Consider the following 56,161-nt stretch of genomic DNA (forward strand, 5'->3'; position numbering starts at 1 on the left):
GAAGTTAAGCTTCTCAGCGCCGATGGTACTGCACTCGGGAGGGTGTGGGAGAGTAGGTCGCCGCCGGACAATCTTTGTGAGGGGGTTCGACACCTTGAGGGTGTCGGACCCCCTCTTTTTTGTTTCCCAGGGTCAGGTGCGTTGCACAAGGGGAGGGACAGGCGTTGGGGGTTCCCAGCCGGTTTGTGCGGACGTGTGGGCGGGCGTCCGGGACGTTGAGGACGAAGTCGAAGGTCGGCTCCCGCCCCGCCTGTGGGTCGTAGGTTTCATGAGTAAGGCCCGGTTGAAGCTGGTGCCGATGTTGTTGCCGGGGTCGCCGCGGAAGTAGGGCCGCGTCGTGGGGAAGGGCCGGCACCATGCGAACGGGCCTCATCCTTGAACTCCCGAGTGAATCTTCTCTGTTGACGCTTCGGCAACCCTTCCGGATAGTTTCAGCCCCTGACGGGCTGTCTGTCCGGAACCTCGAGGCATCCCAGAGGCAGGTCGGTGCCCAGATGGCACTTCGGTTGTGGAGGTGAGTAGCCTCCGTTTTCTCCATGGGCCACAACATGCGCTCGCCCCGCGTCCGGAGCGCTGCGGGCGGTCAGTAGGGTTGAGGGGTGGATTTTCGTGCGGTTGAACGTGCCATCCTGGAACGCGGCGTCGAGTGGAAGTTCGAGCCGACGCTCGACAGGATCGCGGCTCTCCTGGATCTGCTCGGCTCGCCGCACCGGGCTTACCCGGTCATACACATTGCCGGCACCAACGGGAAGACGAGCACGGCGCGGCTGACGGAGGCGCTGCTCAAGGAGCGCAATCTGCGGGTGGGGCGGTTCACCAGCCCGCATCTGGTCTCGATGCGCGAGCGGATCACCGTTGACGGCGAGCCGTTGAGCGAGGAGCGGTTCGCCCAGGTCTACGAGGAGATCATCCCGTACGTCGAGCTGACGGACGCACAGGGGCCGCGGCGGATCCAGTTCTTCGAGATGCTGACGGCGATGGCTTTCGCGGCCTTCGCGGACACGCCGGTGGACGTCGCCGTGGTCGAGGCGGGCATGGGCGGCTCCTGGGACGCCACGAATGTCGCCGACGGTGCCGTGTCCGTGATCACGCCCATCTCACTGGACCACATGGATCGGCTCGGGCCGGACATTCCGAGCATCGCGTCGGAGAAGGCGGGCATCATCAAGGCCGGCACGACGGCCGTACTCGCTCAGCAGGAGCTGGGCGCGGCCGAGGTGCTGATGCGGCGCGCGGCCGAGGTGGGGGCGGTGGTGGCGCGGGAAGGGCTCGAGTTCGGGGTGCTCAACCGCGAGGTGGCGATCGGCGGGCAGCTGCTCACCCTGCGCGGGCTCAAGGGTGTCTACGATGAGGTCTACCTGCCGCTCTACGGTGCGCACCAGGCGAGCAACGCGGTGTGCGCGCTGGCCGCCGCCGAGGCTCTGACCGGCGGGGACGACCCGCTGGACGGGGACCTGGTGCGGCAGGCGTTCGCGCAGGCGTCCTCGCCCGGGCGCATGGAGGTCGTGCGGCGCACGCCGACGGTGGTGCTCGACGCCGCGCACAACCCCGGCGGTATGCAGGCCACGCTGGAGGGGCTGCACGAGGCGTTCGACTTCGCCAAGGTCATCGGCGTGGTCGCGGTCATGCGCGACAAGGACGTGGACGCGCTGCTGGAGCTCCTGGAGCCGATTCTCGACGAGATCATCGTCACGCGTAACTCCTCGCCGCGTTCGATGGCCCCCGAGGAGTTGGCGGCGCTGGCCGAGCCGCTGTTCGGCGAGGACCGGGTGCACGTCGTCGAGCGGCTGGACGAGGCCATCGACCAGGGCATCGGCCTCGCGGACGCCGAGGGCGAGTTCAGCGGCACCGGGGTGCTCATCACCGGGTCCGTCGTCACGGCGGGGGACGCGCGGCTGCTGCTGAAGGCGGATGGTTCGTGATGAACTTCGAGGTCACGCCAGGTATGCGCAGGCTCGGCGCCTCCGTGCTCGGCATGGAGGCGATCGTGGCGGGGCTGATCACACCCGTGGCGATCACCGTGAGCGGGGTCGCGCCCGCGCTGGCGGTGACCGCCGGGATCGGGCTGGGCGTGTTGTGCGTCGTCGTCGCGGGGCTGCTCAAGAGGCCCTTCGGCTATGTCGCCGGCAGCGTGGTGCAGGTGCTGGCGATCTGTACGGGCTTCCTGGTGCCGGCGATGTTCTTCCTCGGAGCGATCTTCACGGCGCTGTGGATCACTGCCATTATCGTCGCTCGGCGTGTCGAGGGCGCTACTTCCCGCTAAAGTCGGCCAACATGGCCGTCCCCCCTATCCAGCGGTCGCCGTCCGCGGCCGGTCCGAGGTTCGCGTGGGTGCTCGACGTGGTGCTCGGGCTCCTCATCGTGGCCGCGCTGCCGCTGGCGATCATCTCGATCCCCAACACGCTCTCTGTCGTCGCCCGGCTGCTGCCCGGTGACATCGACCAGGTGGCGCTGATGCGCACGCACGGGCTGGCGTTGCCCGCGCTCCTGCTGACCGTGCCGTTCGCGGCCGTGGCGCTGCGCCGGTTCAGGACCGCTCACCTCGTGCTCGCCGGACTGGTGCTGGTCGCCGCGTCCGACGCCGCCGGGGGATACGCGGGCTCCGAGTTCCTGGTCGGAGTCGTACGGGTCGTGCGGGGGGTCGGGGCGGGGATCGTCCTGCCCGCCACGCTGGCGGCCGTCTGGGACCGGGTGCCGGCATTGCGGGCGCTGTGGGTGGGCATGTTCAGCCTGAGCCTGCTGGTGGCTCAGGCGCTGGCCCTGTGGCCGCTCGACGGCGTGAGCGACTGGAAGATCACGCTGCAGCCGTACCCGATGGCGACGGGGGTCGCGCTGGCCCTTGCGGCGGCGTACCTGGTGGCCTGGATGGTGCTCGGCCGGGCGGCCGAGCCCGTTCCCGGCGTCGGCGAGCGCGGGCGGCTGCTGCTGGCGGCCGTGCCCGCCGGTGGCATCGCGGTCGTGGCGATCAGCACCGCCACCGAGGGGTGGCGGTCCGTTCCAGTCATCGTGCTGGCCGCGCTGGCCGTCGTCGGGCTGCTGGCGTTGGGCTCGTTCGGCGCGCCGGAAAGCCGGATGCTGGCGTGCTCCATGGTGGCGGTGGGGGTTGTGCTGCTGCCCAGCGCCGCTCAGGTGACGCTGGTGGAGATGGGCGGGCTCGGAGGTCCCGGGCTGCGGGGGCTGTGGATTCCGTACGGGGTGGCGGGGGTGCTGGGCGTCGGGGCCTCGGTGCTGGTGCGACGCTACGCGCGGGCCGCCGGGCGGTGGCTGGCCCCGCTCGGGTTGTCATCGATGGTGGCGGGGCTCTGCGCCGTCCGGTTGCTGGTGCCCTCGGCCGACGGGCTGGTGCTGGTGGTGCCGTTCGCGCTGATGGTGGTGGGCGCGGCGGTGGCTCTGACGTCGGCGCTGCAGGAGGTGGGGATCGGTGCGGCGGTGTTCGGCCTGTCGTTGTGCGTCGCGGGGGTGCTGGCCGGGTTCCTGCTGGGCACGGGCGTGCAGATGGCGATGTTCGACGGGGTGCGGTCGGCTCAGGAGCTGGTGGACGGTTTCGTGGGGGCGCTGCACTGGTGGGCGTTGATCGGCGGGTTCGTGGTGGTGGGAATCATCGTGCTCGCGTCCGTGCTGGGCCGGCGTTCCGGCGAGTCCGAGGTTGCGGCCGCCGATGGCGGCTCGGGGTCCGGGCCGGAGATGGCGAGTGCTTGTGACGGGGGCGCCGCCGAGCTGGCGGATGAGGATCGGCCGACCGGGGAGGTTCCCCGCGTCGTGGTGCCGGTGCCCGTCAAGGGGGCCTTCGGGCAGGGTGAGCCGTTGCCCGAGGACGAGGGGGCGGCCGACCCGGGGGGCACGGTGCCGGCGGTGCCGCCGCAGGCCCACTCGCCCGAGGACGACGCGTCATCGTAGTGGCTCGTGTGGGGAAACGAGGGTGGGTGCGGACGGTAAGCTGAGGCACAGCCACGGCGACGCGTGGGCCGGTGCCCGCGAAGCGTCTTGCGGTCGGGCCGGATGCCCGCCGCCACCCAGTCTGTTCGAAGGAGAACATCAAGTGTCCGAGCGCACTCTTGTCCTGGTCAAGCCCGACGGGGTAAAGCGGGGCCTCATCGGTGACGTGGTCGCCCGCGTGGAGCGCAAGGGCCTCAAGATCGTGGCGATGGACCTGCGCACCCTCGACGCCGACACCGCCAAGACGCACTACGCCGAGCACTCCGAGCGGCCGTTCTTCGGCGAGCTGGTCGACTTCATCACGTCCGGGCCGCTCGTGGCCATGGTGCTGGAGGGCCCGCGGGCCGTGGAGGCATTCCGCGCGCTGGCCGGCCTCACCGACCCGGTCAAGTCGCCTCCCGGCACGATCCGGGGCGACCACGCCCTCGAGATCTCGGAGAACATCGTGCACGGCTCCGACTCGCCCGAGTCCGCCGCCAGGGAGATCAAGATCTTCTTCCCGGACCGCTTCTGACCGGTTCCCCTCACACCCGCGCGCCCGTGCAGCCTCGGCTGTGCGGGCGCGCGGTTCTGTCGGTGGGGCCCCGTAGGGTTGGGCCCTGGATCCGATGGGAGGGACGGCTCTGGACGGGTGGTTTTGGAGCGTTCCATCATCCGATCGGATGTTGTGGTGCAATCCGGGCAAAATTGGGGTTGAGGCAGGGGCTGGAGATTTTTGTAGGGCGCGAAGGCTCATTGCGCCCATCGGTGGGTACGTCACGTTACGATTCGAATTCGATCCGTAGTCATTCGCGAACGACGATACGGAGGGCTCCGTTCCCCATGGGCAGCAAGCTCGCGTTCCTGGGCCGTGACATGGCGGTCGACCTGGGCACCGCCAACACACTGGTCTACGTGCGCGGCCGGGGCATCGTGCTCAACGAGCCGTCAGTCGTAGCGATCAACACGGTCAGCGGAAAGATAGTCGCGGTCGGCATCGAGGCCAAGAGGATGATCGGCCGCACACCTGGCAACATCGTCGCGGTCCGCCCGCTCAAGGATGGCGTGATCGCGGACTTCGACATCACTGAGCGGATGTTGCGATATTTCATCCAAAGAGTGCACAGGCGGCATCATTTCGCCAAGCCGCGGATCATCATCGCCGTGCCGAGCGGCATCACCAGCGTTGAGCAGCGCGCGGTGAAGGAAGCCGGATACGCGGCGGGCGCCAGAAAGGTCTACATCGTCGAGGAGCCGATGGCGGCCGCCATCGGGGCCGGACTGCCGGTGCACGAGCCCACCGGCAACATGGTGGTCGACATCGGCGGCGGCACCACCGAGGTGGCGATCATCTCGATGGGCGGCGTCGTCACCAGCCAGTCGATCAGGGTGGGCGGCGACGAGCTGGACCAGGCGGTGATCGCGTTCGCCAAGAAGGAATACTCGCTCATGCTCGGGGAGCGCACGGCCGAGGAGATCAAGATGGCCATCGGCTCGGCCGGCCCCGGCCACGAGGAGTCACACGCGGAGATCCGCGGCCGTGACCTGGTCAGCGGCCTGCCCAAGACCATCGTGGTGTCGAGCGAGGAGATCAGGAAGGCCATCGAGGAGCCGGTCAACGCGATCGTGGACACGGTCAAGACCACGCTCGACAAGTGCCCGCCCGAGCTGGCGGGGGACATCATGGACCGCGGCATCGCGCTCACCGGCGGTGGCGCGCTGCTCAAGGGGTTGGACGAGCGGGTCAGGACGGAGACGGGCATGCCCGTGCACCTCGTCGACAACGCCCTCGACTCCGTCGCCATCGGTTCCGGCAAGTGCGCTGAGGAGTTCGAGGCGCTGCAGCAGGTTTTGGTGCCGGAGTCGCGGCACTGATGAGAGACTCGCGCCGGGCCCGGCTGATCCTGGGAGCGCTGCTGACGGCGGCGCTGGTCATCCTGACCATCGACCATCGCACCGGTGAGAGCTCGCCGCTGCACCCGTTGCGGGCGGCCGGATCGTGGCTGTTCGGCACGGCCGAGCGGTTCGGGGGCGGGGTCGTGCGGCCGGTCGGCGGGTTCGTGCAGGCCCTGCTCAGCGCGCCGGAGGCGCAGGAGCGCATCCGCAAACTCAAGGTGGAGAATTCCCGGCTTCAGGCGGGCCTGGTGGCCAGCAAGCTCGACGAGTCCCGGTCCAAGGAGCTGCGGCAGTTGCTGGGGCTCGCGGGGATCGGCGGATACAAGGTGGTCACGGCCAACGTGGTCGCCCGGCGCGGCCAGCCGGGCTTCGAGGACGCCGTGCAGATCGACGCGGGCACCGTGGACGGCATTCGCCCGGAGATGACCGTGCTCAACGGCGAGGGGCTGGTCGGGCGGATCATCCAGGCCTCGGCGCACACCTCGACCGTGGTGCTGCTGAGCGACCCGGCCTCGGCCGTCGGCGCGCGCCTGGAGGGCGCCAAGGAGATCGGCGTGGTGCACGGGGTGGGGGAGAACGGGCGGCTCGTCCAGTTCCGGCTGCTCGACTCGACGGCGCCGCTGACCAGGGGCGGGCGGATCGTCAGCTTCGGCTCGCAGAACGGCAGGCCCTACGTGCCCGGGGTCCCGATCGGGGTGATAGAGCGGGTGGAGTCCACGCCGGGGGAGCTGACGCGGATCGCGTACGCGCGGCCATACGCGGACATGACGGCGCTTGACGTGGTCGGCGTGGTGGTGGAGGCGCCCAGGCGGGACCCCAGGGACGCGGTGCTGCCGGCCAAGGAGGGGGCACGGTGAGCGGGGTCTGGCGGGTCATCGCGATGATCGGGGGGCGGTTCGGCGACATCCGGGGCGGACAGGGCGCGGTGAGCGGGGCCTTGCCCGGCAGGAGGGCGGTGGTCGCGGGGCCGGATCGGAAGGTCCGGCGGAGGTCCGCGAGCGCGGTGCGGCGGAGCGCTCTCCTTTGGGAGCGGGGGGCGGTTCGGCGGCGAAGGGGCGAGATTCGGGGTGACTGCCGGCGTAGTGGTGCCGTCATGTGGGTTTCGTTCGTGGCGGTTCGGCGGGGCGTGGCGGTTCGGCGGGCCGTGGGTGATGGCGTCGCCGCCGGCGTTCGTGGTGCTTCGGGGGTTGCGGGCGTTCATGTTCGTGGTGAGGTCGGCGGTCACGATATTCGGGTGGCGGTGAGCGTGGGGGCCGGTGAGGAGGCGTTGCGATGATCGGGGGGCTGTCCGTGCTGCTGGCGTTGCTGGCGCAGGTCATGCTGGTCAATCGGGTGCCGCTGCCCGCGGGGGGCGCGCCCGATCTGGTGTTGCTGGCCGTGATCGGGGCGGCGTTGGCGCGCGGGCCGGCCGAAGGGGCCATCCTCGGGTTCCTCGCCGGGGTGCTCGTCGACATCATGCCGCCGACCGCACACCTCGTCGGACAGTACGCGTTCGTGCTGGCGCTGGTCGGTTACGTCGCGGGGCGTGGCGCCGGTGGGCCCGCGACGACCGTGGTTCTGTGCGTGTTGATGGGGCCTGTGCTGGCCGCGGCCGTAGGCGGGCTGATCTCCGATCCACGGGTGACGATGTCCACCTGGACCGAGAAGGTGCCGGTCAGCATCGTCTACACCCTGCTCGTCTCCCCGGTCGTGATCTGGCTGACCATGCGGGACAGACCGGCGAGGTTGTCGACATGATCAAGATGCGCACCCGGCTGCTCGTGCTGCACGTGCTCGTGCTGACGCTGCTCGCCGTGCTGACCGTGCGCCTGTGGCAGGTGCAGGTGGTGCGCGGGCAGGAGTTCGTGACGCGGGCGACGGAGACCCGGACTCGGGCCGTGCTGGTGCCGGCCGTGCGCGGGCAGATCCTCGACTCGCGGGGGCGGCCGCTGGTGCGCAACAAGACCGCGCTGGTCGTCTCCGTGGACAGGGCCAGGCTCATGAGGCTGCCGGATGGCGGCAAGCAGGTGCTGACCAAGCTGTCCGCGGTGCTCGGCAAGCCTGTCGCGCAGTTGCAGCAGCGCATCACGCCGTGCGGGCCCGGCGTCTCCAAGCCGTGCTGGACCGGGTCGCCCTACCAGCCGGTTCCGCTGGACGAGAAGGTGGACACCCGGGAGGCGCTGCAGATCCTCGAGCGGCAGGAGGAGTTCCCCGGTGTGACGGCGGAGATCCACTCCGTACGGCAATATCCGGGGGGCCGGGCCGGGGCGCAGATGCTCGGCTACCTGCAGCCGGTCACCGAGGCCGAGCTGGAGAAACGTGAGGGGCTCAAGGCCAGCTTCTCCGGAGTGGACCTGGTCGGGCGGGACGGGCTGGAATACATCTACGACGACGCGTTGCGTGGTAAGTCGGGATTGCGGCGGGTCCAGGTGGACCGGATGGGCAAGGCGCTGGGGGTCGAGGAGCAGATCGCGCCCGTGCCCGGTGACCATCTGGTCACCAGCATCGACTCGCGGGTGCAGGACGTGGTGGAGAAGGCGCTGGCCAAGGCGATGAAGTCCGCACCGGCGGCCGACGGCGGGGCTGGGGTGGTGCTCGACGCCCGTACGGGGCGGGTGGTGGCGGTGGCCAGTGCGCCCGGATACGACCCGGCGATCTGGGCGGGCGGGATCTCGACGCGGGGCTATCAGTGGCTGCTGTCGGACAAGTCGGGCAAGCCGCTGGTGTCGCGGGCGATCAACGGGCAGTTCGCACCGGGATCGACGTTCAAGATCTCGTCGGTGACGGCGATGCTGCGGGCCGGATATCCGCTCAACGGCACGTACGGGTGCCCCGGCTCGGTCATGGTGGGCGGTCGGGCGTTCAACAACTTCCGCGGGATCGGCCTGGGCACGCTCAGCATGCACACCGCGCTGGTCAGGTCGTGCGACACGATCTTCTACCAGGCCGCGTACGAGCAGTATCTCAAAGACGGTGGGCGCAATCCGAAGAAGCCGCCGAAGGAGGTGTTCTCCAACACGGCCAGGGCGTTCGGGTTCGGCGAGCGGACCGGGGTGGACCTGCCTGGCGAGTCTTCCGGGCGCATTCCGGACCGGAAGTGGAAGAAGGACCTGTGGAACCAGACCAGCGCCGTGAACTGTGAGCGGTCCCGTAAGGGTTATCCCGAGGTGAAGGACAGGGCGCGGGCGGACTTCCTCAAGCGGCTCGCGCTGGAGAACTGCACCGAGGGGTTCCTGCTGCGGCCCGGTGACTCGGCCAACTTCTCCATCGGTCAGGGCGACGTGCTGGTGACCCCCATGCAGTTGGCCAGGGCGTACATGGCGCTGGTGAGTGATGGCAAGCTGCGCAGCCCGCGCATCGGGTGGGCGCAGGTGCGGCCCGACGGCAAGGTGGTCAAGACCATCGACGTGCCGGTGGTGGGCAAGCTCCCGCTCAGCGAGAAGGAACGGCTCTACATCAAGAACGCGCTGAGCCAGGTCACCGAGGACGGCACCGCGGCGGGGGCCTTCTCTGGATGGCCGATGGACAAGATTCGCATCGGGGGCAAGACCGGCACCGCGGAGGTGTGGGGGAAGCAGGACACCTCGTGGTTTGCCTCCTTCGCGCCCGCCAAGAAGCCGCAGTACGTGGTGGTGGTCATGGTGTCCCAGGGTGGGATGGGGGCGCAGACGGCGGCGCCTGCGGTGCGGGAGATTTATGAGGGGATCTACGGCATCAAGCAGCCCCAGGCCGTGCCCGGGGGGCGGCTGACGACACGGCTGCCGAGGTTCGCACCCGACGGGACGGTGGCCAGGGGATGAAGGCCCTGGGGTGTTGTGTCGAGCGCGGAGGTGGCGGCCCGGAACGTTGGTGGCTGCGCGGGGCGCTTCAGGGCAGGGCGTGGCTGCTGGGCGGTGGGCTGTTTGGGAGGTCGCTGCCAGCGGTGGTGGGGCGTTCGAGGCGTGAGTGGTTGCGCGGGGTGTCTCGGGGCGGGGCGGCCTTCGATTGCCTCGCGTCGGTGCGTTTGGGGGCCGGGGATGGCCTTGGCGGGGTCCTTGGGTGGGTTGGGGGTGCGGGGTGATTGATCGGGCTATGGGTGTTCGGCGTCCCTCGCTGTTGCGGAGGGTGGCCGGCGAGGAGTCGGCGGTGCGGCGGCTCGATGGGCTGATGTTGGTCGCCGTGGCCGGGTTGTGTGTGATCGGCACGTTGTTGGTGTGGTCGTCCACGCGGACCTGGGCCCCTGGGTCTACTGGGCTCGTGAAGAAGCACCTGCTCAATGAGGTGATCGGGGTCGTTTTGTGTGGCGTCGTGGCGATGGTTGACCATCGGGCGATGCGGGCCTATGCGCCCTTGGTGTTTCTGGTGTCCCTGATCGGATTGGGGCTGGTGCTCACGCCGCTGGGGGCGACGATCAACGGGTCGCACTCGTGGATCCTGCTCGGGGGCGGGTTCGCGGTGCAGCCGTCCGAGTTCGCCAAGGTCGGGTTGGTGCTGGTGATCGCCATGTTGCTGGCGCAGCCGGCCGAGGGGACCGATCGGCCGCGCGGGCTTGATCTCGCACTGGCGCTCATCGCCGCGTTGTTCACGATGGGGCTGGTGATGTTGCAGCCCGACCTGGGCACGGCCATGGTGCTGGCGGTGATCACGGCGTCCGGACTGATCATCGCGGGGGTGCGCAAACGCTGGATCGGGGCGTTGGCGCTGGTCGCGGCGGCCGGGATCTTCGCGGTGTTCTACTTCCAGATGCTGGAGCCGTACCAGGTGGCGCGGTTCACGGCGTTTGTTGATCCGAATGTCGATCCGCGGGGTGTGGGGTACAACAGCACGCAGTCGATGATCGCGATCGGGTCGGGGCAGTTGCTGGGGAAGGGGCTGCTCGGTGGGGGACAGACGACCGGGCGGTTCGTGCCGGAGCAGCACACGGACTTCATCTTCACGGTGGCGGGGGAGGAGTTCGGGTTCCTCGGGTCGGTGACCGTCGTGCTGCTGCTGGGTGTGGTGCTGTTGCGGGGGCTCCAGATCGCCAGGCGGTGCGAGGATCGGTTCGGCACGCTGGTGGCGGGGATGATCGTGTGCTGGTTCGCGTTTCAGACGTTCATCAATGTGGGGATGACGATCGGGATCATGCCGATCACCGGGTTGCCGCTGCCGTTCGTGTCGTATGGCGGCACCGCCACATTCGCGAATCTCATCGCGGTCGGGATGCTGCAGGCCATCAAGATGCGAAGACAGTCGTTTAATTAGGTGTTTGTTCGTTGCCTGTCGCGAGGAGTGCTTTCTGCTCCCCGCGAACCGTGTCGGCGGCGTGCATGATCCAGCCAGCGGGGTCTGCGGGGTCTGCGGGGTCTGCGGGGTCTGCGGGGTCTGCGGGGTCTGCGGGGTCTGCGGGGTCTGCGGGGTCTGCCAGGAATCAGTCGGGTCATTAGGGCCAGCGGGGTCGGGTCAGCGTTGAGCTGACCTGCTATGTGGGGTGCCACATCGTGGTTCTCGGCGGAAATGACGTGGTTTTCAGCGGGAAAGGCATCGACATCCCTGGACCTGTGACCGTCTGAGCGCCGCTACCCTGGACGGTATGCCTGTCGAGTCGATATTCCCCCGCCTGGAAGCGCTGCTGCCGAAGGTGCAGAAGCCCATCCAGTACGTCGGGGGTGAGCTCAACTCGACCGTCAAGGACTGGGACTCCACCGACGTGCGGTGGGCGTTGATGTATCCGGACGCCTACGAGGTCGGTCTGCCCAACCAGGGTGTGGCGATCCTCTACGAGATCCTCAATGAGCTGCCCCGGACGCTGGCCGAGCGCACCTACGCGGTCTGGCCGGACCTTGAGGCGCTCATGCGCGCCGAGGGCGTGCCGCAGTTCACCGTGGACGCGCACCGGCCGGTCCGTGCCTTCGACGTGCTCGGAGTGTCGTTCTCCACCGAGCTCGGCTACACCAACCTGCTGACCGCGCTCGACCTGGCAGGCATCCCGCTGTCGGCCGTGGACCGGGGCGAGGACGATCCGATCGTGCTCGCGGGCGGCCACGCGGCCTTCAACCCCGAGCCGGTCGCCGACTTCATCGACGCGGCCGTGCTGGGCGACGGCGAGCAGATCTCCATCGCCATCTCCGAGGTCGTCCGCGAGTGGAAGGCCGAGGGCCGGCCGGGCGGGCGGGACGAGTTGCTGATGCGGCTCGCGGAGTCCGGTGGGGTTTATGTGCCGAAGTTCTACGACGTGGACTACCACCCGGACGGGCGGATCAAGCGGGTCGCGCCCAACAGGGGCGAGGTGCCGTGGCGGGTGCACAAGCACACCGTGATGGACCTCGACGAGTGGCCCTATCCAAAGAAACCGCTGGTCCCGCTGGCGGAGACGGTGCACGAGCGGTTCAGCGTGGAGATCTTCCGCGGCTGCACGCGGGGGTGCCGGTTCTGCCAGGCAGGCATGATCACCCGTCCGGTGCGCGAACGTTCGATCACCACCATCGGGGCCATGGTCGACAACGGCATCAAGGAGTCCGGCTTCAACGAGGTCGGCCTGCTGTCCCTGTCGTCCGCCGACCACTCCGAGATCGGCGACATCGCCAAGGGCCTGGCCGACCGCTACGAGGGCACCAACACCTCGTTGTCGCTGCCCTCGACCCGGGTCGACGCGTTCAACATCGATCTGGCCAACGAGTTCTCCAGGAACGGCCGGCGCTCGGGGCTGACGTTCGCGCCGGAGGGCGGCTCGGAGCGCATGCGCAAGGTGATCAACAAGATGGTCAGCGAGGAAGACCTGATCCGCACCGTCACCACGGCCTATTCGCAGGGGTGGCGGCAGGTCAAGCTCTACTTCATGTGCGGGCTGCCCACCGAGCAGGACGAGGACGTGCTGGGCATCGCCGACCTGGCCAAGAAGGTCATCAAGGCGGGCCGCGAGGCCACCGGCAGCCGTGACATCCGCTGCACCGTCTCCATCGGCGGTTTCGTGCCCAAGCCCCACACCCCGTTCCAGTGGGCCGGGCAGGCCGACCACGAGACCGTCGACCGGCGGCTCAAGGCCCTGCGCGACTCGGTCAGGGGCGATAAGCAATATGGCAGGGCCATCGGGTTCCGCTATCACGACGGCAAGCCGTCCATCGTGGAAGGGCTGCTGTCGCGGGGCGACCGCCGGGTCGGTGCCGTGATCAGGACCGTGTGGGAGGACGGCGGCCGGTTCGACGGCTGGAGCGAGCACTTCTCGTACGAGCGCTGGATGGCGGCGGCCGAGAAGGCCGGCGTGGACGTGGACTGGTACACCACGCGCGAGCGCGAGGAGAACGAGGTCCTGCCATGGGACCATCTCGACGCCGGGCTCGATCGCGAATGGCTCTGGCAGGACTGGCAGGAGGCCGTCTCCGGCGCCGAGGTCGAGGACTGCCGCTGGACCCCGTGCTATGACTGCGGCGTCTGCCCCACTATGGGGACAGAAATCCAAATTGGCCCCACCGGGCGAAAACTCCTCCCTCTCACAGTGGTCTAGCGCGCTCAGTGGGCGAGCCGTGCCTCGGCGTACACGAAGCATGCGCCGGGGCGGCTTATCCTGGGACGAAGGAACTCTGATAAGGGAAGGACGACAAGCTCTGAAACCTGTTCCCGAAGGGCCTCCGCCCGCGCCCACGGTGCAGCGCCTGCGTGTGCGTTACGCCAAGCGCGGCCGCCTGCGCTTCACCAGCCACCGCGACATCTCGCGGGCCGTTGAGAGAGCGGTCCGCCGTGCCGGCATTCCGGTGGCCTACAGCGCGGGTTTCTCGCCCCACCCCAAGATCTCCTACGCGGGCGCGGCGCCGACCGGCGTCGCCAGCGAAGCCGAATACCTCGAGATCGGTGTTACCACGCCGTGCGATCCCGACCAGGTCAGACAGGGCCTGGACGAGTCGTTGCCGTCTGGGCTCGATGTGCTCGACGTTGTGGAGGCGGGTCCGGGAGGGCTGGCCGATCGCTTGGAGGTCTCCGACTGGGAGGTGCGGCTGCCCGGTGCCGATCGCGAGCTCGCCGAGGTGGCGGCGGAGAAGTTCCTCGCGACGGGCACCGTGGAGGTCGAGCGCCTCACCAAGAAGGGTCTCCGCCGTTTCGACGCGCGTGAGGCCGTCCTGGGGTTGACGGTGTCCAAGGGAGCAGACAGAACCGCAGCTCAGGTGCCTGGAGAGCCGTGTGTCATACTGCGCATGGTTGTTCGGCACATGACGCCTGCCGTTCGACCCGACGATGTGCTCACAGGGCTGCGCCTTGTGGCCGACTTCGCGCCGCCGGTTCCCCCCGAGGTGACCAGGCTGGCGCAGGGGCCGCTCGACGTCAGCACCGGTGCGCTTGCCGACCCGCTCGACCTGGACCGCGATATCACGCGCGGCGGCGAGGCGGGACTGGCGGGTGAGCACGTCGCCGGTTAAGGAAGTGCCCTGCGCGAGCCGGGCACGACCGCTGACAGGACTTGGCGCCGGCATCTCCTCACCGGAGGAGGTGCCGGCGGACAACGAGACACGAGGGCTCCTGCGCGGCGCGGCGACGCGCCCGGGGGCTGACGGGAGAGCGCCCGCATGCTCGACAACGAGCCCAACGGGGTCATTGGCCCTGACGGGGAGACAATTGAACAGCCCGAGGTGACCAAGCGTCGCCGCTCCGCCAGCCGCCCCGCGGGTCCCCCGCCGGAGCTGCCCGAGGAGCCGGCCGCCACCCCGGTCACCGTTTCCGCTGCCCAGGCCGCACCGTCCGTGGCCGAGGTGCAGGAAGTACGGAGCAACGCCGCACAGCGTGCCGCCGGCGAGCCCGGCCCCGACGTTCTGGCGGCCGTCTCCAGTACGGTCGCCTCTGATGCCGGAACGGTCCCCACGCCGGTGGCGGAGAGTCCGGCGGAGGCCGTCACCGGGCCCGTCGCTGAGACCGTCACCGGGCCCGTGGATGAGGCCGTCGCGGAGGAGAAGCCCAAGCGGGCCACGAGGACGCGGTCCACGGCCACGACGACGCGGCGCCGTACGACGAAGAAGGCCGCCGAGGAGCCGGAGGCCGGGGGAGCGCTCCCGGAGGAGGGGGCGCCCGCCGAGGAGCCCGCTCCCAAGCGCCGCACCAGGGCCCGCAAGAAGGCGGAGCCGGAAGAGGCGGTCGTGACCGCCGAGGCGCCTGTTGCGGCGCCCGAGCCGGCCGGTACGGCCGCCGCCGGGGCCGGTGAGGGCCTCCAGGCGCGTGCCGAGGGCGAGGCAGCCGCCGGCAACGGCCAGATCGCACTGGGCGGTGGCACCCCGGCAGGCGGTGCCGGGGCCGAGCAGGTCGAGGCGGTGCCCGCCGGCGCTCAAGCCGCCGGAGCCGGTGGTGACGCCGGGACCGTGCGGGCCGGTGGCGCGGAGGCGGCCGCCGGGGGAGCCGAGACGGCTTCCGAAGACGACGACATCATGGAGATCCTGCCCGAGGACGAGCCGCTCGACGACGAGCCCGCCGGGGAGGACCTCGACGAGGACGTGGTGCGGCCGAGCCTGCTCGCCGACCCGTTCGGGTTCTCCGCGCGGCAACAGGACGAGCCGGGCGCCGCGTTCCAGCGGCCCGCCGCGATCTTCGCGCCGCTGTTCCAGGCGCCCGACGTGAGCAAGGCCAAGCCCGTCACCCGGCGGCCGGAGCCGCAGCCCGAGCCGGAGCCGGAGGAGGCCGAGGAGCCCGTCGACGAGTCCGTGACCGAGGACGACTCCGACTCCGACGCCGACACCTCCGACGAGCAGGAGGAGGAAGGCGGCAGCCGGCGTCGGCGCCGCCGCCGGGGCGGCCGGGGGCGCGGCAAGTCGCGCGAGCGTGATGACTCCGAGGACGGCGAGGAGTCCGAGGACGAGGAGTCCGAGGAGGAGCAGGGCGAGGAGGCCCAGGAAGAGGAGTCCTCCGGCTCCCGCCGACGGCGCCGCCGCCGTCGCCGGGGTGGCGACGAGGGCGCCGAGCCGGCCAGCGACGACCCGCCGAACACGGTGGTGCGCATCCGCGCCCCGCGCTCGGGGCGCGCGGCCTCGCACGACATCGCCACCGACGGCGTGCAGAGCGTGCGCGGCTCCACCCGGCTCGAGGCCAAGAAGCAGCGCCGCCGTGAGGGCCGCGAGCTCGGCCGCAGGCGGCCGCCGATCATCACGGAGTCGGAGTTCCTGGCCCGCCGGGAGTCCGTCGACCGGATGATGGTGGTGCGCAGGCAGGGCGACCGTACGCAGATCGCGGTGCTGGAGGACGGCGTGCTCGTCGAGCACTACGTCAACCGCGAGGCCAGCCAGTCCTACGTCGGCAACGTCTACCTCGGCAAGGTCCAGAACGTGCTGCCCTCGATGGAGGCGGCGTTCGTGGACATCGGCAAGGGCAGGAACGCCGTCCTGTACGCCGGCGAGGTGAACTTCGACACCGCCGGCCTCGAAGGGCAGCCCAAGCGCATCGAGGCCGCCCTGAAGTCGGGGCAGTCGGTGCTCGTGCAGGTCACGAAGGACCCGATCGGGCACAAGGGCGCCCGGCTCACGTCGCAGATCAGCCTGCCTGGTCGTTACCTGGTCTACGTTCCCGACGGGTCGATGACCGGGATCAGCCGCAAGCTGCCCGACAAGGAGCGCACCCGGCTCAAGAGCATCCTGAAGAAGGTCATGCCGGAGAACGCCGGGGTGATCGTCCGTACCGCCGCCGAGGGCGCCTCCGAGGAGGAGCTGGCCCGCGACGTGGCGCGGCTGTCCGCGCAGTGGGAGAACATCCAGAAGAAGGCCAAGTCGGCCAGCCCGCCCGAGCTGCTGTCCGCCGAGCCGGACCTCACGATCCGGGTCGTACGGGACGTCTTCAACGAGGACTTCACCTCGCTGGTCGTGCAGGGCGGCGACGCCTGGGACACGGTCGACGAATACGTCAAGTACGTCGCGCCGCACCTGGCCGAGCGCCTGTCGAAGTGGGACGGCGAACCGGGCGACGTGTTCGAGTCGTACCGGATCGACGAGCAACTGGGCAAGGCGCTCGAGCGCAAGGTGTGGCTGCCGAGCGGCGGCTCGCTGGTCATCGACCGTACCGAGGCGATGACCGTCGTCGACGTCAACACCGGCAAGTTCACCGGGCAGGGCGGCAACCTCGAAGAGACCGTCACGCGCAACAACCTGGAGGCGGCCGAGGAGATCGTCCGCCAGCTCAGGCTCCGGGACATCGGCGGGATCATCGTCATCGACTTCATCGACATGGTGCTGGAGTCCAACCGGGACCTGGTGCTGCGGCGGCTGCTGGAGTGCCTGGCCCGCGACAGGACCAAGCACCAGGTGGCCGAGGTGACCTCGCTGGGGCTGGTCCAGATGACGCGTAAGCGGGTCGGACAGGGGCTGCTGGAGGCGTTCTCGACGTCTTGTGAGTGCTGCAACGGGCGTGGCGTGCTGATCTCGACCGAGCCGGTCGAGGCCAAGCCGGAGCCGCGCGGCACTCAGGGCAAGATGGCCGTCGAGAAGGCGGTCGCGGACAAGGTTTCCGCCGCCAAGGACTCCGCCAACCGTGATACCGTGACCGGTGCGCTTGAAGACGTCCCGGCAGAGGACGACCAGGCCAGCCAGACTTCCGGCAGAGGGCGGCGACGCTCGCGCCGTACCAAGTCCGCCGAGTAGATCGCTCGGCAGGCTTCCGACGTTCCGTCCGGTTCGCCTAGGGGACCGTTAATCCGGTACCCTGGTGAACCGGTGCGTCAGGTGACGTGCCCTGTTGGCGCGCTTGCTCGGTTCGTCGGTTTGAGACAGGCCGAATGACAGGCGCAGCATTTCGGCGGTCGCTTAGGCGGCTGATGTTCGAAACGAAGCAACAGTGAGTCAGAAGGGTTCCGCGGTGTACGCGATCGTTCGTTGCGGCGGCAGGCAGCAGAAGGTCTCCGTCGGTGACGTCCTCGAGGTGGACAAGGTCGCCGGCGAGGTCGGCTCTTCGGTTTCGCTGCCGACGGTGCTCGTCGTCAACGACGGCGACGTGACCACGGAGGCGGGCAAGTTCACGGTCAGCGCCGAGATCCTCGGCGAGACCAAGGGCCCGAAGATCCGCATTCTCAAGTACAAGAACAAGACCGGTTACAAGAAGCGCCAGGGACACCGCCAGCGGTACACCCAGGTGAAGATCACCGGCATCGACCAGGCCTGATCGGGAGTTTGAGAGATGGCACACAAGAAGGGCGCGTCGTCCACCCGGAACGGCCGCGACTCCAACGCTCAGCGCCTGGGCGTCAAGCGTTTCGGCGGCCAGCTCGTCAACGCGGGCGAGATCATCGTCCGGCAGCGTGGCACCCACTTCCACCCCGGTGACAACGTCGGGCGTGGCGGCGACGACACGCTGTTCGCCTTGACGGCCGGGCACGTGCAGTTCGGCGTCAAGCGCGGGCGCCGCGCCGTCAGCATCGTTCCTGTCGCGGAATAGGGTTTTCCCCCGCTTCCGGTTTGGCGTTGCTTCAGGGTGGATCGACGGGATGTCGATCCACCCTTTGGCGTTTCCAGGGGCGTTGTTGGGGGGTGGCCGTCCGGCGGTGTGCCGGGTGGCCCGGGTACGGGGACGAGATGGCCCCGGTGGGATGGAGGAGTGCGGGATGCCGGACTTTGTGGACCAGGTGGTCCTTCATATCAGTGCCGGTGACGGAGGGAACGGATGTGCCTCCATCCACCGCGAGAAGTTCAAGCCGCTCGGCGGCCCCGACGGCGGGAACGGCGGCCGGGGCGGTGATGTCGTCCTGGAGGTCGATCCCAACACCGCCACGCTGCTCGACTACCACCGCCGGCCGCATCGTAAGGCCGACAACGGCAAGCAGGGGCAGGGCTCCAACCGGGATGGGGCCAACGGGGGCGATGTGGTGCTTCCCGTGCCCAACGGGACTGTGGTGAAGGACGCGGCCACGGGTGAGGTGCTGGTGGACCTCGTGGGAGCCGGCACCCGCTACGTCATCGCCCAGGGCGGGCACGGCGGGCTGGGGAACGCGGCGCTGGCCACCACCAGGCGCAAGGCGCCCGGGTTCGCCCTGCTCGGGGAGCCCGGGGACGCGCTGGACGTCATGCTGGAGCTCAAGAGCGTGGCGGACGTGGCGCTGGTCGGGTTCCCGAGCGCCGGCAAGTCGTCGCTGATCGCCGCGTTGAGCGCGGCCAAGCCGAAGATCGCCGACTATCCGTTCACGACCCTGATCCCGAATCTCGGCGTCGTGACGGCGGGGGACAACGTGTTCACCGTGGCCGACGTGCCGGGGCTCATCCCGGGGGCCTCGGAGGGCAAGGGGCTGGGGCACGAGTTCCTGCGGCACGTCGAGCGGTGCGACATGCTCGTGCACGTCATCGACTGCGCCACCATGGAGCCCGGGCGGGATCCGATCACGGACTATGAGGTGATCGAGGCGGAGTTGCGGGCGTACGGGAAGCTTGAGGACCGGCCCCGGCTGGTCGTGCTGAACAAGGCCGACGTGCCCGACGCCCGGGAGCTGGCCGAGCTGGTGACGCCCGAGTTCGAGGAGCGGGGGCTGCGGGTGTTCACGGTTTCCGCGGCCACCCACGACGGGTTGCGGGAGCTGACGTTCGCCATGGGCGAGTGGGTGGCGGCGGCCAGGGCGAACAAGCCGGTCGAGGAGCCCACGCGGCTGGTGATCAGGCCCAAGCAGCTCGGGGACACCGGCTTCCGGGTGCGCCGGGTCAACGAGAACCTGTTCCAGATCACCGGTGAGAAGCCCGAGCGGTGGATCAGGCAGACGGACTTCAGCAACGACGAGGCCGTGGGATACCTCGCCGACCGGCTGGAGCGGCTCGGTGTCGAGGAGGAGCTGGCCAAGGCGGGCGCCACGGCCGGGGCCGAGGTGGTCATCGGGCCCATGGAGGGCGGCTACGTCTTCGACTGGCAGCCCACGCTGAGCGCCGAGTCCGTCCGGCAGGGGCCGAGGGGCTCCGACAGCCGCCTCGGCTAGCTCGCGGCGGGTGGCCGGGCGTTCGCCGGGCGCTTCGTGGCGTCGGGCCCTTTGGTCAGCTCGCGGCGGGTGCCCGGGCGTGCCGGGTGTTCTGTGGCGTCGAGCCCGTGGCGGGCCGGCTTGGTCAGCTCTCGGCGGCGCCGAGCAGGGTTGCTTCCGCGCCGCCATCGGCGTAGAGGATCTGGCCGGTCATGAATTGTCCGCGCTGACCGTCCACGCCAGCAACGACGCGATCGGCGCCACCGGGCCGGGGAAGCCCAGCGGTTGCGGCATGGCGGCCGCCACGAGCTCGCGAGTGGCCGGATCGTCCAAGAACGTCCGCCAGGCCGTCTCCGTGTCCACCACGCCGGGCGCCACAGCGTTGAGCGGGATGCCCGCGCCCGCCCACTCGGGGCGCGGCGCGGCGCGCCTGAGCCAGCGGTTGAGTGCCAGCTTGGTCGAGGGGTGGACGACGCGGCCCCGGCCGGACTCGACGAGCGGCGCGACGGCGGCCGCGGCGGCCATGGCGGGGGCGATGATGGGAGCGGTGACCTCGGCCGCCTCCTATGCGCTGCGCCGCGGCGACTCGCCCGGGGAGGTCACGGCCGCGATGCGGCGGGCGGCCGTGAGCGTCACCGTATCAACAGGTGAGACCGGCGGTGAATGGAGTGCCCCGCCGAGCGGATAGGCTGCGAAACGTGCGAGAACAGATCAGCTCAGCGTCCAGGGTGGTCGTCAAGGTCGGGTCGTCCTCGCTCACCACTCCCGCCGGAATGATCGACGTCGACCGGGTCGATGCCCTGGTGGACGTGCTGGCGTCGCGCCGCGGTTCGGGCGCGCAGCTCGTCCTGGTCTCCTCCGGGGCGATCGCGGCGGGCCTCGGCCCGCTCGGGTTGACCGCGCGACCGCGCGACCTTGCCACCCAGCAGGCGGCCGCGTCCGTCGGCCAGGGGGTGCTCGTCGCCCGCTACACCTCCTCCTTCGCCCGCTACGGCCTGCGCGTCGGCCAGGTGCTGCTGACCGCCGACGACATGATGCGGCGCGCGCACCACGCCAACGCCCAGCGCACCCTGTCCAGGCTGCTCGACCTGGGCATCGTGCCCATCGTCAACGAAAACGACACCGTGGCCACCGACGAGATCCGCTTCGGTGACAACGACCGGCTGGCGGCGCTGGTGTCGCACCTGATCAGGGCCGACGCCCTGGTGCTGCTGTCGGACGTGGACGCGCTCTACGACGGCCCGCCGAGCCGCGCCGGGTCGCGCCGGCTGGCCGAGATCCGCGGCCCGGAGGACCTGATCGGCGTCGAGCTGGGCAGGAACGGCGCGGCCGTGGGCACCGGGGGCATGGTGACCAAGGTGCAGGCGGCCAGGATCGCGACCGGGGCCGGTGTGCCGGTAGTGCTCACCGCGGCCGCTCACGCGGCCCAGGCGCTCGCCGGAGACGACATCGGTACCTACTTCCACCCCGGGGGCCGCCATCCCGGCACCCGCCTGCTCTGGCTCGCGCACGCCACCACCGGGCGCGGCCGGTTGCACCTCGACCAGGGCGCGGTCGAGGCCATCGTGGGGCGGCGCAAGTCGCTGCTGCCGGCCGGGGTGACAGGTGTGGAGGGTGAGTTCGCGGCGGGCGATCCGGTGGACCTGTGCGAGCCCCGCGGCCTCGTGGTGGCCCGTGGCCTGGTCAACTTCGACGCCACCGAGATCCCCGACCTGCTCGGCCGCTCCACCCGGGAGCTGGCGACCGAGCTGGGCCCGGAATACGAACGCGAGCTCATACACCGCGACGACATCGTCATACTGGAAGCCCACAGCTGATGCGCTTACGGAGTCCGTAGCCTGCGGAGCGGAGCAGCAGAGGTCGCCTCGTTCCGGAAGGAGCGCAGGTGCTTGAGGAGTCCGGAGCAGCGGAGCGGAGCGTAGCAATGAGTACAGAGTTCCTGAAGGTCGCCGGCGCGGCGCGAGAGGCCGCCGCCGAGCTGGCCCCGCTGCCGCGGGCGCCCAAGGACCGGGCGTTGCGCGCGATCGCGGACGCCTTGATCGCACATGCCGCCGAGATCGTCGAGGCCAACGCCGAGGACGTCGAGCAGGCCAGGGCGCAGGGCACCGCCGAGGCCATGATCGACCGGCTGCGGCTCGACGAGGCCAGGGTCGCGGCGGTCGCCGAGGCCGTCCGCGAGGTGGCCGACCTGCCCGACCCGGTCGGCGAGGTGGTCCGCGGCGGCACCCTGCCCAACGGGCTGGAGCTGCGCCAGCTCAGGGTTCCGCTGGGCGTGATCGGCATCATCTACGAGGGCCGCCCCAACGTCACCGTCGACGCCGCCGCCCTGTGCCTCAAGAGCGGCAACGCCGTGCTGCTCAGGGGCTCCTCCAGCGCCTATTCCTCGAACACCGCCCTGGTCCGGGTCATGCGGGAGGCCCTGCGCGGCACCGAGGTCCCGGCCGGCGCCGTGCAGCTCGTGCCGGGGCGGACGCGCGACTCGGTCAAGGAGCTCATGCGCGCCCGCGGCCTGGTCGACGTGCTGATCCCGCGCGGTGGCGCGGCCCTGATCCACTCGGTGGTGGAGGAGTCCACGGTGCCGGTGATCGAGACCGGCGTCGGCAACTGCCACGTCTACGTCGACGCCGACGCCGACGTGGACCTGGCCGTGCAGATCCTGGTCAACGCCAAGGCCCAGCGGCCGTCGGTGTGCAACGCCGCCGAGACGTTCCTGGTGCACGCCGACATCGCCGACGCGTTCGTGCCGGCGGCGCTCCGCGCGCTGGGCGAGGCGGGCGTGACCGTGCACGGCGATGCCGCCATCGCCCGCCATGGCGACGTCGTGCCCGTCACCGAGGACGACTTCTACACCGAATACCTCTCGCTCGACATCGCCGCCGCCGTGGTCGGCTCGCTGGAGGAGGCGGTGGCGCACATCAGACGTTACGGCTCGGCGCACACCGAGGCCATCGTCACCAGGTCGCAGCGGGCCGCGCGCAGGTTCGTGGCGCTGGTCGACTCGGCGGCGGTGGCGGTCAACGCCTCGACCAGGTTCACCGACGGAGGGGAGTTCGGGTTCGGCGCGGAGATCGGCATCTCCACACAGAAGCTGCACGCGCGCGGCCCGATGGGGCTGCCCGAGCTGACCTCCACCAAGTGGGTCTTTACCGGCGAGGGGCATTTGCGCACGTCAGAGGGCACGGTGGTGGCCGGTTGACCGGCGTGTCGGCCTGACCGGGGGATGTCCGGCGGTTTGACTGGGAGGCATGGAAATTGTCGTCGCCCTCGTCTTCTCGGCCGCGGTGCTCTTCGGCGCCGACCGGCTGCTGCTCTGGCTGGAGAGCCGCGGCCATGTCAACTGGCGCCGGAAAGGCCGCAGGCAGTTGTCCGAGGAGCCCACGACCGACTTCGACACCATGCTCTCCGACCACACACGTCGATAATCCTTCGGCGTGCCTCAAGCGGCGACTCGCGTCACGGCGCTAGGGTTGTGTCCCCTATGGGCGCGCCGGGCGGGGAGGGACGGTGAGCAAGCTCGGCAAGGTCGGGCCGTACACCCTGGTCGAACGGCTTGGCCGGGGTGGCATGGGTGAGGTCTACCTGGCCACCACCCGCCGTGGCGAGCACGTCGCGATCAAGGTCCTGCACGATCTGGCCGAGGACGAGACCTCTCGCATCCGGCTGGAACGCGAGGTCCGCGCGCTGCGCCGGGTCGAGAGCCCGTACGTCGCCAAGGTGCTGGACGCCGACCTGGACGGCGCCCGGCCCTATCTCGTCATGGAGCACATCGAGGGCGTCACGTTGCTCGAACGCGTGCGCCAGAGTGGCTCCCTCGACGTCACCCAGCTCGTCGACCTGGCCCAGGGCATCGCCGCCGCGCTGGCGATCATCCACGCGGCCGGGGTCGTGCACCGCGATCTCAAGCCCGGCAACATCATCATGGGCGCCGAGGGGCCGGTGCTGATCGACTTCGGCATCGCGCAGGTGCTCGACGCCACGCGGCTCACCGTGACGGGCACGTTCCTCGGCACGCCCGGCTACACCGCTCCGGAGATCTTCGCCGACGAGCATGTGGACTCGCCCGCCGACGTACACGCCTGGGCGGCCACGGTGGCCTTCGCGGCGACCGGGCGGCCGACGTTCGGGCGGGGGACGGCCGAGGCGCAGATGTACGCGGTGCTGAACGGGCAGGCAGACCTCAAGGGCGTGCCCGTGCAACTGCTGCCGCTGGTGCGGGCCTCGCTCAACAGGGAGCCCGGCAAGCGGCCCACGGCGGCGCTGCTGGCCGACCGGCTGTCGCGGCTGGCCAAGGTCTCGAGCAGGGCCACCGGCGCCGCCGATCCCGAGCCGGCCGCCGGGCGGGCCGCCGCCGTCGCGGAGGAGGGCAAGGGCGCGGCGGTGCGCAGCCGTACCGCCGAGGAGGCCGCCCGGGGCGAGGCCAAGGCGCGCAGCCGGCCGAACTCGGCCGGCTCGGACGGCAAGGTGCCTCCGCCGCGCGCGCGGGCGAACGCCGACAGCAAGTCCACCACCACGCGCGGCAAGGTGCCCGCGCCGCGGTCCCGGCTCAACGCGGAGGGCAAGAACACCGGGCCGCGCCAGCGTACGGCGGCGGCCGTCAGGAGCAGGGCGGCGGCCAAGCCGCAGACCCGCAAGAAGGCGGGGCTGCGGGCGGAGCCGTCCACCACGCTGCCCGCGGGCAACGGCGCGCTGCTGCTGCTCGCCGTGCTGGCCGTGCCGTGCGTCGTGGTCTCGGTGATCTTCCCGATCGCCTCCATCGGGATCACGACGGTGTTCGTGGTGCTGACCAGGACGCTCTGGATGAGCCACTGGCTGACCAGGAAACACAACTCGCGCCGCCTGCGGGTGACGCTACGGGTGCTGCTCTTCCCGCTCGCGCTGGCCGGGGCGGCGGCGACCGCCGTGGTGTGGCCGGGCGTGCCGGTCGCGGTGGCGTCGGGCGGCGCGCTCTGGGTGACCGGCGGCGGGGAGATCGACTCCACCTGGTGGCAACAACCCGCGCCCGTCACGGTGGCTGGCGTGGTGTTCGGGATGTTGTGCGGCGGGATCACCGGGCGCGAGATCGAGCGGATCGGTCATCGGCTGCCCGACCTGCGGAGAGAGGGGTTGCGCGCACTGGCCGTGCTGGGCGGGTTCGTCGCCCTGTGTGCGGCCGCCGTGCGCGCCATCGCCCTCCTGATCTGATCCGCTGCCCCGTGACGGCGGACCAAACGCGGCTGATCAAACGGATCGGTCGCGTACGGGGCCGATCGGCTAGCCCTGCCCGCCGTCACGGCGGGAGAAGCGGTTGAAGATGCGCTCGCCCGCGTTGACGGCGCCCTCGGCCACGTCGCGCAGCACGCCGATGAACGGGTCCTGCGACTGCGACCAGGACGCGCGGTAGGACTCGGCCGCCGCTTTGATCTCGTCGGTCACCCGTGCGTTGGAGTCGTCCTCCCTGCGCGGGTAGTCGCCGCCGATGATGCGGTCGTATTCGCCGCTGCGCTGCCACTTGTCCAGCTCGGCCACGCGCACCACGGCGAACGGGTGGGTGGTGCCGAGCAGGTTGAGCACCTTGAGGAAGCCGTCGCGAAGGTCGCCCGCGGTGTCGTATTCCTGGTATTGCTCCAGGAACGCCTCGATGTTCATCTCGTGGGTGTAGTCGCCGCCGGCGAGCTTCATCAGCGCGCGCTTGGCCGCCTCCGGGTTCTGGCCTGTGAGCAGGCCACCGCGGTCGGAGGACAGCTCGGACTTGCGGTACCACTCCTCCAGGCCCGCGACGATCGCGCGCAGGCCGATGTAGCCGAGCGGGATCCAGGCGACGCGGGTGGCGAGGCGGGTCAGGATGTCGAGCATCGTCCGGTAGACCGCGTGCCCCGACAGGATGTGCGAGGTCTCGTGGCCGATGACGAAGCGCTGCTCCTCCTCGTTCATGAGGTTGAGCAGACCTGTGGTGACGACGATGAACGGGTCGTCGAAGCCGATGGCCTTGGCTTGGACCTGCGGGTCCTGCTGGATGTAGATCTCCGGGATCCGGTGCAGGTCGAGAGTGTAGGCGGCGTCGCGGCCCATGTCGTAGACGGAGCGGAACTGGGTCTCGCTCACGCGCACGGCCGAGGCCAGGTACATCAGGCGAAGCCGCCGCTCGCTGATGAGGCCGGACATCTGCTTGAGAACCGTATCGAACCCACTCAACTTACGCAGAGCGACCAGGGCGGACCGGTCTGCAGGGTGTTCATAGGCTCGGGACGAGATGCCGGGCAGTTGGACGCGGTTGCGGTCCGGGGTGGTCGTCATGCCCGGCATGCTACGTCCGCAACGGAAGTGGCGCGCGGACATCATCATGGGGGGTGCCATCATCCTGTCGTGGGGCGCCCGCGTAGTGTCCGTTTCATGATGAACGCGCCTGGTGCACAGGGGAAGCGGCGAGTTGGGGTGATGGGTGGGACGTTCGATCCCATCCACCACGGCCACCTTGTCGCCGCCAGTGAGGTGGCTCACCACTTCGATCTCGACGAGGTCGTCTTCGTGCCCACCGGACGGCCGTACCAGAAGGCGGAGCGGGAGGTCTCCGCCGCTGAGGACCGTTATCTGATGACGGTCATCGCGACCGCGTCGAATCCGCGCTTCTCTGTCAGCCGGGTGGACGTGGATCGGCCGGGGCCGACGTTCACCATCGACACTTTGCGTGATATTTCGGAAATTTACGGTCCCGACGTGGAGCTGTACTTCATCACCGGCGCCGACGCGCTCGGTGCCATTCTGGGCTGGCAGAACGCGGATGAGCTGTTCGAGCTCGCCCACTTCGTCGGCTGCACCCGTCCCGGGCACACACTGCACGATCCGGGACTGCCCGAGGGCAAGGTGACGTTGCTGGAAATTCCCGCACTGGCCATTTCGTCGTCCGAATGCCGTCAGCGAGTCGCCAAGGGGGAACCGATTTGGTATCTGGTGCCGGATGGAATCGTTCAGTACATCAACAAACGAGGCTTGTACCACTCGGAAGGATGAAAGAGACGCGTGACCTGGGCGCGCGTGGGAAGTCATGCCGTACGTGAGGGGTTTCGGCCTGGAAGGGTACCCTCAACATATGGGCATGCTGCCGACACAGGAGGACAGACCCGCATCGTGACCGCATCTGACAGATCCGTCCAGCTCGTGCGCATCGCCGCGGAAGCCGCGGCCGACAAGCTGGCCGATGACATCCTCGCCTACGACGTGAGCGAACAGCTCGTCATCACCGACGCCTTCCTGCTCTGCTCCGCCACCAACGACCGCCAGGTCCGTGCCATCGTCGACGAGATCGAGGAGCGGCTGCGCACCGAGGCCGACGCCAAGCCCGTCCGCCGTGAGGGCGAACGCGAGGGGCGGTGGGTGCTGCTCGACTACATCGACATCGTCGTGCACGTGCAGCACGAGGAAGACCGCACGTTCTACGCGCTTGAGCGCCTGTGGAAGGACTGCCCGGGCATCTCGCTCCCCGAGAGCGTCATGCAGGCCAACCTCCAGCGGGCGCGCGCGTGAGGAAGCAGAGCGTACGCACCATACAGGCTCATGAGGGAAACAGCGGGGAAGCCGCATGAGCAAGCGGATCGTCTGCCTGAGACACGGGCAGACCCTGTGGAATGTCGAGCAGCGATTCCAGGGGCACTCCGACATTCCCCTCGACGAGACGGGTGTGGCCCAAGCCGCAAGGGCCGCCTCACTGCTGGCGGCGCTGCGGCCCACCATGATCGTCTCCTCCGACCTGCAGCGCGCCAACGACACCGCGCTGGCGCTCGGGCGCATCGTCGGGCTCGACGTGGCGGTCGACAAGGCCCTGCGCGAGCGGGGCGGCGGCCAGTGGGAGGGGCTGACGCGGGAGCAGATCGCCGCCCGCTGGCCCGAGGAATACACCGTCTGGGAGGCTCCTGACGGCGAGCCGGTCACCGAGGTCGCCACGCGGGTGGCGGCCTCCATGCGCCGGTGGGCGGCTCGGCTGGCGGACGACGGGCTGCTGGTCGTGGTCTCGCACGGGGCCGCGCTGCGGCTCGGGATCTGCGAGCTGCTGGGGCTGCCGGAGCAGTTGTGGTCGGCGTTGGGCGGGCTCGGCAACTGCTCGTGGTCCGTGTTGCACGAAGGGCGTCGTGGGTGGCGGCTGCTGGAACACAACGCCGGGACGCTGCCGGAACCCGTACGCAGTGACGACAAGCCTGAGACCGAGGCCTAGGCAGGGCTCGTACTGCCCGTACTGTCCGTACGGCTCGGGGGCCGTGCGGCAGGGGTGCGTTGAGGCGTCGTCGTTGCATGGCGTGGTTGTACGGTGTTTCGCGTCGTCTGGGGCTGTTGAGGCGTCGTAGGTGGACGGCGCTTCGCGTTGCCTGGGACTGTCGTGTGCTGTTTTGGACCCCTTTGCTTCGTGGCGTCTGTGGAGCCGCGTACGGTCCCGGTGCACCGTGTCTGGCACGTCGTATGGGGCAGGCCGGCGGAATTGCTCGGTTCCGGGCAGTCGGGGGCCGGCGCTTCGGTGTCCGCTGCGGACTGGACTCGACTTTCGGGTTCGGGCTCCTGGTGGTGGCCTGGTGGCTCGCGGTTCTGGTGGGGCCACGGCGCGATTATGCGAATCGGTGCGGATGGCTATATGCTCTCCGAGCGCCGCAACGGGTGGACTCGGAGCGGTGACCAGGGGCTATGGCGCAGTTGGTAGCGCGCCTCCATGGCATGGAGGAGGTCTGGGGTTCGAATCCCCATAGCTCCACAAGATCGAAAGGCTCGGTTCCATCTCGGTGGAGCCGGGCCTTTCTTGTTGATCAGCAGGTTGCGGGCCTGTGCCCCGGGGCGATCTCCTCCAATCCCTGGGCGACCTACTCCAATCCCTGGGCGATCCGGGCGGCGGCCGGGAGCGGCGTCGGGCAGTTCGTTCGTGGGTCGGCCGCGCGGTGAATGTGCTGGACCTGCGTTCGGTGCTTGCCGTGGTGGCGTATGAGTGGTTCCGCGGGGCCAGGACCGCGCCCACGCCGATTTCGGACGCGCACTGGCCTGGACAACCGCCCCTGGCACTGATGCCCTTCTATGGCCCGCTGGTCCACCTGCAGCGCGCACTCAAGCGGCACACCGCCCCGGCCGGAGCTGCGTCCGGCGGGTGGTGCCCGGCGCTCGGCGGGGCGGGGTGGGTGGGTCAGCGGCCTTTCTCGTAGGTGAGGAGACCGTGGGTGAGGCGGAGGGGGACCATGATCAGCTCGACCAGGAGGGCTTTCCAGGCGTAGTAGAGGTTGACGGCTTTGTTCAGGTAGACGAAAGGGAGGTTGAGGAGGACGCGGCCGGGAGGGAGGTGGCGGCGTTTGGCGGCGTGGATCAGGATGGGGATGGTGAGCAGGAGCTCGCCTCCCGCCCACCACGTCAGTGTGCGGGTCATGGGCTCGTCGGCGGCGAGGATGAGGATCAGTGGGGTGGCCCACCAGAGCGGGGCCAGGATGATCTCCAGGAGGGCCACGATGATCCAGGTGGCCAGCATGGGCTTGCGGGTGAGCAGGCGGGGGAGGTGGAGGCGGACATTCTGCATGAAGCCCGCCATCCAGCGCCACACCTGTTTGCGGAGGTAAGTGAGGGTTTCCGGGTCGGCGGCCCAGGCCACGGCGTCGGCTACGTAGACCGCCTTGCGGCCCTCGATCTGCCGGCTCCACGTGAAATCCATGTCCTCGACGATCGTGCGTTCGGGGAAACCGCCGAACGCGGTCAGGGCGGTGCGCCTGAACACCGAGCAGCAGCCCGAGCAGACCATGGGGCTGTCGGCGAGTTGCTGGATCGGGCGGTGCCAGTGGAAACCGAAGAGGTATTCGGTGGATCTGCCTCGCTCCCAGGGGGTGCGGGAGAAGCGGGTTTGTACGTTGCCTGCCGCCACGTCCACGTCGGGGTTGTCGAAGACGGGCTTCATGCGCTCGATGTAGTCGGGAGCGAGGACGGTGTCGGCGTCAACGGCCAGGATCAGGTCGGTGTCGCAGTGGGGGAGCGCGTGGTTTTGGGCCTTGGCCTTGCTGCCCAGGTTTTGCGGTGGGCGCAGGACTGTTACGCCGTGGCTCGCTGCGATCTCGCCGGTGCGGTCGGTGGAGCCGTCGTCGATGACGATGATCTTTTCTGGTGGGATCGACTGGGCCTTGATGGAGTTGAGGGTGGCGGGTAGGCCCTGCTCCTCGTTGTGTGCGGGGACGATCACCGTGAGGGAGGGCGGGGTCACCTGCGCCTCCTTCGCAGCTTGAGCGAGATCAGCGTCACCAGGCCGACCATGGCGTAGATGATCAGGCTGAATCCCAGCGTGGGCGGGCCTCCGGGCATCCTGTGCTTCCTCTCCGTGGGTGATGTCGTCGGTGTGGAAACGAGGATGCTGGGGTTGGTGGGGCCGGGGAGGGGCCGAATCGCGTTCTGTGGATGGGGGAGGGGTCGAACCAGGTTCTGTGGGAAAGGGGTACGGGGCACTGGTGCGGGCTGCTCCTCGACGGGGACAGCACCGTGGAGTCGTCGCGTTCGCGTAGGGCCACGGGCGCCGCTCCCCTGGCGTACGTGATCAGCGTGTTTCCAACGGTTTCCATGGCTATCGGCCGGTTCCGGTACAGCCCCGATCAGGGGCGTTCCGGGGTTGGGGGTGCCGGTTCGCAGATGCGCGGCGTCGGTGGGCCCGGAACAAGGAAGGGCCGGACCATCGAGGTCCGGCCCTGGGGGGATGGGTGTTGTCAGTGCTGGATTGCCTGTCGGTGTGCCGCGCGGCTGACGGGAACCGCCGTCAGGCTGAGGACGACCGCGATGACCCCGACGACCCAGGACGTCCACGAGGCCCCCTGGGACTGCGTGTACGTCAGGACCCACGGTGCGATGAACAGCAGCACACCCCAGAGGGTGTTGAGCCATTCCGTCGCCACCGTGCCCGGGTATGTGAGGGACACCAGCGAGGTGATCGCGGTGAGCGCACCCAGGACGATCAGCGAGGGCATCGCGCCGGAGGCGCTGTTCACCCAGATCGGGGAGAGTGCCGCGTAGATGCCGGCGACCAGGAGCACCCAGTCCTGCCAGCGTGACCATGCCTTCATGAGGACCTCCGCCAATGGCGTTCGCGAGGCTGGCCTGTTTGGTCAGTCGATCGGCTGCAACCTTCGGGGGGAGACGGAGATTCCCTTTGCTCATGGTGATGTTGCGCACACTTGATTCGTGAGGACGTGATCCGAGCAGATGCGGGCAGCGTCGCGGGTCAGCCGGGTCAGCTGGGTCGTCTCGCCGGGTTCCTCCCCGCCGGCTTCACCCGGCAGGTCACGAGCGGGCAGGTGGCCAAGGTCCGACGGAGTAGGCGGCCAGCGTGACCAGCGCGTTCCACCTCGAGCTGTCCACCCGGAACACCAGGGGCTCACGGGGTCGGGGGCGCATGGGCTTACGGGGGTGCCAGGCCCGAACGGGGACGTCCGGACCGCGTCGTGGACGTCCCTGGCGCTGACCTGGACCGGCAGGCGCTCGTGAAGGTCCATGGCGGGAAACTCCCTGCGGGCAAAACATGTCTTATCCCGATATATCCAAAGAAATGCTTGGAAGTCGGTAACGGGCCACGAGTTCGGCCGCGGTGGCGGCCAGCCGCTCACGCAGCTCCGCGGGCTCCAGCACCTCGGCGTCCGTGCCCAGCCTGAGGAACTCGCCGAGCGCGTGCCCGATCGACTCGATCGGCACCGTGACCCGCGTCCAGCCCTGCTCGTCCGGCGGCTGCGCGCTCTCCCGCGCCGCCGCGACCACGCCAGGGGTCATGAGGTCGTCCAGGCGCTTCAGACCGGCCGGCGACAGCCGGACCACCGCCTCGCCCCACTTCAGCCGGGCCTCGAACTCCTCCAGGTATCCCTGCCAGTAAGCCGCCAGATCGAACCCGTCCGGCCTGGTGAAGACCTCCGGGAGCGGGTGCAGGTCGAGGATCTGCGAGACGCGGTAGGTCCGTACGTGCTCGCCCGCCCCCGCCACGAGATACCACCGCCCGGCCTTGACCACCAGCCCGTACGGCTCCAGCCGCCGCTCCACCTCCTGAGGCGCCTTCCACCGGCGGTATCGGACCTGGATGCGGCGCTCGTTCCAGACCGCGTCGGCCACGGCGGGCAGGTAGGTCACCGGCTCCGGATCGCGGTACCAGGTGGGCGCGTCGAGGTGGAAGCGCTCCTGGATGCGCCCCGCGCGGTCGCGCAGCTCCACCGGCAGCGCGGCCATGAGCTTGAGCTGCGCGGCCGTCACCACGGCGCCCAGCCCCAGCTCGGCCGCGGGCCCCGGCAGACCCGCCAGGAACAGGGACTCGGCCTCGTCCGCGGTCATCCCTGTGAGCCGGGTGCGGTAGCCGTCGAGCAGTTGGTAGCCGCCGCTGCGGCCCGCGTCGCCGTACAGGGGGATGCCGGCGGCGTGCAGGGACTCGACGTCGCGGTAGATGGTGCGTACCGAGACCTCCAGGCGCTCGGCCAGCTCGCGGGCGGTCATCCGGCCCCGCGTCTGCAGGAGCAGGAGGATGGACACCAGGCGGGAGGCGCGCATATACGCTGACACTACCTGTCAGTTTCACGGTCGCCACCCGGCATTGCGACGGGGCGGCGGGCTTGGACGAGATCACCGTCCCGGCCAGTGGGATGAGCCTGCGGGTGTACGGCCGGCGGCGGGCACGTGGTCGGGTCGGCAGTGCCAGGGGCGTGCTGGACCCGTCGCCCGTGGTGGGCCGGTTCGGGGGGAGTTCCGCGGAGAGGACGTCTACGAGGGCAGGACGGTGCGGTGCCGGTTCGGGTGGACGGTCTTCGGGGCCGACTCGTGTCGCTGGGGGCCGGCGTACTCAGTGGACGGCGAGCAGACCTGGGAGACCAACTGGATCATACGCGGGCGTGACGGTCGCGCACGGCCTCAGCCGAGGCGCGACGGCCCGGCGTCCCCAGGCGGGGCGTGCTCGAAGGTGATGGCCGAGCGGGTTTCGGTGGCGCGCGGCTTGTCGGCGGCGCTGCGTGCCCACAGGACCGCCGCCACCGCCAGGGCCGCGACCAGCACCACGAGCCCGCCGACCAGGACCACCCACCACCAGGCGGACCTGCGCGGCTTGGCCTCGTAGTGCTGCACGTCGGGCAACATGTCCGGCGTGTACGGCAGGCGCCGCGTGTTGGGGTCCTCGGGCGGACCCTGGTTGGGGGGAGGGGCCGGACGGGGGTAACGGAGCCTGACCGTCTGGTTGGGATCCGGCTCGCGACGACCAGGCTGATCTTGATTCATGATCCCCTCAGGCGGTGCTGTGGGCCAGTCGATGATGGTGACATTGTCACATTTGCCGCAGATATTCCGTCGAAACGGCATGACTACGGTACTCGTGACAGGTGGCAGCGGGCGGCTCGGCCGTCCCCTGATGGAGATGCTGGTCGAGGCGGGCTTCGAGGTACGGGCGACCAGCCGTACCGCGCGTCCCGCCGCCGGAGGCGTGCGGTGGGTGGTCGCGGACCTGTCCACCGGCCGGGGTGTGGCGGAGGCCGTGGCCGGAACGGACGCGATCGTCCACCTGGCCGCGGCGCCCTACAAAGGCGGCTACACGCTCAAGGTCGAGCTCGGCGGGACGTCCGCGCTGCTCGCGGCCGCCCGCGAGGCCGGTGTGGGACATCTGGTCTATGTCTCCATCGTGGGTGTGGACCGGGTGCCCTGGGGCTATTTCCGTACGAAGGTACGCGCGGAGCGGCTCGTCGAGGAGGGTGACGTGCCCTGGACGATCCTGCGGGCCACGCAGTTCCACGGGTTCGTGGTGGAGGCGCTGAGCGCGACGGCCCGGCTCGGCGTGGTGATCGCCGATCCGGGGATCCCCGTGCAGCCGGTGGACGCCGGTGACCTGGCCCGGCATCTCGTGGCACTGCTCAGGCGCGGGCCCGGGGGCAGGATCGAGGAGTTCGGCGGGCCCGAGGTACGCACGATGGCCGAACTCGCCGAGACCTGGCTGCGGGCCGGCGGGCTTCGCAGACGGGTGCTGCGGCTCCGGGTGCCCGGCAGGCTCGGCCGGGCCTTCAGGGCCGGGCACCTGACCACGAAGGCGCAGCCCACGGGCGAGATCACCTGGGAGGATCATCTGCGACGGACCTGAGCCCGGCCGGTCCCCGACGGTCTCGTCCGCCTGGTCAGCCCTGGTTCTCGCCGTAGGGCGGCTGCTGCGGCGCCTGCCAACCGGGCTGGACGGGAGGCTGTGAGGCCGGCGGTTGCTGGGAGGGGGGCCACTGTGCGGCGTCCTGTGGGGCCGGGGGCCGCTGTGTGGGGGGCTGCTGCCCGCCCTGAGGCCACCGCTGCTGGGGCTGCGGCCAGCCCGCCCCCTGCGGCTGGCCCGCCTGCGGTGGGTTCCGGCGGGCGATCACGCCCCAGACCAGCAGTCCGATGCCGACCGCCTGGAAGATCGTCGAGATCAGGTTGGAGATCGCCGACACCGTGAGAACACCCAGCATGGACATGAAGAGGCCGGCCGCGATGTTGAGCACCACTCCCAGCAGCAGCACGATGCAACCCGCCATCCCAAAGAGCGCGGCCCGACCGTGGTCGCGTCTTCTCATCGCCGTCACGACGGCCCCGGCGATCAGGACGACGGCCATGATGATGAGGGAGATGATGCCGGTGACCTGGATCATGTGCACGAGAGAGCTCCGCTGGGAGAGGAAACGACCTTCCGACGCTACGGGGATTCGCGCAGATCCGCCACCGCGCTGTTGATCGAGTTCAGGTCGAGCGGGCCCTGGTAGCGGACTCCGTTCAGGAAGAGCGTGGGGGTGCCGCGCACGCCGCTCGCGCGGCCCGAATCCTCGTCGAGCGCGATCCTGGCGACGTGGCCCGGCACGTCCGACCAGGGGGCGATGTCCAGGTCGGCGGCATACTGCTCCAGGTCGGCGTCGGTGAGGAAGCGCTGGTTGTCGTAGAGGAGGTCGTGCATCTCCCAGAACCTGCCCTGATCGGCGGCCGCCTCGGACACGATCGCGGCGGAGGCGGCCCGGGGGTGCAGGGTACGCAGCGGGAAGTGCCGGAACACCATCCGCACGTCCGGGTTCTTCCGCATCAGCTCCTCCAGGACCGGATGGAGCCGCCCGCAGTACGGGCACTCGAAGTCCCCGTACTCCACGATCGTCACCCGGGCGCCCGCCGGCCCCCGTACGTGGTCCTCCGGCCCGACGGGCACCGTGAGCACCTCGGGCAGCTCCTCGGCGGGCTCCTCGTCCGGCGGCGCGCAGACCCCGCCCCGGTCCCAGGCCAGCTTGAAGATCACCCAGCCCAGCACGGCCGACAGCAGCGACCCCGCCAGGATGCCGATCTTCGCCTGGTCGTGCAGGACCGGGTCCACGAAGGCCAGGTCCACGATGAACAGCGCCACCGTGAACCCGATCCCGGACACCGCGGCCCCGCCCAGCAACTGCCCCCAGACCAGGTTCCCCGGCAGGGTGCCCCACCCGAAGCGCAGCGGCAGCCAGGTGCCGAGCGAGATCCCGACGAACTTCCCGGCCAGCAGCCCCAGCGCCACCCCGAGGGTGACCGGCGAGGTCAGCGCGGACCGCAGGATCTCCCCGTCGAGCCCCACCCCGGCGTTGGCCAGGGCGAAGAGCGGCACGATCACGTAGCTGCTCCACGGGTGCAGCCGGAGCTGCAGCCGCTCGTTCACGGAGACGGCCCGCTGCACCCGGAGTGCGGCCTCCCTGGCCCGCTCCGCGCTGGGATCGCTGGTGAACCCGTGCACGGCCTCGCCGGCCAGCAGCAGCTTCTGGTCGCTGGGCGCGTACACGAAGACCAGCATCCCCATCGCGATGCCCACGAGCGTCGGGTGGATGCCGCTCTGCAGCGTGGCCACCCACAACGCGAACCCGAGCACGATGTACGCCGGCGCCCGCCAGATCCTCAGCCACCGCAGGGTCACCACGGCTCCGAGCAGCAGGACGGCGGCGACCAGGGCGGGAACGGAGAGGCTGGCCGTGTAGAAGATCGCGATGATCATGATGGCCAGCACGTCGTCCACGATGGCCAGCGTCAGCAGGAAGGCCCGCAGCGGGTCGGGGCACCGGGCCCCGACCACGGCGAGCACGCCCAGCACGAAGGCGGTGTCGGTGGCGATCGGCACCCCCCACCCGCCGGCCGCCGGCCCGCCGTAGTTGAGCAGCAGGTAGATCCCGGCCGGCACGAGCATCCCGCCGAGTGCCGCGACGGCGGGCACGGCGATCAGCCGCCGGTTGCGCAACTGCCCGAGCCGCGCCTCGTAGGACACCTCCAGCCCGATGAGGAAGAAGAAGACGGTCATGACGCCGTCGTTGACCCAGTGCCGCAGGTCCAGGGAGAAGCTCGCGTCGCCGAACGAGATCCCCATGCGGGTGTGCCAGAAGGCCTCGTACGTGTGCCTCCACGGCGAGTTGGCCCACAGCAGGGCGAACACGGTGGCGATGAGCAGCACACTTGTGCTCCCCGCCTCGGTGCGAAAAAAGGCGCGCAACATATCAGATCTCCCCCGGAGACCTGATTTTAGAGTGCCCTCGGAAGACCGAGCCCCGGCCCCTGGGCATGCCGAGGGCGGGCCGCCCGGCGACCCGCCCTCAGCGCGATCTCACAGGTTACGCAGATAGGCCAGTGAAGGCGCGAAGAAGTATTCACCGCCCTTCAGCGTGACCGTCTGAGTCACCTGGGCCTGCGGTTCCGACATCTCGGGCTTGCCCCAGGCCGTGGGGTGGGTGACCTTGATGTCGCGGTCCCCCTGCCCGATGACCGGGTCGTGGCCCGTGCCCGCGACCTGGAAGTCGGGGCTGTTGGCCCACGACTGCTGGGTGAACTCGAACTGGTCCACCAGGCTGCTGTTGAAGGCCATGAACAGCAAGCCCACGTCCCCCCTCGGGCGTACCTCCGGCGGGGAGTCGTCCCAGGGCTGGTCGTCACGATCGCCGTAGGTCTGGCCGCGCCGGGCCATCAGCACCTCACGCCCGAAGGAACGGGGGTTCGTCTTCCTGACGTGCGCGCTGAACGGGCACTTGGTGCCGTCGTCGGTGTCGAAGTTGAAATCGTTGCTCACCGGCCCGCCGACCTCCTTGGGCTTGGAGGTGAGCGGCGTGCCGTCCTCGAAGCGGCCGACGAGCAGCGCGCCGGCCCGGTCGCGGTCGGCGCCGGCCAGGCCGAGGCTGTCGGCCAGCTCCTGCTCGTTCTCCTTGAACGCCCGGACGTTCTGCTCCAGCTTCCTGAAGACCAGGTAGCTGCCGTGGTGACGGTCCGGGTTAGGCGCGAAGGGATCCTGGACCAGGATGTTCGCCAGCGGGAACGCCGGGTCCCAGTGCTCCTTCGGCTCCTTGTCCACATCGTCCTTGAGGAACAGCGGCTGGCTGCGGCCGTCCACGTATCCGAAGTGCTCGATCCCGTCACCGGCCGGGTTGCGCATGCTCTTCCCGGTCTCCTCGCCGAGCAGCCGGGCGCTCTCCGGCAGGTCCGCGACGATCTCCTCGCGCAGCGCCGCCACCGTGTGCGTGTCGTCGTCCCCGATCAGGATGACGGCGTGGATCTCCCGCTGGTAGACCCACTCCCACTGCTCCGCCGGCGGGTCGTTCACCTCGGCGGTCCGGCGCTTCATGCCGTCGCGGAACGCCTTGTCGCCGAATGCCCGCACGTCCTCGACCGAGTGGCCGAGGTCGCGGTATCCGGCCTTGCTGATGCCGACGCCCACGTACGGGCTGCCGCGCCGGCCTCGGGCGGTGAAGTCGCGCGTTTCCTGCAGGTGCTTGCGCGCGGACTTCATTTTCGTGACCGCGAGGCGCCGCAGGTAGGCCCTGCCCTCGGCCACGTCGTTGAACCGGACGAACAGCACGGACAGATGGTCACGCACGTGAGCGCGCAGGATGTTCGGCTGGAGGTTGTCCAGCATCGCCTTCGTGTCCGCGTCGAGCGTGGCCGAGTCCCAGGCCAGAGGTTGTGCGTTGTTCAGATCGACAGGCATTGTCGAGTCCTTTCCCCGTTTTCCCCAGGAAATCGGGCCCCCTGACGCGTTGCAGAAGGAACGCAAATTTACGAATCCCCCGGGTTTTTCCAACGCGCCCCACCTGTACGACTCGCGGGCGATCGAGAAAGTTCCAAGAATGCGGACACCATGGTTTCCCGATCGTATTCGCCCGCGGAGCGGTCATGATCGAGCCGTCGGCACCCGCGGGCGGGGCGGGGGAGCACCGATGACGAGCCGGCGTCGGGGCAGATCGAGTGGCACGCGCGACATCCCGCTGCGCGCCGCCCGCGAGTTCTTCCTGGCCAAGGGATACGCCGAGGCCACGGTCGCCGACCTGGTGACGGCCTCGGGCATCAACGCCGGCAGCCTCTACCACCACTTCGGTGGCAAGCCGGGGCTGTTCCCGGCGCTCTGTGGGAGCAGTTCATTGGGGGCCAGGAGGAGCGCACCTCCCGGGCGGCCAGGGCCGCTCACGACCATGACGGGCGAGGCGGGGCGCGCGGTGGCCGCGTGCGAGTCCGGCGAGAGGAGACCCGGGTGACCATTGACGAGGTGATCCGCCTGGTGCGCCGGCTGCTGCCTACCGCACAGGACGTATCCGCGCCGCCTCCCTTGGGACGATGGCGCGGGGCGGCCCGGCTGCGACCGTGGGGAGCATGGACGCACTCCGCCGCGCACTGGGCCTGCTCTCGGTGGTCTACCTGCTGGCCTTCGTCTGCTTCGGGCTGTCGCACGCCGGGGTCGCGCTCGGCCCGCTGCGCCAGCCCGTGATCGTCCCGGCCGTGATCGTGGAGCTGCTGTGCGCCGCGGCCATGCTCACCGGCGCCGTCGGCGCGCTCACCGGCCGGGCCTGGGGCTGGGACGGGCTGATCTACACGCACGCGGGCGCGCTGGCCGGGGTGCTGCTCGGCATCATGGCGGTGGCCTTTCGTGGCGACGGGGAGAGCGCGCTGCTCAGCTGGTATCACGGCACGATCGCGACCCTGCTCGCCGCCGGCCTGGCCGGGGCCTTCTACGTCTCCAGAGTCCGCAGGTAGGCGGCTGCCTCGGCGATGTGGTCCTCGCCGAACACGCGGATGCCGTTGAGCTCCAGCAGCGCCGTCGTGACGCCCCGCCCGGGGGTGCGCCGCCCGCCGAACGTGCCGTCGTAGATCGACAGCACACCGCACGACGGGCTGCCCTCCTTCAGCACCGCCAGCCGCGCTCCGGCCGACCGCGCCGCCGCCAGGGCCTCTCGCGCGCCCGCCAGGAACGCCGCCGTCACGTCCGATCCGTCGGCCGCCAGCACGCGGGCGTCGCCCGCCAGCACGGCCGCCCCGCCCGCGCCGCCCTCGATCTCGGCGGCGGGACGCGGGATCGCCAGCCCGCCCTCCACCTCCGGGCAGAACGGGACCAGCCGCCCCTCCGCGCGCCAGGCCGCGAGGCAGGCGTCCGAGCTGGTCTTCGCGCCGCCGTCGAAGCGCACCTTGCGCCCCATCAGGCAGGCGCTGACGAGGATCCTGTCCACGCTTCGATCCTATGAGCGTGCCCGGACCCGCGGGACGGCGACCGGCCCTTCGCATGAGGGCCGGACGGAATCAGGGGCGAGCCACCCGGGCGATAGCCTTTGTCCCGATGAACACCACCGTCGCCACGATCGTGATCGTGCTCGCCGTGCTGCTGACGCTGGCGAGCCTGGTCACCGCCATCCGCGACCGGCCGATGGGCATGGTCCTGCTGGTCGGCTTCGCCGTGCTCGAAGTGGCGGTGCTGGTGCAGGCGGGCTTCGTCATCGCTGCCGTGGCCGGTGGCGCCGGGCCCCCGGACAAGGTGACGCTGTTCGGCTATGTCGGGGGCCAGGTGCTCATCCCGCCGGCCGGGGTGTTCCTCGCGCTGGCCGAGCGGAGCCGGTGGGGGTCGGCGATCCTGGTGGTGGCCGGGTTCGCGGTCGCGGTGATGACCGGGCGCCTGCTGCAGATCTGGCAGGGGGGCGCGTGACCACCTCGATCGGCACCGGGCCAGGGCGGGCGCTCGTCGCCGTCTACGGGCTGTTCTCGCTGGCCGCCGGGGCGCGGGCGGGGGTGCAGATCGCCCTCAAGTTCGGCGAGGCGCCGCTGGCGTACTCGTTGTCGGCCTTCGCGGCGCTCGTCTACATCCTGCTCACCGTCGCCCTCTTCCGTGGTGCCCGGCGGCTGGCGCTGGCCGCGATCGTCGTCGAGCTGGCAGGGGTGCTGGTGGTCGGCACGCTCAGCGTCCTGGATCCGGCCGCCTTCCCCGACGAGACGGTCTGGTCCACGTACGGCAAGGGTTACCTGTTCATCCCGCTCGTCCTGCCCCTCGTGGGGCTCTACTGGCTGCGGCGCAGGCGCTGACGCCGCGGTCCTCCGCGGCCGGTGGCCGAAGAGCGCAACCTTGTAAGAACACCTATATCGGTCCTGTAGGGTGGTGATTCGTCCCATGATTTGATGAATGGAGGATTACTCGCATGAGCGCGCTCGCCGAAGAGTCCCGGGCCAAGCCCGGTCCGCTCGCCTGGCTGCTCGTGCTGGGAATCGTCCTCGCCGCGCTCAACCTGCGCACCGCGGTCACCAGCGTGGGCCCTCTGCTCGACCAGCTCACCGACGCGCTCGGCATGTCCAGCGTCGGCACGGGTCTGCTCACCACGCTACCCGTGCTGGCCTTCGCCAGCGTGGGGGCGGTCACGCCGTCGCTGGCACGGCGGCTCGGCGAGCACCGGCTGCTGCTGCTCGCCCTCGTCACGCTGGGCCTCGGCCTGCTGGTCAGGTCGCTGGTCGGCTCGGCGCCGGTGTTCCTGCTGAGCAGCGCGGTCGCGCTGTCCGGCGGGGCGGTCGGCAACGTGCTCATCCCGACGCTGATCAAGCGTCACTTCCCGGCGCGCACCGGGATCATGACCATCGTCTACACCACGGCCCTGGCGGTGGGCACCATGCTGGCCGCCTCCGCGACCGTGCCGATCGAGCGCGCGTCAGGCGACTGGCACGTCGCGCTCGGCGTGTGGGCGGCGCTGGCCGTCGTCGCCGCCATTCCGTGGCTTGCGCTGCTGCGCAGTGAGCCGGAGCGGGACGCGGGCCGCCGGGACGCGGGCATCCGGCGCCTGGTCAGGAGCAGGCTGGCGTGGATGATCGCGATCTACTTCGGCGCCCAGTCGATGATCGCCTACATCATGTTCGGCTGGCTCGCCACGATCCTCGCCGACGGGGGCTACAGCACCTCGCAGGCGGGGCTGGTCCTCGGGGTGTTCACGGCGCTCAACATCCCCGTGTCGATCTTCGTGCCCATGGTGGCCGCCCGCTTCCGTGACCAGCGGCCCACCGTGGTGGGTCTCGTGGTGTTCTACGTGGCCGGCTATCTCGGGCTCTGGCTCGGGCCCATGTCCCTGACGCTGCTGTGGGTCACGCTCGTGGCCATCGGCATGGGGTCGTTCCCGCTGGCGCTGATGATGCTGGCGCTGCGCACCCGCACACCGGAGGCCACGGCCGGGCTGTCGGCGTTCGGGCAGAGCGTCGGCTACCTGATCTCCGGTGCCGGGCCGCTCCTGGTGGGCGTGTTGCGGGAGGCCACCGGCGGCTGGTCGGTGCCGTACATGATGATCTTCGCGGTGCTGGTGGTGCAGCTCCTCACCGGCCTGTACGCGGGTCGGGACCGCTACCTGGAGGATGAGACCTCCCTGGGACAATGACCGGGTGAAATCCACTCTTGTCACCTTTCCCGATGGCCTGGTCGTGGGCCGTTCCTCAATCGTCGGGGCCGTGCCGGTGGGGGCCCGGCACGGCCTCGTCGTCGCCGAGACGCCCTTCCATCCCCTGGACCACACCTGGCCCGACCAGCCCGCCGACCGGGGCACGATCGGGGGCCTGCCGGTCGTCGACTGCGTGACGGGGGCAGTGGCGGGGGCAGTGGCGGGGGCAGAGGAGGGGGCACAGCCGGACTCCGGCGAGGTCTTCCTCGGGGAGGACATCCCGGCGCGGCGCGGCGCGGAGGGGTGGGAGTGGCTGGTCGTACACGTGACCGAGACGCCGCTGCCGGTGGGGGAAGAGGTGGATCTGGTGGTGGACGCCGGATTTCGGGCCGCGCTGTCGGCCGGTCACACCGCCTGCCACCTGGCCGCGCTCGCGCTCAACGCCGCCCTGGCCGACCGCTGGCGCAAGGAGCCCGCGTTGGACCGGCTCGGGCATCCCGACTTCGACCAGGCCGCCATCGCCTCCTCGCGGATCGTCCCGGACGGCAGCGTGGACGTCTACCGGCTGGGCAAGTCGCTGCGCAAGAAGGGGTTCACGGCCGAGGGGCTGGAGCTCGCCAAGGTCGTGCGGCAGGTGAACGACCTGCTCGACGCCTGGGTGGCCGCCGACGCGCCGGTCCGGCTCGACGTGCCGGGGCCCGGGCTGACCGCCCGCCGTACGTGGCACTGCTCGCTCCCGGACGGGGAGGCGTCCATCCCGTGCGGGGGCACCCACGTGAGCCGTACGGGAGAGCTGGGCCGGGTCGAGATCGCGCTGTCGCTGTCACCGGATGAGACGTCGCTGACGATGCGCACCAGCCGCGAGTCTGTCAGCATGTGTTGACAAGCGGGTGCTTGTCAGCACATGCTGACACCATGAACGCCACCGAACTCGCCGAGGCGGCCGCCGACTCCGATCCGGGAGTGGGGCTGGCGGCGGTCGCCGCGCTCCGGACCCTGCTGGAGGAGCTGGAGGCGGCGCACGTGTCCAACGCCCGCGCCCAGGGCTGGTCGTGGGAGCAGATCGCCGACGCGCTGGGGGTTCGGCGGCAGTCCGCTCATCGCAAGCACGCTCGCAGGACAGAGAGGTAGCGCGTGTTCACCAGATGCACAGAGGGCGCCCGCCGGGCGGTGGTCAGGGCCGGGATCCACGCGCTCGACGCGGGCCGGGCCACGCTCGACACCGACATGCTGCTGCTGGGGCTGGCCGAGGTGCGGCCGTTCGCGTTGCCGTCGTTCACCGCCTCGGAGGCCGACGTGCGCGAGCGGGTGGACGTCGGCGACGCGCGGGCGCTGCTGGCCACGCTGGGCATCGACCTGGCGGCGGTGCACCGCCGCACCAGGGCCGGCGCCGACGAGCCCGGGCGGTGGCGCCTGCGGCGCTCCCGGGTGCGGCCGCTTCGGGTCACCCTGTACGGGCCGCTGGGGGAGATCCCGCTGGCCATGCACGCCAGAAAGGCGATCGAGGTGGCGAAGTGGAAGCCGGGGGCCGTCACGGGGGAGCGGCTGCTGTGGGGCCTGCTCGCCGACTCCTACAACGGGGCCGCCCGGATCCTCATGGATGCCGGGGTGGACCTGGGCAGGCTGGTGCGTGAGGCGGGGATCCCGCGCCGCCGCGCCGCCTGACCCGCCCGGCGGCCCTGGGGTGTGCGTGGGAGATCAGGCCGTGGCGGGCGCCAGGTGGGCGATCTTCTCCGGGTTGGCCATGAGGTAGATGGTGTCGATCCTGCCGTCCGAGATCAGCAGCGAGACGACCGTGACCACCCGCCCCCCGGCCGAGATGACCAGCGCGGGAGCGTTGTTCACCGTCGCCGTACCGAGGGACATGTCCGGAACGTCCGCCAGGCCGATCGAGGCCATGAAGCGGGCGATGTTCGCCGGGGTGTTGATCGACAGCAGGTAGCGGCCGACGTGCTCGGCCCCGGTGATGGCCCGCAGCGCCGCCCTGGCCTTGCCGCCGCCGTCGCTGACCATGGTGACCTCGCCGGAGAACAGCTCGATCAGCCCGCCGAGGTCACCGTTCGCCGAGGCGTTGATGAAGCGCTCGGTGATCCGCCGGCGCTCGTCCCGGTCCACGTCGAACCGCGGGCGCTTCTCGCGTACGTGGTCGCGCGCCCGCCGGGCGAGCTGCCTGGTGGCCGGCTCGGCCCGGCCGATGATCTCCGCGATCTGGGCGAACGGCAGGTCGAACGCCTCCCGCAACACGAACACCGCCCGCTCAAGCGGCGACAACGTCTCCAGCACCACGAGCAGCGCCAGCTCGACGGAGTCGGCCAGCTCCGCGTGCTCGGCCACGTCGGGCCCGGTGCTGATCGGCTCGGGTAACCACGGCCCGACGTACGACTCCCGCCGCGACTTCGCCCACCGCAACCGGTCGATGGCCAGCCGGGAGGTCACCCTGACGAGATAGGCCCTGGGGTCCGCCACCGTCTCCTGATCCACCCCTGACCAGCGCAACCATGCCTCCTGCACGACGTCCTCGGCGTCGGCGACGCTGCCCAGGATCCGGTAGGCGACGCCGGTCAGCAAGGTCCGGTGGTCTTCAAAAGTCGACATAAACCCTTAGACGTACCATGGAATCCCCGGTGTGACACGAGGGCGCGGAAATTCCGATACACTTGGTGATCGCAAGGGGCTATGGCGCAGTTGGTAGCGCGCCTCCATGGCATGGAGGAGGCCTGGGGTTCGAGTCCCCATAGCTCCACAAGCATTTGTCGTGCGTCGCCATTTTCTGGCGCATTCGCGAGAAACCCTATGGGCTGAGCGGCCCGGACTCCTGATTGGCTACCATCGGCGCGTCATATGTCGCCAAAAGTCAGGATGTCCTATAAGTGGTGGTCATCGCTCAGGAAACCACGTTCGACCAGGCCGAGATCTACGAGCTCTACGACTCGGTCGGCTGGGGAGTCTGGACGCGGGACATCGCCAAGGTCTGCCGCGGCCTGGCCAACTCGCATCTCGTCGTCACCGCGCGGGACGAGCGGGGGCGGCTGCTCGGCCTGGCACGCACGGTGTCCGACGACGAGATCATCTGCTACGTGCAGGAAGTGCTGGTCAACGCGAAGTTCCACGGCCGCGGAATCGGGCGCCGGCTGCTGGAGCACCTCATGGAGCGGTATGCGCACTGCCGCTACTTCACCTTGACGACCGATCATGAATCCACCCCGGAAGGCCTCGCCAACCACGCCTTCTACCGGCGGCTCGGCATGATCGAACATCACGAGCAAGGGCTGTCGGCCTTCGCCCTGCGGGTGGGCGGCCCCTGAGGCTCAGCCCGACAGCAGCCGCCTCAGGGTTTCCGGGAGCTCGTCCCGGTTTTGCGGCGTGACCGTGACCAGATCGGCCTCGATGCGGCTTCTCAGCATCGGATGGCTGCGCTGGTGGACCGTGGCCACCAGGGGCAGGTCGGCGTTGAAGAGCGTCATGCAACGCGGCAGGAACGCGGGCGACAGCAACTCCATGGGCCCGATCTCGTCGATGAGCGCGACCGCGCCCCGGGTGGCGAGCGCCCGCTCCATGGCGGGCAACGCGATGCGCTCGAACGCGGGCACGTTGACCCCGTAGCGCCCGATCCGGGGCCCGGAAACCCAGGAGACGTGCGCCATGACCGCCTTGCGCCCGCCGAACTCCTCCACGCTGAAGCCCACCCGCTGCCCGTGCTCGCGGACTTCGTCGCTGAGGAAGCCGCAGACCGGCACGTCCGCGGCCCGCAGCAGGTCGGCGAGGCGGCGGACCACGGTGGTCTTGCCGGTGCGCGGCGGGGCGGTGAGCAGGATGTGCGGCCGGGACACGGGTACAGGATCGCAGACTACTCACTCGCCGAGAACAACCGATGCGGCCCGGCTGATAAGCTCCCACGCCCGTGCCACGTGCCGCCGCTCCGTGGCCACTCCGCCGACCGCCATCCGCAGCACCACCCGGCCGCCGATCCTGGTGTGCGTCATGTACAGCGCGCCGCCGGCGTTGAGCCGCTCCATCAGCCGGGTCGTGGCCTGGTCCGCCGCCTCTTCCGCGAGGCCCGGCCAGCGCGGGCGAAAGCACACGAGCCCGAGCGGATGCGGCTCGTGCACCTCGAACCCGGGATCCGCGGCGATCCAGGAGGCCAGCTCCTGCGCCAGGTCCACGCCCTTGCGGATGTGCGCGCGAAGCCCCTCGGCGCCGTACCAGCGGATCACCGACCACAGCTTCAGCGCCCTGAACCGCCGCCCCAGCGACACCTGCCAGTCCCGGTAGTCGATGACGGCGCCGGAGGAGGTGGGGGCGTTCTTGAGGAACTCCGGCAGGATCGACAGCGCGCCGAGCAGCGGGGCGCGGTCCGCCGCCCACAGGACGGTGCAGTCGAAGTTCGTCAGCAGCCACTTGTGCGGGTTGGTGGAGTAGGAGTCGGCGTACTCGGCCACCCCGTCGTTGACCCACCGGAACTCCGGGCAGATCGCCGCGACCCCGGCATAGGCGGCGTCCACGTGCAGCCAGACCCCGCGCTCGCGGCACACCTCGCCGATCGCGGCCACGGGGTCGATCGCGGTGGTGGAGGTGGTGCCCACCGTGGCGCACACCATGGTCGGGACCGCGCCCGCCGCCGCGTCCTCGTCCAGCAGGGTACGCAGGTGGCCGGGGTCCATGGCCAGCGTCCGCGGATCGACGTCCACCACCCGCACCCGCGCCGACCCCAGCCCGGTGATCCGGGCCGCCTTCTCCAGCGACGAGTGCGTCTGGCTCGACACGTACAGCGTGTACGGCCGGTCCACGCCGTGGGAGGCGACCCGGCCGCCGCTCGCCCGGTGCAGCGCGGCCAGCAACGCGACCAGGCAGGCGCTCGACGCCGAGTCCTGGATCACGCCGCCGCCCCTGGCGTCGGTGCGGAAGTGGGCCGGCAGCCCCAGCAGCCCGGCCAGCCAGTCGACCACGACCGTCTCCAGCTCCGTACACGCCGGGCTGGTCACCCACAACATGCCCTGCACGCCGAGCCCGCTGGACAGCAGGTCGCCCAGGATGGCCGGGCCGCTGGCGTTGGACGGGTAGTAGGCGAAGAAGCCGGGATGCTGCCAGTGCGTGATGCCTGGCAGCAGGATCCGCCCCAGGTCGGAGAGCACCGCCTCGAACGGCTCCCCGCGCTCGGGCGGCTCCGGCGGCAGGGCGCGCCGGATCTCACCGGGCTCGACCTGGGACAACACGGGATAGGACTCGATGCCGGCGAGGTAGTCCGCGATCCAGTCGATGACCTGCTTGCCGTGGCGGCGGAACTCCTCCGGACTCATGTGCGCGCTCATTTGCCCACTTTGCAGGCATGTCGGGCGCCGGGAAAGGGGACGGGCCGGAGGCTTTCGCCCCCGGCCCGTTCTATCTCAAGCGGTCTAAGACCGCCGAAGGTCAGTAAGGTCTGTAGTGGCGCTTGCCGCCGAACGTCTTGCCGACGTGGAATCCGCCCGGCAGCCGCACGGTCACGTGGCGGCGGCCGTCGGGGGTGGCCGAGATGTGGAAACGCCGGTTGCCGTAGCTGTGACCGACACCGTGCCGTGACAGGTTGATCCGGAACGGCCCGAGCTTGATCGACTTACGGTAGTGCCAGCCCATGTCCCTCCTCCGCCGACGTACGCGCTCACCCCGGACAACGAGCGGCATGGCCGCCGGGTTCCCGGTTCACGCGAAGACCTTCAGGGTTTCCGCCAGGGCTTCGAGGGCGCGGGGGTAGGCGCGTTCGGGGGCGGCGGCGTACCCGATGAGCAGGCCCTCGGGGCCGGGGGTCTGCCAGAGGGGGGAGGCGCCGCGCAGCGCGATGCCGCGGCGCTCGCAGGCGGCCAGCAGGTCGGCCTCCGCGGGGCCGGCGGCGTCCATGCGCCCGGGAGGCAGCACGAGCAGCGCGCGCAGGCCCGCGGCCACCCCCGGGAACCGCGCGCCGGGCAGCGCGGCGGCGAGGCGGGCGAGCAGCAGGTCGCGCCGGCGGCGGTAGCGCAGGCGGGCGGCGCGGATGTGCCGGTCGTAGTCGTGGGTCTCGATCAGCCGGGCCAGCACGAGCTGGCCGAGCACCTCGGTGTGGGCGTCGGCGTGCAGCTTGGTCTCGGCGAGCGGGCCGATCAGCGCCGGCGGCACCGCCATCCAGGCCAGGCGCAGGGCCGGGCCGAGCGTCTCCGAGGTGGTGCCGAAGTACACCACGTGCTCGGGCGCGGTGCCCTGGAACGCGCCGACGGGCTGGCGGTCGTAGCGGAACTCGCCGTCGTAGTCGTCCTCGATCACCAGCCCGCCGCCGACGGCCCAGTCGCGCAGCGTGCGGCGCCGCCGGGGGTGCAGGGGGACGCCCAGGGGGTACTGGTGGGCGGGTGTGACGACGGCGGCCGCGACGGAGGAGGCGAGCGTGCCGGTCCGCGCGCCCAGCTCGTCCACCGGCAGCGGGACGACGTCGTGGCCGGTGCGGCGGACGATCTCGCGGTAGAAGTCGTGGCCCGGGTCCTCCATGGCGACCGGCCCGTCGATCACGGTGGCGAGCAGGTTGAGCGTCTGGACGAAACCCGTGGTGACCACGATCAGGTCCGGCGTGGTGACCACGCCGCGGGTCCTGGCCAGGTAGCCGGCCAGGTCCGTGCGCAGCTCGATCCGGCCGCGCGGGTCGCAGGCGGTGAAGATCTCGGCGGGCGCGGTGGACAGCACGTGGCGGGTGGCGCGCAGCCAGGCCCGTACGGGGAAGGCCGACACGTCGGGCTGCCCCGGGCGCAGGTCGTGGGTCGGCGCCCCGGGCGGCGCCGAGGGAACCGAGGACGCCGGGAGCACGCCGAACGGCGGTGGCACGGCGATCCCGGACATCCCGGACGCGGCGTCCGGCCGGGCCGGGCCACCTGGAGGAGGAGACCCTCGACTGGCTGGAGGGCGTGCTGGGGAGCACGGACCTGCCGGTGTTCGTGGCCTTCCACCACCCGCCCGCGCTGCTGCACAGCCCGCCGGTCGACGGGATCAGGCTGCAGCGGACCGAGCGGCTCGCGGAGTTGGTCGCCGCCCATCCGAACGTGCCCGCCGTGCTGGTCGGCCACGCGCACACGCCCGCCGCCACGACGTTCGCCGGCCGGCCGCTGCTGGTCGCCGCCGGGGTCGTGTCCACGGTGAAGCTGCCGTGGGAGGGCGGGACGTCGTTCGACAACTGCGTGGACTTCGACCTGCCGCCCCTGGTCGCGTTCCACGTCCTGGACGACGATGGGCGGATGACCACCCACTACCGGGTGATCCGGTAGCGGACGGCCATCCGCCGTCACCTCACCGCTCGGTGAGGCGGACGAACGCCACCGAGTTCCCCGGGAAGTCGTAGGTGAAGGCCGAGGAGAAGCCGTCCATCCGGGACTTCACCGGCTCCGCAGGAGTTGTTAGCGTTAACAACTTGGTGCGTTCGGCACCCAGCGGCGAGGTAAGCGCGTTGACAACGGAGATCGCGACCCAGTTAAGGGCCGCTCCAGACCCTCGTCAAGGGGGGTCCGTGTAACCCGACCGTAATCTGGGGGGCCCTTGACGGGACCCGTTGTTAACGTTCACAGTCGTGGCCAAGCCAGAAAGGAGCGCGGCTGTGGGATCAACCCTGGGGCGGCGACTACCGGTCATGGCCGACGTGGCCAAGGAGGCGGGCGTGTCGCATCAGACGGTCTCCCGAGTGCTCAACGATCACCCGAACGTGCGCAGCGAGACCCGTACCAGGGTGCTCGAGGCGATCGACAAGCTGGGCTACCGCCGCAACCTCGTGGCCCGCGCCCTGGTCACCAAGCACTCCAGGACGCTCGGCGTGGTCAGCTTCGACACCACCCTCTACGGCCCGGCCAGCACCGTCTACGGCATCGAGCAGGCGGCCAGGGCGGCCGGCTACTTCGTCAGCATCGTCAGTCTCAAGTCCATCGACAGGGCCGGCGTCCGCGACGCCCTGGACTACCTGGCCGATCAGGGCGTGGACGGCGTCGTCGTGGTGGCGCCGCAGCGCTCGGCCGCGCAGGCCCTGGCGGACCTGCCGCTCGGCAAGCCGACCGTCGCCGTCGAGGGCGGCCAGGCGGGCGGCGTGTCCGTGGTCTGCGTGGACCAGGTGGCGGGCGGCCGGCTTGCCACCGAGCACCTGCTGTCGCTGGGCCACGAGACGGTCTGGCACGTCAGCGGCCCCTTCGACTGGCTGGAGGCCGAGGGCCGGGTGGCCGGCTGGCGGTCCGCGCTGAAGGACGCGGGCCGCGAGGCCCCGCAACCGCTCGCCGGCGACTGGAGCCCGCGCTCGGGATACGAGGCGGGACGCAGCCTGGCGAGCATGAAGAACGTCACCGCGGTGTTCGTCGCCAACGACCAGATGGCGCTCGGCGTGCTGCGGGCGTTCACCGAGCAGGGGGTGAGAGTGCCCGAGGAGGTGAGCGTGGTGGGCTTCGACGACATCCCGGAGTCGGAGTTCTTCTCGCCGCCGCTCACGACCATCAGACAGGACTTCGACGCGGTGGGCAGGCACAGCATCGAGGTGCTCGTACGGCAGTTGGAAGGCGGGCCGCAGGAGCGTGAGCGGCTCGTGGTCCCGCCCAGGTTCGTCACCAGGCTCAGCACGGCCCGCGCCAGCTCGTAGGGGGCCGTGCCACGGGGAGGCGATAGCCGCCCAGCCCTGAATGTTAGCGCTCACATGAGAAGGGAACCCCCCACGTGTTAAAGAGGATCTCGACGTTGGTGGTCGCGGGGCTCACCGCGATGGCGATGGCGGCCTGCGGCAGCGGCGGCAGTGGCGGCAGTGGCGGCTCGGGCGGTGGCGACGGCTCGATCACCATGGGCTTCTCCCAGGTCGGCGCGGAGAGCGGGTGGCGCACCGCGAACACCAAGTCCGTGCAGGACTCGGCCAAGAACGCGGGCATCACGCTCAAGTTCTCCGACGCCCAGCAGAAGCAGGAGAACCAGATCAAGGCCATCCGCTCCTACATCCAGCAGAAGGTGGACATCATCGCCTTCTCGCCGGTGGTGGAGTCGGGGTGGGACACCGTGCTCAAGGAGGCCAAGGACGCCAAGATCCCGGTCATCCTGACCGACCGCGCCGTGGACTCCAAGGACACGACCCTCTACAAGACCTTCCTCGGCTCGGACTTCGTCGAGGAGGGCAAGAAGGCCGGCCAGTGGCTGGTGGAGGAGTACAAGGACGCCACCGGCCCGGTGAACATCGTCGAGTTGCAGGGCACGACCGGCTCCGCCCCGGCCAACGACCGCAAGGCCGGGTTCCAGGAGGTCATCGGGGCCGACTCGAAGTTCACGATCATCGCTTCGCAGACCGGCGACTTCACCCGGGCCAAGGGCAAGGAGGTCATGGAGGCCTTCCTGAAGTCCAACCCGGACATCGACGTGCTCTACGCGCACAATGACGACATGGGGCTGGGCGCGATCGAGGCCATCGAGGGTGCCGGCAAGGTGCCCGGCAAGGACATCAAGATCATCACCGTGGACGCGGTCAAGGACGGCATGCAGGCCCTGTCCGACGGGAAGATCAACTTCATCGTCGAGTGCTCGCCACTGCTCGGCCCGCAGCTCATGGACCTGGCCAAGAAGGTGCTCAACAACGAGCAGGTGCCGGCCCGCGTGGTGACCGAGGAGACCACGTTCACCCAGGAGCAGGCCAAGCAGGTCCTGTCCACCCGCCAATACTGATCCACCGGATATCTGATCGGGCCGGCCCCCCGGCCGGCCCGCATCGCAGCGGAAGGAAAGAGGCGAATGGCACTTCCCGCGCCTGTCCTGACGATGAGCGGGATCGGCAAGCAGTTTCCGGGCGTGACGGCCCTGGACGGCGTGGACCTGCGGTTGCTGCCCGGCGAGGTGCACGCGCTCATGGGAGAGAACGGCGCGGGCAAGTCCACCCTGATCAAGGTGCTCACCGGCGTTCACCCGGCCGACGCGGGCACCATCGAGCTCGACGGGCGGGCCGTGGCCTTCGGCAGCCCGCTGGAGGCGCAGCAGGGCGGCATCAGCACGGTCTATCAGGAGGTCAACCTCTGCACGAACCTCTCGGTCGCCGAGAACGTCTGCATCGGCCGGGAGCCGCGCCGCCGGGGGCGCATCGACTGGAGACGGATGCGGGCCCGGGCGGCCGAGCTGTTGTCGCGGCTGGAGCTGAGCCTGGACGTGTCTGCGCCGCTGTCGTCGTACTCGCTGGCCATCCAGCAGATGGTGGCCATCGCGCGGGCGATCGACATCGACGCCCGGGTGCTGATCCTCGACGAGCCCACCTCCAGCCTGGACGCGGACGAGGTCGAGCAGCTCTTCCGGGTGATGCGGCGGCTCAAGGAGGAGGGCATCGCCATCCTCTTCGTCTCCCACTTTCTCGACCAGATATACGAAATTTCGGATCGTATGACGATTCTTCGGAATGGTCGGCTCGTGGGCGAGTTTCTCACCCGCGAGCTGCCCCAGGTCGAGCTGGTCGCCAAGATGATCGGCCAGGAACTGGCCGCGCTGGAGCGGCTGCACGGCGAGGCCAAGGCCTTCGACCGGCCGCTGGTCGAGGCGCGCGGGCTCGGCCGGCAGGGGGCCATCGAGCCGTTCACGCTCACCATCCACGAGGGCGAGGTCGTGGGCCTGGCCGGGCTGCTCGGCTCAGGCCGTACGGAGATCGCCCGGCTGTTGTTCGGCGCGGACCACGCGGGCACGGGCGAGCTGGCGATCGGCGGCACCCCGGCGTCGCTGCGCACGCCCCGCACGGCGATGACCCACAGGATCGCGTTCTGCTCGGAGAACCGCAAGACCGACGGGCTGATCCCGGACCTGACCGTGCGCGAGAACATCATCCTGGCCCTCCAGGCCACCCGGGGCTGGACCAGGCCGGTGCCCCGCGAGCAGCAGGACGACCTGGTCGGCGGCTATGTCAGGACCCTCAAGATCAACCCGCCCAACCCCGAGATCCTGGTGGGCAACCTCAGCGGCGGCAACCAGCAGAAGGTCGTGCTGGCCAGGTGGCTCATCCTGGAGCCGCGACTGCTGATCCTGGACGAGCCCACCCGGGGCATCGACGTCGGCGCGAAGACCGAGATCCAGCGCCTGGTCGCGGAGCTGTCGGACGGCGGCATGGCGGTGCTGTTCATCTCGGCCGAGCTGGAGGAGGTGCTGCGGCTCAGCCACAAGGTCGGCGTGCTGCGCGACCGGCGGCTGGTCGCCGAGTTACCCAACGACGACCGGCTCACGACGGACGTGCTGCTGGAGACCATCGCGAGCGGCGGGGCCGGCAACGGGTCGGCGAGCGCGGCGGACGGCGTGCCGGCGAACGGAGGGCGGGACTCATGAGACGCCTGCTGTGGCCGGTGGTGGTGCTGGCGCTGCTGCTGCTCGCGAACGTGTTCACGCCCAACTTCTTCTCGATCCAGGTCAGGGACGGCCACCTGTACGGCACCCTGATCGACGTTCTGCGCTTCGGCGCGCCGCTGATCCTGGTCTCCCTGGGCATGACGCTGGTCATCGCCACCGGCGGCATCGACCTGTCGGTGGGCTCGGTGGTGGCGATCGCGGGCGCGCTGGCGTGCCTGCAGATCAGCCAGGACGCGAGCGTGTTCACCGCCGTGGTCCTGGCCTTGGGGCTGAGCCTGGTGCTGGGGGCCTGGAACGGGTTCCTGGTCGCGGGCATCGGGATCCAGCCGATCATCGCCACGCTGATCCTCATGGTGGCCGGGCGCGGCCTGGCCCAGCTCATCACCGACGGCCAGATCATCACCGTCAACAGCCCGGCCTACAAGGTGATCGGCGGCGGCTACTGGCTGACCCTGCCGTTCGGCATCCTGATCGTGATCGGGGTGCTGGCCATCACGGCGTTCCTCACCCGGCGGCTGGCGCTGGGCATGCTGATCGAGTCGGTCGGCGGCAACGCCGAGGCGAGCCGGCTGGCGGGCATCAGGGCGCGCGGGATCATCATCATGGTCTACGCCTTCGCCGGCCTGTGCGCGGGCGTGGCCGGCCTCATGATCAGCTCGAACGTCTCCAGCGCCGACGGCAACAACGCCGGCCTGTGGATCGAGCTGGACGCCATCCTGGCCGTGGTGATCGGCGGCACGGCGTTGTCCGGCGGCCGGTTCTCCCTCGGCGGGACCGTGCTGGGCGCGCTGATCATCCAGACGCTGACCACGACGATCTACTCGATCGGCGTGCCGCCGGAGACCACGCTGCTGTTCAAGGCGCTGGTCGTGACGGCGGTCTGCCTCATCCAGTCCCCGTCCTTCCGGGCGAAGGTGTTCAGCAGGCGCAGACGGGCGGTGCTCCCCGGCGCGAGTTCCGAGGAGAAGGTGCGGGTGACCACGTGACCACGATGACGCTGGGCCGGGTCGGCGTGCCGGCCAAGTACCTGCCGGTCCTGGTGACCGGGTGCCTGTTCGTGGCGATGTTCGTGGCGGGCGGGATCCGCTACGAGGGGTTCGCCAGCGGGCAGGTGATCCTCAACGTCTTCATCGACAACGCCTTCCTGCTGGTGGTGGCGGTGGGGATGACGTTCGTGATCCTGACCGGGGGTATCGACCTGTCGGTGGGGTCGGTGGTGGCGCTGTCCACGATGATCTCGGCCAGTCTCATGGCGGGGCCGGGGTGGCCGCCGTACCTGGTGATCCCGCTGGTGCTGGTCATCGGGTCCGGGCTGGGGCTGGTGATGGGCTACATCGTGCACGCCTTCGACATCCAGCCGTTCATCGTGACGCTGGCGGGCATGTTCCTGGCCAGGGGGTTGTGTTACACGATCGGGACCGACTCGATCCCGATCGAGGACGCCACGTTCACGGCGTTCGCGCAGGCCAGGATCGACCTGTTCGCCGACCTGTGGATCTCTCCGAGCGTGATCGTCGCGCTGGTGGTGGTGCTGGTGGCGGTCTACGTGCTGCACTACACCAGGCTGGGCCGCTCCATCTACGCCACCGGCGGCAGCGAGCAGTCGGCGCTGCTGATGGGGCTGCCGGTGGGCCGGACGAAGATCATGGTCTACACGATCAGCGGGTTCTGCTCGGCGCTGGGCGGGGTGCTGCTGTCGTTCTACATGCTCTCCGGCTATGGACTGCACGCCGTGGGCATGGAGCTGGACGCCATCGCGGCGGTCGTCATCGGCGGCACGTTGCTCACGGGGGGTAGCGGCTTCCTGCTCGGCACCGTGCTCGGCGTGCTGGTGCTCGGACTGATCCAGACGATCCTCAGTTTCGAGGGCACGCTGTCGTCCTGGTGGACGAAGATCTTCATCGGCTTGCTGCTGTTCGTGTTCATTCTCCTGCAGCGCGTCTTCTCCGCGCGCTCGCGGCGCTGACCTGCGACGAGATGTTCATGAAGGTTACCTAACGATTTCGGGGAGGTAAGGGGCCGCCGTTGACAGAGCCGTTGTTAGCGATAACAATCGGCGGGAACGAGCGCGAATTTTGTTCTAATTCGTCACATTCTGTGACTGAAATCATCACCTTCGGCAGCCACTGCGTCTGCCGCTACCCCCTTCGCAAGGAGTGCACATGAGGTTGGGACGAATCGGGGGCGTGGTATCCGTCATCGCTCTCGCCGCGACCTTGACGGCCTGTGGTTCGAGCACGAAGACGGTCGACGCCGAGGCCTCCGCGCAGGCCTCCGCCGGTAACGCCGGCGCGCTGATCGGCGTCACGATGCCCACGAAGTCGTCGGAGCGCTGGATCCACGACGGCGACAACGTCAAGAAGCAACTGGAGCAGCTCGGCTACCAGGTCGACCTCCAGTACGCGGAGAACGACATCCCCACGCAGGCCAACCAGATCGAGAACCAGATCACCAAGGGCGCCAAGCTCCTGATCGTGGCCTCCATCGACGGCACCGCCATCAGCTCCCAGCTGCAGCAGGCCGCGGACAACAAGATCCCGGTCATCGCCTACGACCGGCTGATCCGCAACAGCCCGAACGTCGACTACTACGCCACGTTCGACAACTTCAAGGTCGGCGTGCAACAGGCGACCTCGCTGCTCAAGGGCCTCGGCGTCGAGGAGGGCAAGAAGGGCCCGTTCAACGTCGAGCTGTTCGGCGGCTCGCCGGACGACAACAACGCCACGTTCTTCTGGAACGGTGCCATGTCCGTGCTGCAGCCGAAGATCGACGACGGCACCCTGGTGATCAAGAGCGGTCAGACCGACTTCAAGACCGCCGCCATCCTGCGCTGGGACCCGGCCACCGCGCAGAAGCGCATGGAGGACATCCTCACCAAGACCTACACCGGCGGCACCAAGGTGGACGGTGTGCTGTCGCCGTACGACGGCCTGTCCATCGGCATCCTGTCGGCGCTCAAGAGCTCCGGCTACGGCACCAGCGGCCAGCCGTACCCGGTCGTGACCGGCCAGGACGCCGAGCTCGCCTCGGTCAAGTCGATCATCGCCGGTGAGCAGTACTCCACCATCTTCAAGGACACCCGCAAGCTCGCCGAGCAGACCGTGAAGATGGCCGACGCCGTGCTCAAGGGCGGCAAGCCCGAGGTGAACAACACCAAGGACTACGACAACGGCAACAAGGTCGTGCCGTCGTACCTGCTCGACCCGGTGATCGTGGACAAGAGCAACTACCAGGACGTCATCATCGGCGGTGGCTACTACACCGAGGACCAGCTCAAGTAAGGGCGTGCCCCGGGGGCAGGGCCTCCGGGGCTCTCTCTGAGTGAGGGACATATGACCGAGCACATCTTGCGGATGAGCGGGATCACCAAGGCGTTCCCCGGTGTCAAGGCACTGCAGGACGTCAACCTGACCGTCCGGCGGGGCGAGATCCATGCCATCTGCGGCGAGAACGGCGCCGGCAAGTCGACGCTGATGAAGGTGCTGTCCGGGGTCTACCCGTTCGGCGACTACGAGGGCGAGATCACCTTCGAGGGCCAGAAGAGCGAGTTCGGTGGCATCCGCGACAGCGAGCACGCCGGCATCGTCATCATCCACCAGGAGCTGGC

Annotated in this window: 55 protein-coding genes and 2 tRNA genes (1 of these 57 cut by a window edge); 42 read left to right on the forward strand and 15 right to left on the reverse strand. The window is 69.9% G+C overall.

Translation table 11 applies throughout. The features are described from left to right. Positions 1-599 precede the first annotated feature (599 nt). The 15 genes from ABGB18_RS29240 to obgE all read left to right on the forward strand — a co-directional run bounded on the left by ABGB18_RS29240 (position 600) and on the right by obgE (position 19,660). A complete protein-coding gene (locus tag ABGB18_RS29240) occupies positions 600-1,922 on the forward strand; it encodes a folylpolyglutamate synthase/dihydrofolate synthase family protein (RefSeq protein ID WP_347698839.1) in 1,323 nt (440 codons plus the stop codon). Beyond that, entirely contained in the window at positions 1,922-2,263 is a 342-nt protein-coding gene (locus ABGB18_RS29245) for a DUF4233 domain-containing protein (protein ID WP_347699031.1), read from the forward strand. The genes ABGB18_RS29240 and ABGB18_RS29245 overlap by 1 nt, the downstream gene beginning before the upstream one ends. A gap of 11 nt (positions 2,264-2,274) precedes the next feature. Then, the gene (locus tag ABGB18_RS29250; protein WP_347698840.1) at positions 2,275-3,897 is read left to right on the forward strand and encodes a hypothetical protein; all 1,623 of its coding nucleotides are present in this window, start codon (positions 2,275-2,277) and stop codon (positions 3,895-3,897) included. A 142-nt stretch (positions 3,898-4,039) separates the two neighbouring features. Then, the gene (ndk, locus tag ABGB18_RS29255) at positions 4,040-4,450 is read left to right on the forward strand and encodes a nucleoside-diphosphate kinase (RefSeq protein WP_347698841.1); all 411 of its coding nucleotides are present in this window, start codon (positions 4,040-4,042) and stop codon (positions 4,448-4,450) included. Between the two features lie 308 nt (positions 4,451-4,758). After that, positions 4,759-5,790 (forward strand): rod shape-determining protein, encoded by a 1,032-nt coding sequence (locus ABGB18_RS29260; protein ID WP_347698842.1) that lies wholly within the window; start codon positions 4,759-4,761, stop codon positions 5,788-5,790. Continuing rightward, positions 5,790-6,668 carry a rod shape-determining protein MreC gene (mreC, locus tag ABGB18_RS29265; RefSeq protein WP_347698843.1) on the forward strand — a complete coding sequence of 293 codons (879 nt, stop codon included), beginning with the start codon at positions 5,790-5,792 and terminating at the stop codon, positions 6,666-6,668. The genes ABGB18_RS29260 and mreC overlap by 1 nt, the downstream gene beginning before the upstream one ends. Positions 6,669-7,083: 415 nt before the next feature. Then, the gene (mreD, locus tag ABGB18_RS29270) at positions 7,084-7,548 is read left to right on the forward strand and encodes a rod shape-determining protein MreD (protein WP_347698844.1); all 465 of its coding nucleotides are present in this window, start codon (positions 7,084-7,086) and stop codon (positions 7,546-7,548) included. Beyond that, positions 7,545-9,590, forward strand: a complete 2,046-nt coding sequence (gene mrdA, locus ABGB18_RS29275) for a penicillin-binding protein 2 (RefSeq protein ID WP_347698845.1) — start codon at positions 7,545-7,547, stop codon at positions 9,588-9,590. Before mreD ends, mrdA begins: the two co-directional genes overlap by 4 nt. Before the next feature lie 271 nt (positions 9,591-9,861). Continuing rightward, on the forward strand, positions 9,862-11,013 hold the full coding sequence (gene rodA / locus ABGB18_RS29280) for a rod shape-determining protein RodA (protein WP_347698846.1): 1,152 nt from the start codon (positions 9,862-9,864) through the stop codon (positions 11,011-11,013). Between the two features lie 328 nt (positions 11,014-11,341). Beyond that, a complete protein-coding gene (locus ABGB18_RS29285) occupies positions 11,342-13,252 on the forward strand; it encodes a TIGR03960 family B12-binding radical SAM protein (RefSeq protein WP_347698847.1) in 1,911 nt (636 codons plus the stop codon). A 139-nt stretch (positions 13,253-13,391) separates the two neighbouring features. After that, a complete protein-coding gene (locus ABGB18_RS29290) occupies positions 13,392-14,159 on the forward strand; it encodes a TIGR03936 family radical SAM-associated protein (protein ID WP_347698848.1) in 768 nt (255 codons plus the stop codon). A 147-nt stretch (positions 14,160-14,306) separates the two neighbouring features. Next, positions 14,307-17,351 (forward strand): Rne/Rng family ribonuclease, encoded by a 3,045-nt coding sequence (locus tag ABGB18_RS29295; protein WP_347698849.1) that lies wholly within the window; start codon positions 14,307-14,309, stop codon positions 17,349-17,351. A 214-nt stretch (positions 17,352-17,565) separates the two neighbouring features. Beyond that, positions 17,566-17,868: a 50S ribosomal protein L21 gene (gene rplU, locus ABGB18_RS29300; RefSeq protein ID WP_049575732.1), complete on the forward strand. Its 303-nt coding sequence runs from the start codon at positions 17,566-17,568 to the stop codon at positions 17,866-17,868. Between the two features lie 15 nt (positions 17,869-17,883). Next, the gene (rpmA, locus tag ABGB18_RS29305; protein WP_020546367.1) at positions 17,884-18,141 is read left to right on the forward strand and encodes a 50S ribosomal protein L27; all 258 of its coding nucleotides are present in this window, start codon (positions 17,884-17,886) and stop codon (positions 18,139-18,141) included. Between the two features lie 166 nt (positions 18,142-18,307). Then, positions 18,308-19,660: a GTPase ObgE gene (gene obgE, locus ABGB18_RS29310; RefSeq protein ID WP_347698850.1), complete on the forward strand. Its 1,353-nt coding sequence runs from the start codon at positions 18,308-18,310 to the stop codon at positions 19,658-19,660. 189 nt (positions 19,661-19,849) lie between these two features. Here obgE and ABGB18_RS29315 read toward each other — a convergent pair whose 3' ends face one another. Then, positions 19,850-20,164, reverse strand: coding sequence for a hypothetical protein (locus ABGB18_RS29315; protein ID WP_347698851.1), 315 nt, complete (start codon positions 20,162-20,164; stop codon positions 19,850-19,852). 164 nt (positions 20,165-20,328) lie between these two features. Between ABGB18_RS29315 and proB the strand changes: the two genes are divergently transcribed. From proB to ABGB18_RS29335, 4 genes are all read left to right on the forward strand, one after another. After that, positions 20,329-21,456 carry a glutamate 5-kinase gene (gene proB, locus ABGB18_RS29320; RefSeq protein WP_347699032.1) on the forward strand — a complete coding sequence of 376 codons (1,128 nt, stop codon included), beginning with the start codon at positions 20,329-20,331 and terminating at the stop codon, positions 21,454-21,456. Between the two features lie 107 nt (positions 21,457-21,563). Continuing rightward, on the forward strand, positions 21,564-22,835 hold the full coding sequence (locus ABGB18_RS29325; RefSeq protein ID WP_347698852.1) for a glutamate-5-semialdehyde dehydrogenase: 1,272 nt from the start codon (positions 21,564-21,566) through the stop codon (positions 22,833-22,835). A gap of 49 nt (positions 22,836-22,884) precedes the next feature. Continuing rightward, entirely contained in the window at positions 22,885-23,061 is a 177-nt protein-coding gene (locus ABGB18_RS29330) for a hypothetical protein (RefSeq protein WP_347698853.1), read from the forward strand. An 82-nt stretch (positions 23,062-23,143) separates the two neighbouring features. After that, entirely contained in the window at positions 23,144-24,820 is a 1,677-nt protein-coding gene (locus ABGB18_RS29335) for a serine/threonine-protein kinase (protein WP_347698854.1), read from the forward strand. Between the two features lie 69 nt (positions 24,821-24,889). Here the strand turns inward: ABGB18_RS29335 and ABGB18_RS29340 are convergent, their stop codons facing one another. Continuing rightward, a complete protein-coding gene (locus tag ABGB18_RS29340) occupies positions 24,890-25,912 on the reverse strand; it encodes a M48 family metallopeptidase (RefSeq protein WP_347698855.1) in 1,023 nt (340 codons plus the stop codon). 96 nt (positions 25,913-26,008) lie between these two features. Here ABGB18_RS29340 and nadD point away from each other — a divergent pair, with 96 nt between their 5' ends. The 4 genes from nadD (at position 26,009) to ABGB18_RS29360 (ending at position 28,352) form a co-directional block, all read left to right on the forward strand. Then, positions 26,009-26,626 (forward strand): nicotinate-nucleotide adenylyltransferase, encoded by a 618-nt coding sequence (gene nadD / locus ABGB18_RS29345; RefSeq protein ID WP_347698856.1) that lies wholly within the window; start codon positions 26,009-26,011, stop codon positions 26,624-26,626. Positions 26,627-26,743: 117 nt separating this feature from the next. Next, positions 26,744-27,139, forward strand: coding sequence for a ribosome silencing factor (rsfS, locus tag ABGB18_RS29350; protein WP_347698857.1), 396 nt, complete (start codon positions 26,744-26,746; stop codon positions 27,137-27,139). Positions 27,140-27,194: 55 nt separating this feature from the next. Next, a complete protein-coding gene (locus tag ABGB18_RS29355; protein WP_347698858.1) occupies positions 27,195-27,824 on the forward strand; it encodes a histidine phosphatase family protein in 630 nt (209 codons plus the stop codon). 455 nt (positions 27,825-28,279) lie between these two features. Then, positions 28,280-28,352 (forward strand) — tRNA-Ala (locus ABGB18_RS29360). 420 nt (positions 28,353-28,772) lie between these two features. On the opposite strand, the gene ABGB18_RS29365 is transcribed toward ABGB18_RS29360, so the two are convergent. The 4 genes from ABGB18_RS29365 to ABGB18_RS29380 form a co-directional block, all read right to left on the reverse strand. Next, a complete protein-coding gene (locus tag ABGB18_RS29365) occupies positions 28,773-29,828 on the reverse strand; it encodes a glycosyltransferase family 2 protein (protein ID WP_347698859.1) in 1,056 nt (351 codons plus the stop codon). Between the two features lie 493 nt (positions 29,829-30,321). Beyond that, positions 30,322-30,675 (reverse strand): SPW repeat protein, encoded by a 354-nt coding sequence (locus ABGB18_RS29370; RefSeq protein ID WP_347698860.1) that lies wholly within the window; start codon positions 30,673-30,675, stop codon positions 30,322-30,324. 460 nt (positions 30,676-31,135) lie between these two features. Further along, positions 31,136-32,137: a YafY family protein gene (locus ABGB18_RS29375; RefSeq protein ID WP_347698861.1), complete on the reverse strand. Its 1,002-nt coding sequence runs from the start codon at positions 32,135-32,137 to the stop codon at positions 31,136-31,138. Between the two features lie 357 nt (positions 32,138-32,494). Further along, on the reverse strand, positions 32,495-32,854 hold the full coding sequence (locus ABGB18_RS29380; RefSeq protein WP_347698862.1) for a hypothetical protein: 360 nt from the start codon (positions 32,852-32,854) through the stop codon (positions 32,495-32,497). Positions 32,855-32,933: 79 nt separating this feature from the next. Between ABGB18_RS29380 and ABGB18_RS29385 the strand changes: the two genes are divergently transcribed. Beyond that, on the forward strand, positions 32,934-33,704 hold the full coding sequence (locus tag ABGB18_RS29385) for an NAD(P)H-binding protein (RefSeq protein ID WP_347698863.1): 771 nt from the start codon (positions 32,934-32,936) through the stop codon (positions 33,702-33,704). A 34-nt stretch (positions 33,705-33,738) separates the two neighbouring features. On the opposite strand, the gene ABGB18_RS29390 is transcribed toward ABGB18_RS29385, so the two are convergent. The 3 genes from ABGB18_RS29390 to ABGB18_RS29400 all read right to left on the reverse strand — a co-directional run bounded on the left by ABGB18_RS29390 (position 33,739) and on the right by ABGB18_RS29400 (position 37,556). Then, entirely contained in the window at positions 33,739-34,242 is a 504-nt protein-coding gene (locus ABGB18_RS29390) for a hypothetical protein (protein ID WP_347698864.1), read from the reverse strand. A gap of 38 nt (positions 34,243-34,280) precedes the next feature. After that, positions 34,281-36,077, reverse strand: coding sequence for a Na+/H+ antiporter NhaA (gene nhaA / locus ABGB18_RS29395; protein WP_347698865.1), 1,797 nt, complete (start codon positions 36,075-36,077; stop codon positions 34,281-34,283). 108 nt (positions 36,078-36,185) lie between these two features. Beyond that, entirely contained in the window at positions 36,186-37,556 is a 1,371-nt protein-coding gene (locus ABGB18_RS29400; RefSeq protein ID WP_347698866.1) for a Dyp-type peroxidase, read from the reverse strand. A gap of 229 nt (positions 37,557-37,785) precedes the next feature. Between ABGB18_RS29400 and ABGB18_RS29405 the strand changes: the two genes are divergently transcribed. Both ABGB18_RS29405 and ABGB18_RS29410 read left to right on the forward strand, forming a co-directional pair. Beyond that, a complete protein-coding gene (locus ABGB18_RS29405) occupies positions 37,786-38,100 on the forward strand; it encodes a helix-turn-helix domain-containing protein (protein WP_347698867.1) in 315 nt (104 codons plus the stop codon). 115 nt (positions 38,101-38,215) lie between these two features. Further along, the gene (locus ABGB18_RS29410; RefSeq protein WP_347698868.1) at positions 38,216-38,596 is read left to right on the forward strand and encodes a hypothetical protein; all 381 of its coding nucleotides are present in this window, start codon (positions 38,216-38,218) and stop codon (positions 38,594-38,596) included. On the opposite strand, the gene ABGB18_RS29415 is transcribed toward ABGB18_RS29410, so the two are convergent. After that, complete coding sequence (locus ABGB18_RS29415) at positions 38,572-39,066, reverse strand: DUF523 domain-containing protein (RefSeq protein WP_347698869.1); 495 nt, start codon at positions 39,064-39,066, stop codon at positions 38,572-38,574. The two genes, ABGB18_RS29410 and ABGB18_RS29415, sit on opposite strands and share 25 nt — an antisense overlap. Before the next feature lie 107 nt (positions 39,067-39,173). Here ABGB18_RS29415 and ABGB18_RS29420 point away from each other — a divergent pair, with 107 nt between their 5' ends. From ABGB18_RS29420 to ABGB18_RS29445, 6 genes are all read left to right on the forward strand, one after another. Beyond that, positions 39,174-39,536, forward strand: a complete 363-nt coding sequence (locus ABGB18_RS29420; RefSeq protein WP_347698870.1) for a hypothetical protein — start codon at positions 39,174-39,176, stop codon at positions 39,534-39,536. Continuing rightward, entirely contained in the window at positions 39,533-39,910 is a 378-nt protein-coding gene (locus tag ABGB18_RS29425; protein WP_347698871.1) for a hypothetical protein, read from the forward strand. The genes ABGB18_RS29420 and ABGB18_RS29425 overlap by 4 nt, the downstream gene beginning before the upstream one ends. A gap of 113 nt (positions 39,911-40,023) precedes the next feature. Next, positions 40,024-41,238: an MFS transporter gene (locus ABGB18_RS29430; protein WP_347698872.1), complete on the forward strand. Its 1,215-nt coding sequence runs from the start codon at positions 40,024-40,026 to the stop codon at positions 41,236-41,238. Positions 41,239-41,242: 4 nt separating this feature from the next. Then, the gene (locus tag ABGB18_RS29435) at positions 41,243-42,121 is read left to right on the forward strand and encodes a metal-dependent hydrolase (protein ID WP_347698873.1); all 879 of its coding nucleotides are present in this window, start codon (positions 41,243-41,245) and stop codon (positions 42,119-42,121) included. 32 nt (positions 42,122-42,153) lie between these two features. Continuing rightward, positions 42,154-42,369: a helix-turn-helix domain-containing protein gene (locus tag ABGB18_RS29440; RefSeq protein WP_347698874.1), complete on the forward strand. Its 216-nt coding sequence runs from the start codon at positions 42,154-42,156 to the stop codon at positions 42,367-42,369. Between the two features lie 3 nt (positions 42,370-42,372). Beyond that, positions 42,373-42,903 (forward strand): Clp protease N-terminal domain-containing protein, encoded by a 531-nt coding sequence (locus tag ABGB18_RS29445; RefSeq protein WP_347698875.1) that lies wholly within the window; start codon positions 42,373-42,375, stop codon positions 42,901-42,903. 33 nt (positions 42,904-42,936) lie between these two features. Here the strand turns inward: ABGB18_RS29445 and ABGB18_RS29450 are convergent, their stop codons facing one another. After that, positions 42,937-43,833, reverse strand: a complete 897-nt coding sequence (locus ABGB18_RS29450; protein WP_347698876.1) for an RNA polymerase sigma-70 factor — start codon at positions 43,831-43,833, stop codon at positions 42,937-42,939. Positions 43,834-43,908: 75 nt separating this feature from the next. Here ABGB18_RS29450 and ABGB18_RS29455 point away from each other — a divergent pair. Both ABGB18_RS29455 and ABGB18_RS29460 read left to right on the forward strand, forming a co-directional pair. Beyond that, positions 43,909-43,981: transfer RNA gene (locus ABGB18_RS29455), tRNA-Ala, on the forward strand. 130 nt (positions 43,982-44,111) lie between these two features. Continuing rightward, the gene (locus ABGB18_RS29460; protein ID WP_347698877.1) at positions 44,112-44,543 is read left to right on the forward strand and encodes a GNAT family N-acetyltransferase; all 432 of its coding nucleotides are present in this window, start codon (positions 44,112-44,114) and stop codon (positions 44,541-44,543) included. Positions 44,544-44,546: 3 nt separating this feature from the next. On the opposite strand, the gene ABGB18_RS29465 is transcribed toward ABGB18_RS29460, so the two are convergent. The 4 genes from ABGB18_RS29465 to ABGB18_RS29480 form a co-directional block, all read right to left on the reverse strand. Continuing rightward, positions 44,547-45,068, reverse strand: a complete 522-nt coding sequence (locus ABGB18_RS29465) for a nucleoside-triphosphatase (RefSeq protein ID WP_347698878.1) — start codon at positions 45,066-45,068, stop codon at positions 44,547-44,549. Positions 45,069-45,089: 21 nt separating this feature from the next. Then, positions 45,090-46,547, reverse strand: coding sequence for a pyridoxal-dependent decarboxylase (locus ABGB18_RS29470; RefSeq protein WP_347698879.1), 1,458 nt, complete (start codon positions 46,545-46,547; stop codon positions 45,090-45,092). 100 nt (positions 46,548-46,647) lie between these two features. Then, positions 46,648-46,851 carry a DUF4236 domain-containing protein gene (locus ABGB18_RS29475; RefSeq protein ID WP_347698880.1) on the reverse strand — a complete coding sequence of 68 codons (204 nt, stop codon included), beginning with the start codon at positions 46,849-46,851 and terminating at the stop codon, positions 46,648-46,650. A 66-nt stretch (positions 46,852-46,917) separates the two neighbouring features. Then, positions 46,918-48,060, reverse strand: a complete 1,143-nt coding sequence (locus ABGB18_RS29480) for a PLP-dependent aminotransferase family protein (RefSeq protein ID WP_347698881.1) — start codon at positions 48,058-48,060, stop codon at positions 46,918-46,920. On the opposite strand from ABGB18_RS29480, the gene ABGB18_RS29485 reads away from it, so the two are divergent. From ABGB18_RS29485 to mmsA, 8 genes are all read left to right on the forward strand, one after another. After that, positions 48,054-48,497 (forward strand): hypothetical protein, encoded by a 444-nt coding sequence (locus ABGB18_RS29485; RefSeq protein WP_347698882.1) that lies wholly within the window; start codon positions 48,054-48,056, stop codon positions 48,495-48,497. The two genes, ABGB18_RS29480 and ABGB18_RS29485, sit on opposite strands and share 7 nt — an antisense overlap. Positions 48,498-48,856: 359 nt before the next feature. Then, entirely contained in the window at positions 48,857-49,843 is a 987-nt protein-coding gene (locus tag ABGB18_RS29490) for a LacI family DNA-binding transcriptional regulator (protein ID WP_347699033.1), read from the forward strand. Positions 49,844-49,917: 74 nt separating this feature from the next. Continuing rightward, a complete protein-coding gene (locus tag ABGB18_RS29495) occupies positions 49,918-50,904 on the forward strand; it encodes an ABC transporter substrate-binding protein (protein ID WP_347698883.1) in 987 nt (328 codons plus the stop codon). Positions 50,905-50,970: 66 nt separating this feature from the next. Beyond that, positions 50,971-52,533 (forward strand): sugar ABC transporter ATP-binding protein, encoded by a 1,563-nt coding sequence (locus ABGB18_RS29500; RefSeq protein ID WP_347698884.1) that lies wholly within the window; start codon positions 50,971-50,973, stop codon positions 52,531-52,533. Further along, positions 52,530-53,540 carry an ABC transporter permease gene (locus tag ABGB18_RS29505; RefSeq protein WP_347698885.1) on the forward strand — a complete coding sequence of 337 codons (1,011 nt, stop codon included), beginning with the start codon at positions 52,530-52,532 and terminating at the stop codon, positions 53,538-53,540. Before ABGB18_RS29500 ends, ABGB18_RS29505 begins: the two co-directional genes overlap by 4 nt. Before the next feature lie 5 nt (positions 53,541-53,545). Beyond that, entirely contained in the window at positions 53,546-54,520 is a 975-nt protein-coding gene (gene yjfF / locus ABGB18_RS29510; RefSeq protein WP_347699034.1) for a galactofuranose ABC transporter, permease protein YjfF, read from the forward strand. Between the two features lie 196 nt (positions 54,521-54,716). After that, positions 54,717-55,835: a multiple monosaccharide ABC transporter substrate-binding protein gene (gene chvE / locus ABGB18_RS29515; RefSeq protein WP_347698886.1), complete on the forward strand. Its 1,119-nt coding sequence runs from the start codon at positions 54,717-54,719 to the stop codon at positions 55,833-55,835. Between the two features lie 51 nt (positions 55,836-55,886). Then, positions 55,887-56,161: the beginning of a multiple monosaccharide ABC transporter ATP-binding protein gene (gene mmsA / locus ABGB18_RS29520; protein ID WP_347698887.1), read on the forward strand. The gene runs 1,255 nt beyond the window's last position; 275 of the gene's 1,530 nt are visible here — the first part of the coding sequence; it begins with the start codon at positions 55,887-55,889; its stop codon lies beyond the right edge, outside the window.

This window comes from Nonomuraea sp. B12E4 (assembly GCF_039871825.1).
GTDB lineage: Bacteria > Actinomycetota > Actinomycetes > Streptosporangiales > Streptosporangiaceae > Nonomuraea.

What these genes read in the sequence shown, in the direction of transcription:
- ABGB18_RS29355 (WP_347698858.1), top strand. Translation starts at nt 27,195, where the DNA reads ATGAGCAAGCGGATCGTCTGCCTGAGACACGGGCAGACCCTGTGGAAT.
- nadD (WP_347698856.1), top strand. Translation starts at nt 26,009, where the DNA reads ATGATGAACGCGCCTGGTGCACAGGGGAAGCGGCGAGTTGGGGTGATG.
- ABGB18_RS29430 (WP_347698872.1), top strand. Translation starts at nt 40,024, where the DNA reads ATGAGCGCGCTCGCCGAAGAGTCCCGGGCCAAGCCCGGTCCGCTCGCC.
- mrdA (WP_347698845.1), top strand. Translation starts at nt 7,545, where the DNA reads ATGATCAAGATGCGCACCCGGCTGCTCGTGCTGCACGTGCTCGTGCTG.
- ABGB18_RS29420 (WP_347698870.1), top strand. Translation starts at nt 39,174, where the DNA reads ATGAACACCACCGTCGCCACGATCGTGATCGTGCTCGCCGTGCTGCTG.
- ABGB18_RS29315 (WP_347698851.1), bottom strand. Translation starts at nt 20,164, where the DNA reads ATGGCCGCCGCGGCCGCCGTCGCGCCGCTCGTCGAGTCCGGCCGGGGC.
- mreD (WP_347698844.1), top strand. Translation starts at nt 7,084, where the DNA reads ATGATCGGGGGGCTGTCCGTGCTGCTGGCGTTGCTGGCGCAGGTCATG.
- ABGB18_RS29385 (WP_347698863.1), top strand. Translation starts at nt 32,934, where the DNA reads ATGACTACGGTACTCGTGACAGGTGGCAGCGGGCGGCTCGGCCGTCCC.
- ABGB18_RS29400 (WP_347698866.1), bottom strand. Translation starts at nt 37,556, where the DNA reads ATGCCTGTCGATCTGAACAACGCACAACCTCTGGCCTGGGACTCGGCC.
- nhaA (WP_347698865.1), bottom strand. Translation starts at nt 36,077, where the DNA reads ATGTTGCGCGCCTTTTTTCGCACCGAGGCGGGGAGCACAAGTGTGCTG.
- ABGB18_RS29340 (WP_347698855.1), bottom strand. Translation starts at nt 25,912, where the DNA reads ATGACGACCACCCCGGACCGCAACCGCGTCCAACTGCCCGGCATCTCG.
- obgE (WP_347698850.1), top strand. Translation starts at nt 18,308, where the DNA reads ATGCCGGACTTTGTGGACCAGGTGGTCCTTCATATCAGTGCCGGTGAC.
- ABGB18_RS29250 (WP_347698840.1), top strand. Translation starts at nt 2,275, where the DNA reads ATGGCCGTCCCCCCTATCCAGCGGTCGCCGTCCGCGGCCGGTCCGAGG.
- ABGB18_RS29285 (WP_347698847.1), top strand. Translation starts at nt 11,342, where the DNA reads ATGCCTGTCGAGTCGATATTCCCCCGCCTGGAAGCGCTGCTGCCGAAG.
- ABGB18_RS29470 (WP_347698879.1), bottom strand. Translation starts at nt 46,547, where the DNA reads ATGAGCGCGCACATGAGTCCGGAGGAGTTCCGCCGCCACGGCAAGCAG.
- ABGB18_RS29505 (WP_347698885.1), top strand. Translation starts at nt 52,530, where the DNA reads ATGAGACGCCTGCTGTGGCCGGTGGTGGTGCTGGCGCTGCTGCTGCTC.
- mreC (WP_347698843.1), top strand. Translation starts at nt 5,790, where the DNA reads ATGAGAGACTCGCGCCGGGCCCGGCTGATCCTGGGAGCGCTGCTGACG.
- ABGB18_RS29405 (WP_347698867.1), top strand. Translation starts at nt 37,786, where the DNA reads ATGACGAGCCGGCGTCGGGGCAGATCGAGTGGCACGCGCGACATCCCG.
- ABGB18_RS29490 (WP_347699033.1), top strand. Translation starts at nt 48,857, where the DNA reads ATGGCCGACGTGGCCAAGGAGGCGGGCGTGTCGCATCAGACGGTCTCC.
- ABGB18_RS29330 (WP_347698853.1), top strand. Translation starts at nt 22,885, where the DNA reads ATGGAAATTGTCGTCGCCCTCGTCTTCTCGGCCGCGGTGCTCTTCGGC.
- yjfF (WP_347699034.1), top strand. Translation starts at nt 53,546, where the DNA reads ATGACGCTGGGCCGGGTCGGCGTGCCGGCCAAGTACCTGCCGGTCCTG.
- ABGB18_RS29475 (WP_347698880.1), bottom strand. Translation starts at nt 46,851, where the DNA reads ATGGGCTGGCACTACCGTAAGTCGATCAAGCTCGGGCCGTTCCGGATC.
- ABGB18_RS29370 (WP_347698860.1), bottom strand. Translation starts at nt 30,675, where the DNA reads ATGAAGGCATGGTCACGCTGGCAGGACTGGGTGCTCCTGGTCGCCGGC.
- ABGB18_RS29245 (WP_347699031.1), top strand. Translation starts at nt 1,922, where the DNA reads ATGAACTTCGAGGTCACGCCAGGTATGCGCAGGCTCGGCGCCTCCGTG.
- rpmA (WP_020546367.1), top strand. Translation starts at nt 17,884, where the DNA reads ATGGCACACAAGAAGGGCGCGTCGTCCACCCGGAACGGCCGCGACTCC.
- ABGB18_RS29410 (WP_347698868.1), top strand. Translation starts at nt 38,216, where the DNA reads ATGGACGCACTCCGCCGCGCACTGGGCCTGCTCTCGGTGGTCTACCTG.
- rodA (WP_347698846.1), top strand. Translation starts at nt 9,862, where the DNA reads ATGGGTGTTCGGCGTCCCTCGCTGTTGCGGAGGGTGGCCGGCGAGGAG.
- ABGB18_RS29295 (WP_347698849.1), top strand. Translation starts at nt 14,307, where the DNA reads ATGCTCGACAACGAGCCCAACGGGGTCATTGGCCCTGACGGGGAGACA.
- ABGB18_RS29440 (WP_347698874.1), top strand. Translation starts at nt 42,154, where the DNA reads ATGAACGCCACCGAACTCGCCGAGGCGGCCGCCGACTCCGATCCGGGA.
- ABGB18_RS29500 (WP_347698884.1), top strand. Translation starts at nt 50,971, where the DNA reads ATGGCACTTCCCGCGCCTGTCCTGACGATGAGCGGGATCGGCAAGCAG.
- ABGB18_RS29450 (WP_347698876.1), bottom strand. Translation starts at nt 43,833, where the DNA reads ATGTCGACTTTTGAAGACCACCGGACCTTGCTGACCGGCGTCGCCTAC.
- ABGB18_RS29325 (WP_347698852.1), top strand. Translation starts at nt 21,564, where the DNA reads ATGAGTACAGAGTTCCTGAAGGTCGCCGGCGCGGCGCGAGAGGCCGCC.
- chvE (WP_347698886.1), top strand. Translation starts at nt 54,717, where the DNA reads ATGAGGTTGGGACGAATCGGGGGCGTGGTATCCGTCATCGCTCTCGCC.
- ABGB18_RS29375 (WP_347698861.1), bottom strand. Translation starts at nt 32,137, where the DNA reads ATGCGCGCCTCCCGCCTGGTGTCCATCCTCCTGCTCCTGCAGACGCGG.
- ABGB18_RS29260 (WP_347698842.1), top strand. Translation starts at nt 4,759, where the DNA reads ATGGGCAGCAAGCTCGCGTTCCTGGGCCGTGACATGGCGGTCGACCTG.
- ABGB18_RS29380 (WP_347698862.1), bottom strand. Translation starts at nt 32,854, where the DNA reads ATGAATCAAGATCAGCCTGGTCGTCGCGAGCCGGATCCCAACCAGACG.